General features: G+C 71.5%; 46 protein-coding genes, 1 tRNA gene, 1 pseudogene and 1 riboswitch (1 of these 49 cut by a window edge). Of the genes and pseudogenes, 18 read left to right on the top strand and 30 right to left on the bottom strand.

Translation table 11 applies throughout. From position 1 onward, the window contains the following. Positions 1 to 2380 carry the 3' portion of an ABC transporter permease gene (locus ACGFYH_RS31225; RefSeq protein WP_393806542.1) on the top strand. Its footprint begins 149 nt before the window's first position, so only the last 2380 of its 2529 coding nucleotides appear in the window; the start codon falls outside the window, past its left edge; its stop codon occupies positions 2378 to 2380. A gap of 69 nt (positions 2381 to 2449) precedes the next feature. Here ACGFYH_RS31225 and ACGFYH_RS31220 read toward each other — a convergent pair whose 3' ends face one another. The 14 genes from ACGFYH_RS31220 to ACGFYH_RS31155 all read right to left on the bottom strand — a co-directional run bounded on the left by ACGFYH_RS31220 (position 2450) and on the right by ACGFYH_RS31155 (position 19230). Continuing rightward, entirely contained in the window at positions 2450 to 3751 is a 1302-nt protein-coding gene (locus tag ACGFYH_RS31220; RefSeq protein ID WP_393806541.1) for a class I SAM-dependent methyltransferase, read from the bottom strand. A gap of 244 nt (positions 3752 to 3995) precedes the next feature. Continuing rightward, entirely contained in the window at positions 3996 to 5408 is a 1413-nt protein-coding gene (locus ACGFYH_RS31215) for an NAD(P)/FAD-dependent oxidoreductase (RefSeq protein WP_393806540.1), read from the bottom strand. A gap of 396 nt (positions 5409 to 5804) precedes the next feature. Continuing rightward, the gene (locus ACGFYH_RS31210) at positions 5805 to 6767 is read right to left on the bottom strand and encodes an exopolyphosphatase (protein WP_393806539.1); all 963 of its coding nucleotides are present in this window, start codon (positions 6765 to 6767) and stop codon (positions 5805 to 5807) included. Continuing rightward, the gene (locus ACGFYH_RS31205) at positions 6764 to 7306 is read right to left on the bottom strand and encodes a DUF501 domain-containing protein (protein ID WP_393806538.1); all 543 of its coding nucleotides are present in this window, start codon (positions 7304 to 7306) and stop codon (positions 6764 to 6766) included. Before ACGFYH_RS31205 ends, ACGFYH_RS31210 begins: the two co-directional genes overlap by 4 nt. A gap of 50 nt (positions 7307 to 7356) precedes the next feature. Next, a complete protein-coding gene (gene divIC / locus ACGFYH_RS31200; RefSeq protein ID WP_393806537.1) occupies positions 7357 to 7839 on the bottom strand; it encodes a cell division protein DivIC in 483 nt (160 codons plus the stop codon). A 105-nt stretch (positions 7840 to 7944) separates the two neighbouring features. Further along, complete coding sequence (gene eno, locus ACGFYH_RS31195) at positions 7945 to 9225, bottom strand: phosphopyruvate hydratase (protein WP_393806536.1); 1281 nt, start codon at positions 9223 to 9225, stop codon at positions 7945 to 7947. Between the two features lie 284 nt (positions 9226 to 9509). Continuing rightward, the gene (gene rpfA / locus ACGFYH_RS31190) at positions 9510 to 10238 is read right to left on the bottom strand and encodes a resuscitation-promoting factor protein RpfA (RefSeq protein ID WP_393806535.1); all 729 of its coding nucleotides are present in this window, start codon (positions 10236 to 10238) and stop codon (positions 9510 to 9512) included. 3 nt (positions 10239 to 10241) lie between these two features. Further along, positions 10242 to 10408: riboswitch (cyclic di-AMP (ydaO/yuaA leader) on the bottom strand. A 182-nt stretch (positions 10409 to 10590) separates the two neighbouring features. Continuing rightward, positions 10591 to 11619: a transglycosylase family protein gene (locus ACGFYH_RS31185; protein ID WP_393806534.1), complete on the bottom strand. Its 1029-nt coding sequence runs from the start codon at positions 11617 to 11619 to the stop codon at positions 10591 to 10593. A gap of 143 nt (positions 11620 to 11762) precedes the next feature. Further along, a complete protein-coding gene (locus ACGFYH_RS31180) occupies positions 11763 to 13070 on the bottom strand; it encodes a cytochrome P450 (RefSeq protein ID WP_393806533.1) in 1308 nt (435 codons plus the stop codon). After that, positions 13067 to 14044: a nucleoside triphosphate pyrophosphohydrolase gene (locus tag ACGFYH_RS31175; RefSeq protein WP_393806532.1), complete on the bottom strand. Its 978-nt coding sequence runs from the start codon at positions 14042 to 14044 to the stop codon at positions 13067 to 13069. The genes ACGFYH_RS31180 and ACGFYH_RS31175 overlap by 4 nt, the downstream gene beginning before the upstream one ends. A 77-nt stretch (positions 14045 to 14121) precedes the next feature. Further along, positions 14122 to 14766 carry a SurA N-terminal domain-containing protein gene (locus ACGFYH_RS31170; protein WP_393806531.1) on the bottom strand — a complete coding sequence of 215 codons (645 nt, stop codon included), beginning with the start codon at positions 14764 to 14766 and terminating at the stop codon, positions 14122 to 14124. 149 nt (positions 14767 to 14915) lie between these two features. Next, positions 14916 to 16406: a serine/threonine protein kinase PkaE gene (pkaE, locus tag ACGFYH_RS31165; RefSeq protein WP_393806546.1), complete on the bottom strand. Its 1491-nt coding sequence runs from the start codon at positions 16404 to 16406 to the stop codon at positions 14916 to 14918. A 38-nt stretch (positions 16407 to 16444) separates the two neighbouring features. Further along, positions 16445 to 17050, bottom strand: coding sequence for a hypothetical protein (locus ACGFYH_RS31160; RefSeq protein WP_393806530.1), 606 nt, complete (start codon positions 17048 to 17050; stop codon positions 16445 to 16447). Positions 17051 to 17190: 140 nt separating this feature from the next. Continuing rightward, positions 17191 to 19230, bottom strand: a complete 2040-nt coding sequence (locus ACGFYH_RS31155; RefSeq protein ID WP_393806529.1) for an N-6 DNA methylase — start codon at positions 19228 to 19230, stop codon at positions 17191 to 17193. Positions 19231 to 19443: 213 nt separating this feature from the next. Between ACGFYH_RS31155 and ACGFYH_RS31150 the strand changes: the two genes are divergently transcribed. Next, complete coding sequence (locus tag ACGFYH_RS31150; protein WP_393806528.1) at positions 19444 to 19926, top strand: hypothetical protein; 483 nt, start codon at positions 19444 to 19446, stop codon at positions 19924 to 19926. Between the two features lie 70 nt (positions 19927 to 19996). Further along, positions 19997 to 20887, top strand: a complete 891-nt coding sequence (locus tag ACGFYH_RS31145) for a hypothetical protein (protein ID WP_393806527.1) — start codon at positions 19997 to 19999, stop codon at positions 20885 to 20887. A gap of 24 nt (positions 20888 to 20911) precedes the next feature. Here ACGFYH_RS31145 and ACGFYH_RS31140 read toward each other — a convergent pair whose 3' ends face one another. Continuing rightward, positions 20912 to 21682 carry an HNH endonuclease family protein gene (locus tag ACGFYH_RS31140; RefSeq protein WP_393806526.1) on the bottom strand — a complete coding sequence of 257 codons (771 nt, stop codon included), beginning with the start codon at positions 21680 to 21682 and terminating at the stop codon, positions 20912 to 20914. A 144-nt stretch (positions 21683 to 21826) separates the two neighbouring features. Between ACGFYH_RS31140 and ACGFYH_RS31135 the strand changes: the two genes are divergently transcribed. Further along, complete coding sequence (locus ACGFYH_RS31135; protein WP_393806525.1) at positions 21827 to 22024, top strand: antitoxin; 198 nt, start codon at positions 21827 to 21829, stop codon at positions 22022 to 22024. A 177-nt stretch (positions 22025 to 22201) separates the two neighbouring features. On the opposite strand, the gene mfd is transcribed toward ACGFYH_RS31135, so the two are convergent. From mfd to ACGFYH_RS31105, 6 genes are all read right to left on the bottom strand, one after another. Beyond that, positions 22202 to 25759 (bottom strand): transcription-repair coupling factor, encoded by a 3558-nt coding sequence (gene mfd, locus ACGFYH_RS31130; protein ID WP_393806524.1) that lies wholly within the window; start codon positions 25757 to 25759, stop codon positions 22202 to 22204. 227 nt (positions 25760 to 25986) lie between these two features. Beyond that, positions 25987 to 28551 carry an ABC transporter permease gene (locus ACGFYH_RS31125; protein ID WP_393806523.1) on the bottom strand — a complete coding sequence of 855 codons (2565 nt, stop codon included), beginning with the start codon at positions 28549 to 28551 and terminating at the stop codon, positions 25987 to 25989. Further along, entirely contained in the window at positions 28548 to 29336 is a 789-nt protein-coding gene (locus ACGFYH_RS31120) for an ABC transporter ATP-binding protein (protein ID WP_393806522.1), read from the bottom strand. Before ACGFYH_RS31120 ends, ACGFYH_RS31125 begins: the two co-directional genes overlap by 4 nt. Positions 29337 to 30079: 743 nt before the next feature. After that, complete coding sequence (locus tag ACGFYH_RS31115; protein WP_393806521.1) at positions 30080 to 30970, bottom strand: cellulose-binding protein; 891 nt, start codon at positions 30968 to 30970, stop codon at positions 30080 to 30082. 177 nt (positions 30971 to 31147) lie between these two features. Next, positions 31148 to 33958 carry an SUKH-4 family immunity protein gene (locus ACGFYH_RS31110; protein WP_393806520.1) on the bottom strand — a complete coding sequence of 937 codons (2811 nt, stop codon included), beginning with the start codon at positions 33956 to 33958 and terminating at the stop codon, positions 31148 to 31150. Positions 33959 to 33965: 7 nt separating this feature from the next. Beyond that, positions 33966 to 34961: an SMI1/KNR4 family protein gene (locus ACGFYH_RS31105; RefSeq protein ID WP_393806519.1), complete on the bottom strand. Its 996-nt coding sequence runs from the start codon at positions 34959 to 34961 to the stop codon at positions 33966 to 33968. 285 nt (positions 34962 to 35246) lie between these two features. Here ACGFYH_RS31105 and ACGFYH_RS31100 point away from each other — a divergent pair, with 285 nt between their 5' ends. Together ACGFYH_RS31100 and ACGFYH_RS31095 are read left to right on the top strand one after the other, a co-directional pair. Further along, positions 35247 to 35777 (top strand): YwqJ-related putative deaminase, encoded by a 531-nt coding sequence (locus tag ACGFYH_RS31100; protein WP_393806518.1) that lies wholly within the window; start codon positions 35247 to 35249, stop codon positions 35775 to 35777. A gap of 214 nt (positions 35778 to 35991) precedes the next feature. After that, positions 35992 to 36486 (top strand): SUKH-3 domain-containing protein, encoded by a 495-nt coding sequence (locus tag ACGFYH_RS31095; protein WP_393806517.1) that lies wholly within the window; start codon positions 35992 to 35994, stop codon positions 36484 to 36486. 82 nt (positions 36487 to 36568) lie between these two features. On the opposite strand, the gene ACGFYH_RS31090 is transcribed toward ACGFYH_RS31095, so the two are convergent. Then, the gene (locus ACGFYH_RS31090) at positions 36569 to 37885 is read right to left on the bottom strand and encodes a sensor histidine kinase (RefSeq protein WP_393806516.1); all 1317 of its coding nucleotides are present in this window, start codon (positions 37883 to 37885) and stop codon (positions 36569 to 36571) included. A gap of 429 nt (positions 37886 to 38314) precedes the next feature. Between ACGFYH_RS31090 and ACGFYH_RS31085 the strand changes: the two genes are divergently transcribed. The 6 genes from ACGFYH_RS31085 to ACGFYH_RS31060 all read left to right on the top strand — a co-directional run bounded on the left by ACGFYH_RS31085 (position 38315) and on the right by ACGFYH_RS31060 (position 43135). After that, positions 38315 to 38391: transfer RNA gene (locus ACGFYH_RS31085), tRNA-Gln, on the top strand. Positions 38392 to 38503: 112 nt separating this feature from the next. Beyond that, entirely contained in the window at positions 38504 to 39952 is a 1449-nt protein-coding gene (gene glmU, locus ACGFYH_RS31080) for a bifunctional UDP-N-acetylglucosamine diphosphorylase/glucosamine-1-phosphate N-acetyltransferase GlmU (RefSeq protein ID WP_393806515.1), read from the top strand. Between the two features lie 133 nt (positions 39953 to 40085). Continuing rightward, on the top strand, positions 40086 to 41060 hold the full coding sequence (locus tag ACGFYH_RS31075; RefSeq protein ID WP_393806514.1) for a ribose-phosphate diphosphokinase: 975 nt from the start codon (positions 40086 to 40088) through the stop codon (positions 41058 to 41060). Between the two features lie 210 nt (positions 41061 to 41270). Further along, positions 41271 to 41855 (top strand): 50S ribosomal protein L25/general stress protein Ctc, encoded by a 585-nt coding sequence (locus ACGFYH_RS31070; RefSeq protein ID WP_393806513.1) that lies wholly within the window; start codon positions 41271 to 41273, stop codon positions 41853 to 41855. A gap of 87 nt (positions 41856 to 41942) precedes the next feature. Next, a complete protein-coding gene (gene pth, locus ACGFYH_RS31065) occupies positions 41943 to 42545 on the top strand; it encodes an aminoacyl-tRNA hydrolase (protein WP_393806512.1) in 603 nt (200 codons plus the stop codon). An 80-nt stretch (positions 42546 to 42625) separates the two neighbouring features. Then, on the top strand, positions 42626 to 43135 hold the full coding sequence (locus ACGFYH_RS31060; RefSeq protein ID WP_393806511.1) for a hypothetical protein: 510 nt from the start codon (positions 42626 to 42628) through the stop codon (positions 43133 to 43135). 76 nt (positions 43136 to 43211) lie between these two features. Here ACGFYH_RS31060 and ppc read toward each other — a convergent pair whose 3' ends face one another. Continuing rightward, entirely contained in the window at positions 43212 to 45947 is a 2736-nt protein-coding gene (gene ppc, locus ACGFYH_RS31055; RefSeq protein WP_393806510.1) for a phosphoenolpyruvate carboxylase, read from the bottom strand. Between the two features lie 301 nt (positions 45948 to 46248). Between ppc and ACGFYH_RS31050 the strand changes: the two genes are divergently transcribed. Genes ACGFYH_RS31050 through ACGFYH_RS31040 form a run of 3 tightly spaced genes read left to right on the top strand, consistent with a single transcriptional unit; the run spans position 46249 to position 49145 of the window. Next, positions 46249 to 47259 (top strand): acyl-CoA desaturase, encoded by a 1011-nt coding sequence (locus ACGFYH_RS31050; RefSeq protein ID WP_393806509.1) that lies wholly within the window; start codon positions 46249 to 46251, stop codon positions 47257 to 47259. Then, entirely contained in the window at positions 47256 to 47933 is a 678-nt protein-coding gene (locus ACGFYH_RS31045; protein WP_393806508.1) for a TetR family transcriptional regulator, read from the top strand. The genes ACGFYH_RS31050 and ACGFYH_RS31045 overlap by 4 nt, the downstream gene beginning before the upstream one ends. Before the next feature lie 36 nt (positions 47934 to 47969). Further along, complete coding sequence (locus ACGFYH_RS31040; protein ID WP_393806507.1) at positions 47970 to 49145, top strand: CaiB/BaiF CoA transferase family protein; 1176 nt, start codon at positions 47970 to 47972, stop codon at positions 49143 to 49145. 20 nt (positions 49146 to 49165) lie between these two features. Here ACGFYH_RS31040 and ACGFYH_RS31035 read toward each other — a convergent pair. Next, positions 49166 to 49553 (bottom strand): annotated as a pseudogene (locus ACGFYH_RS31035) (VOC family protein). Further along, positions 49550 to 50380 (bottom strand): trans-aconitate 2-methyltransferase, encoded by an 831-nt coding sequence (locus ACGFYH_RS31030; RefSeq protein WP_393806506.1) that lies wholly within the window; start codon positions 50378 to 50380, stop codon positions 49550 to 49552. Before ACGFYH_RS31030 ends, ACGFYH_RS31035 begins: the two are co-directional and overlap by 4 nt. Positions 50381 to 50498: 118 nt before the next feature. On the opposite strand from ACGFYH_RS31030, the gene tamR reads away from it, so the two are divergent. Next, entirely contained in the window at positions 50499 to 50996 is a 498-nt protein-coding gene (gene tamR, locus ACGFYH_RS31025; protein ID WP_393806505.1) for a MarR family transcriptional regulator TamR, read from the top strand. Here tamR and ACGFYH_RS31020 read toward each other — a convergent pair. Next, positions 50955 to 51734, bottom strand: coding sequence for a LuxR C-terminal-related transcriptional regulator (locus tag ACGFYH_RS31020; RefSeq protein ID WP_393806504.1), 780 nt, complete (start codon positions 51732 to 51734; stop codon positions 50955 to 50957). The genes tamR and ACGFYH_RS31020 overlap by 42 nt on opposite strands. Before the next feature lie 312 nt (positions 51735 to 52046). Between ACGFYH_RS31020 and ACGFYH_RS31015 the strand changes: the two genes are divergently transcribed. Beyond that, positions 52047 to 52502, top strand: a complete 456-nt coding sequence (locus ACGFYH_RS31015; RefSeq protein ID WP_393806503.1) for a GNAT family N-acetyltransferase — start codon at positions 52047 to 52049, stop codon at positions 52500 to 52502. Between the two features lie 228 nt (positions 52503 to 52730). Continuing rightward, positions 52731 to 52880 (top strand): DUF397 domain-containing protein, encoded by a 150-nt coding sequence (locus tag ACGFYH_RS31010; protein ID WP_393806502.1) that lies wholly within the window; start codon positions 52731 to 52733, stop codon positions 52878 to 52880. 24 nt (positions 52881 to 52904) lie between these two features. Here ACGFYH_RS31010 and ACGFYH_RS31005 read toward each other — a convergent pair whose 3' ends face one another. From ACGFYH_RS31005 to ACGFYH_RS30990, 4 genes are read right to left on the bottom strand one after another with little or no spacing between them, the layout of a single operon-like run. Next, the gene (locus ACGFYH_RS31005) at positions 52905 to 53576 is read right to left on the bottom strand and encodes a hypothetical protein (RefSeq protein WP_393806501.1); all 672 of its coding nucleotides are present in this window, start codon (positions 53574 to 53576) and stop codon (positions 52905 to 52907) included. After that, complete coding sequence (locus ACGFYH_RS31000; protein WP_393806500.1) at positions 53576 to 54214, bottom strand: hypothetical protein; 639 nt, start codon at positions 54212 to 54214, stop codon at positions 53576 to 53578. The genes ACGFYH_RS31005 and ACGFYH_RS31000 overlap by 1 nt, the downstream gene beginning before the upstream one ends. A gap of 8 nt (positions 54215 to 54222) precedes the next feature. Further along, positions 54223 to 55476 (bottom strand): putative T7SS-secreted protein, encoded by a 1254-nt coding sequence (locus ACGFYH_RS30995; RefSeq protein ID WP_393806545.1) that lies wholly within the window; start codon positions 55474 to 55476, stop codon positions 54223 to 54225. Between the two features lie 17 nt (positions 55477 to 55493). After that, positions 55494 to 55796, bottom strand: coding sequence for a hypothetical protein (locus ACGFYH_RS30990; protein ID WP_393806499.1), 303 nt, complete (start codon positions 55794 to 55796; stop codon positions 55494 to 55496). Positions 55797 to 57142: the final 1346 nt, after the last annotated feature.

Raw genomic sequence — 57142 nt, 5'->3', positions numbered from 1 at the left:
GGGCTTCGACCAGGTCGACGTGGCCGTCACGACCGAGTACCAGGACGCCGAGGGCGACAAGGTCGGCGAGGTCCCCGAGCTGACGCAGGCCTACATCGACAAGAGCGCGCGGGTGCCCGGCGCGGCCGCCGCCATCGGCGTGGTGTCCGGCTTCACCGCCGTCGCCGACAAGGACGGCGACCTGATCGGCGACGGCTGGAGCACGAAGGGCGGCAACTACTGGGGGGCCGAGGACTCCCGGTACCCGCTGGTCGAGGGGCGCGCTCCGAAGGGCGGGGGAGAGATCCTCATCGACGCCAGGACCGCCGAGCGCACCGGCTTCGGCGTCGGGGACACCGTGCGGATGTCCGTCGACGGCCCGGTCCTCACCCCGGAGGTCACCGGCGTCTTCACCACCGACGACGGCAATGTCGCGGCGGGCGGCAGCCTCACCCTGTTCGACACGGCGACCGCGCAGAAGCTGTTCGGCAGGACCGGCACGTACGACGAGATCGACGTCAGGGCGAAGGCCGGTGTCACGCAGGCGGCGCTGAAGGCGCAACTGGACGAGGCGCTGCCGAAGGACCTCGTCGAGACCACCACCGGCAAGAAGCTGGCCGACGACCAGGCGGAGAGGATCGCCTCGTCGATGAGCGGCATGAAGCAGGGCCTGCTGGTCTTCGCCGGCATCGCGCTCTTCGTCGGCACGTTCATCATCGCCAACACCTTCACCATGCTGGTCGCCCAGCGCACCAGGGAGCTGGCGCTGATGCGGGCGGTCGGCGCCTCCCGTCGGCAGGTCACGCGTTCGGTGCTGATCGAGGCCTTCGTGGTGGGCGTCGTGGCCGCGGTGACCGGCCTGCTCGCGGGCATCGGCATCGGCGCCGGAATGCGCTCCCTGATGGGCTCGACGGGCGCGCTCGTGCCCGACGGTCCGCTGGTGGTCTCGCCCGGCACGGTCGTCACGGCCCTCGCGGTCGGCGTCCTGGTCACCATGCTGGCGGCGTGGCTGCCGGGCCGCCGGGCCGCGAAGATCGCGCCGGTCGCGGCGATGAGCAGCGTGCACGCCAAGGCCACGACCAAGTCGCTGGTCCTGCGCAACACGCTCGGCGCGCTGTTCTCGGCCGCCGGTGTCGCGGTCGTCCTCGCGGCGACGACGATGAGCGGCTCGGACGGCCAGGCCCCGATGGGCATGGGGGCGGTGCTGCTGATCATCGGCGTGTTCATCCTGACGCCGCTGCTCTCCCGCCCGCTGATCGCCGCCGCGGCGCCCGTGCTGCGCGTGTTCGGTGTGTCCGGCAAGCTCGCCCGGCAGAACTCGGTGCGCAACCCGCGCCGCACCGCCGCGACCGCCTCCGCGCTGATGATCGGCCTCACCCTGATCACCGGCATGACGGTGATGGCGGGCAGTCTGCAGAAGTCGATCGACAAGATGGCGTCGGAGTCGATCGAGGCCGACTACGTGGTCTCCATGGCCAACGGCAACTACCTCGCCCCGGACGTCGCCGAGAAGCTGGCCGGGGCCGACGGCGTGACCGCCGTCAGCCCGCTGCGCAACGCGGAGTCCCGCGTCGGCGGGGACACCGAATACCTCACCGGCGTCACCGGCTCCACGATCGGCGAGCTGCTCGACCTCGAGGTCGAGCAGGGCGCCTTCGAGGTCGGGGGTGCGAACGTGGTCGTGGACGGCGACACCGCGAAGGACCACGGCTGGAAGGCCGGCTCCGCCTTCACCGCCGTCTACGAGGACGGCGAGAAGCAGCGGCTGAAGGTCGCCGGGGTCTACGAGGGCAACGAGATGATCCGCGGCATCATGGTCGACCTGCCCACCGTCGCCCCGCGCCAGTCCGACCCGGTCGACATGCAGGTGATGGTGAAGATGTCCGACGGGGCCTCGTCCGCCTCGAAGGACAGCCTGGAGCAGGCGCTGGACACCAACCCGGCGATCAGGATCCAGGACAAGCAGGACTTCTCCAACGAGATCGCGAAGAAGTTCACGCTGATGCTGAACATGCTCTACGGCCTGCTGGCCATGGCGGTGATCGTGGCCGTCCTCGGTGTCATCAACACCCTGGCCATGTCGGTCTTCGAACGCTCCCAGGAGATCGGCATGCTGCGGGCGATCGGACTCGACCGCAAGGGCATCAAGCGGATGGTCCGCCTGGAGTCCCTGGTGATCTCCCTGTTCGGCGGGGTGCTCGGCATCGGCCTCGGCGTGTTCTTCGGCTGGGCGGCGGGTGAGCTGATGGGCGCCACCATGGCGACGTACGAGCTGGTCCTGCCCTGGGGCCGGATGGGCGTCTTCCTGCTGCTGGCCGCCGTGGTGGGCGTGCTCGCGGCGCTGTGGCCGGCCCGCCGGGCGGCCCGCCTGAACATGCTCCAGGCCATCAAGGCGGAGTAACGGCCGCGCACGCGTGAGGGTCCCGTTCCCGGGTGGGAGCGGGACCCTCACGCGTGCGCGGACGCGGGCTCAGTTCCAGGTGCGGGCGCGCAGCGGCAGGCCCGAGGCGCCCGAGTCGGGCGTCTTCACGGCGAGGACCTGGTTGACGCCGATGCGGTTGCGCTCGAAGGCGAGCGCGGAGGCGGCCATGTACAGCTGCCAGACACGGGCGCGGCCGGGGCTGACCAGCCGGGTGGCCGTCGCCCAGTCGGACTCCAGGTTGGCCACCCATCGGCGCAGGGTGAGCGCGTAGTGCTCGCGGATGGACTCCACGTCGCGCACCTCGAAGCCGGCGCGCTCCAGCTGGGTGACGGTGGTGCCGACGGGGGCAAGTTCGCCGTCGGGGAAGACATAGGCGTCGATGAACTCGTCCACGTTGTAGGCGGCTTCGTCGCGCTGGGGCCGGCGGGCGATCTGGTGGTTCAGCAGCCGTCCGCCGGGCTTGAGGAGCCGGTGCAGGTCGGTGGCGTACTCCAGGTAGCGCTCGGCGCCGACGTGTTCGGCCATGCCGATGGAGGAGACGGCGTCGTACGGCCCGTCCGCGACGTCCCGGTAGTCCTGGACGCGGATCTCCACCCGGTCGGTGAGCCCCTCCTCGGCGACGCGCTTGCGGGCGAAGGCGGCCTGTTCCTGTGACAGGGTCACGCCGACGACGCTCACGCCGTGTTCACGGGCCGCGTGGATCGCCATGGAACCCCAGCCGCAGCCGACGTCGAGGAGACGCTGACCGGGGCTCAGACCCAGCTTGCGGCCGACGAGTTCGAGCTTGTCGCGCTGAGCGCCCTCCAAGGTGCCCCCCTCGGCCGGCGGGGCGGGCCAGTAGGCGCAGGAGTACACCATGGAGGGGCCGAGGACGAGTGCGTAGAAGTCGTTGCCGACGTCGTAGTGGTGGCTGATGGCTCGTCTGTCGCTGCGCTTGGTGTGCAGGTGGCGGCGGGCCCGGCGGACCTCCTCCGGCGGCGGGGCTGGCGGCAGCGGCGACCCGGCGAGCTTCACCAGACCGCGTACGGCGGCCCGGACCTCGGGGTCGCGCAGCGCCTCGGCCAGACCGCGGGCGTCCTCGCCGCGCTCCCAGATGAGGCCGGCCATCAGACCGAGGGCGGTGTAGAGGTCACCGTCGACGTCGATCTCGCCGGCCACCCAGGCGCGGGCCAGGCCCAGTTCACCCGGCTTGAACAGCAGGCGGCGCAGCGCCCTGCGGTTGCGGACGACGAGGACGGGCGCGCCCGGCGGCCCCGCCTGCGAACCGTCCCAGGCGCGGATGCGCACCGGGAGAGGTGTTCCCAGCAACTGTGCGAAGAGGGTTTGCAGCCGCAGCGCGGCGTCAGCCATGGCGTACCTCCGTGACGAGCGATCCCGGACTGTCCAGCACCACGTAAACACCTGGGAGCCCGCCGTACAGTCCCCGGCGCGCGTTACGACTCGGCAAAATAGCTGTACACGCCAACGGAATCGTCGCCCCGACGGCGCGCCACGCGGGCGCAGGCGGGCACCCGCGGGCAGCAGAAGGGGCCGCCCGCACCACGGATGGCGGGCGGCCCCTTCGGGGACTGCTACGGATGGGAACGACCGGGAGTCAGGAGGCCTTGGCCTCGGTCTTCTCCAGCTTCGCGGCCTTCTCGCCCTGGCCGGCGGCCTGCGGCGCGGCGGCCGGCGCCGGCTTGGCGGCCTCGTAGAACTCCTCGCGCGGCGTCTCGATCGCGCCGAGGGAGACGACCTCGCGCTTGAGGAACATGCCGAGCGTCCAGTCCGCGAAGACGCGGATCTTCCGGTTGAAGGTCGGCATCGCCATGCCGTGGTAGCCGCGGTGCATGTACCAGGCGAGACGGCCCTTGAGCTTGATCTTCATCTTGCCCATGACGATCATCGCGACGCCCTTGTGCAGGCCGAGACCAGCCACCGCGCCCTTGTTGGCGTGGCGGTAGTCCTTCTGCGGGAAGCCCCGCATGCCGGAGATCACGTTGTCGCCGAGGACCTTGGCCTGGCGCAGCGCGTGCTGGGCGTTCGGCGGGCACCAGGCGTTCTCGTTGCCCGCCTTGCGGCCGGCCAGGTCCGGCACCTGGGCGTTGTCGCCCGCGGCCCAGATGTAGTCGGTGCCCTTGACCTGGAGGGTCGGCTCGCAGTCGACGTGACCGCGGGGACCCAGCGGCAGACCGAAGCGGGTGAGCGCCGGGTTGGGCTTGACACCGGCCGTCCACACGATGGTGTTGGAGTCGACCTCCAGGCCGTTCTTCAGCACCACGTGGCCGTCGACGCAGGAGTCCATGGAGGTGGACAGGTAGACCTCGACGCCGCGGCCCTCGAGGTGCTCCTTGCCGTACTGGCCGAGCTTGGGGCCGACCTCGGGAAGGATCTTGTCGGCGGCGTCCACGAGGACGAAGCGCATGTCCTCGCGGGAGACGTTGTTGTAGTACTTGGCCGCGTCGCGGGCCATGTCCTCGACCTCACCGATGGTCTCCGCGCCGGCGAAACCGCCGCCGATGAAGACGAAGGTGAGCGCCTTGCGGCGGATCTCCTCGTCGGTGGTGGAGTCGGCCTTGTCGAGCTGCTCCAGCACGTGGTTGCGCAGGCCGATGGACTCCTCGATGCCCTTCATGCCGATGCCCTGCTCGGCGAGGCCGGGGATCGGGAAGGTGCGGGAGACCGCGCCCATCGCGATGACCAGGTAGTCGAACGGCAGCTCGTACGCCTCCCCCACCAGGGGGGAGATCGTGGCGACCTTGCGGTCCTGGTCGATGGTCGTGACCCGGCCGGTGAGGACCTCCGCCTTCGGAAGCACGCGCCGCAGGGGGACGACGACGTGCCGCGGGGAGATGCTGCCGGCGGCGGCTTCGGGGAGGAAGGGCTGGTAGGTCATGTACGACCGCGGGTCGACGACGGTGACGGTCGCCTCGCCGTAACGCATCTTCTTCTGGATGCGTCGAGCTGCGTACAGGCCTACGTACCCACCGCCTACTACGAGGATCCTGGGACGCTCCGTGGTGCTCATGCCATCGAGTATCCACCCGGCTGAGGGGGGTGGTTCGTGCGCCCCTTCACAAGCTTCGGTGGCGGCTGTGCTACCATCCCCCGCCGACGTGACGGAGATCATGGCGGGAGACGGAACCAGCGTGTAGGGGACCCCGTTGTCAATGCCGCTTGAGCTGCACATCCGCCCCTCCGGGACGGTGGACCAGCCTCCCGCGAGGGTCTTGCGGGACCCCCTCGGAACACCGTCCTGAACACGTTCAAAGGGCAGTTGAAACCCCAAAGGGGTCAACGGGCGCGCTTTCGTCGTCCGACAGGGCCCAATTCCTTGTGAAGAACTTCACGAACTTTCCCGACGGGACGTCACCGAGGAGCCCGCAAGGCCCCCCGATCCCCGCTCAATCGTCGTCCGTCCTGCTCAGACCGCACCGCGGAACCCCTGCGCGACCGACCACGCGATGCCGTCGAGGATGTCGTGCTCGCTCACGACCACCTCCTGCGCGCCCGTCCGCTCCATGACCGACAGCAGCACCAGGGCCCCGGCCGCGATCACGTCGACCCGGCCCGGATGCATGGAGGGGACCGCCGCGCGCTCGGCGTGGGTGGAGCGCAGCAGCCGGTCGGTGATCTCCCGGACCCGGTCGTGGGAGACGCGGGAGTGGTGGATGGCGGCCGAGTCGTACTCCGGCAGCTCCTGAGCGATCGCGGACACCGTCGTCACGGACCCGGCCAGCCCCACGAGGGTGCGCGCCTCGCGCAGCGGCACCGTCCGCCCGGCGAGGTCGAGAGCCGCCTCGATGTCGGCCCGCATCGCGGCGACCTGCGCCCCGGTGGGCGGGTCCGTCACCACGCCGTCGTGCACCAGGTGCCGCTCGGTCAACCGGACGCAGCCGACGTCCACGGAGCGGGCGGCGCGCACGTGGTCGTCGCCGACGACGAACTCGGTGGAGCCGCCGCCGATGTCGACGACGAGGTACGGCCTGTCCAGGTCGTCGCGGCCGGCCAGCTCCCTGGTGGCTCCGGTGAAGGAGAACTCGGCCTCCCGGCGGCCCGAGATGACCTCCGGCTCCACGCCCAGGATGTCCAGCACGCCGCGCACGAAGTCGTCCCGGTTCTCCGCGTCCCGGGAGGCGGAGGTGGCCACGAAGCGCAGCCGCTCGGCGCCGTGTCCCTTGATGACCTCGGCGTACTCGCGGCAGGCGGCGAAGGTCCGCTCCAGCGCCTCGGGCGCCAGCCGCCCGGTGCGGTCGACGCCCTGGCCGAGCCGCACGATGGTCATGCGGCGGTCCAGATCGGTCAGTCCGCCCGTCGCCGGGTCCGCGTCGGCCACCAGCAGCCGGATGGAGTTCGTGCCGCAGTCGATGGCGGCGACCCGGGTCACTTGCCGCCCTCCTCGTCCGTGGCGTCCGTGCGGGACACGCACGGCCCCTTGCGCCACCACTCGGGCAGCATCGCGATCGCCTCGTCGCCCAGCGGGTTGACGCCCGGACCGGCCGCCAGCGAGTGGGCGACCAGCACATGCAGGCACTTCACGCGGTCCGGCATGCCGCCCGCGCTCGGGAAGCCGCTCAGCTCCCCGATCTCGTCGCGGCGCCGGATGTAGTCCTCGTGCGCGGCGCGGTAGGAGGCGGCCAGGACGGGGTCGGTGCCCAGCCGCTCGGTCATCTCCTTCATCACGCCGTTCGCCTCCAGCGTGCCGATCGCCGAGGCCGCCTTCGGACACGTCAGGTAGTACAGCGTCGGGAAGGGCGTGCCGTCGGGCAGGCGCGGCGCCGTCTCCACGACGTCGGGCTGCCCGCACGGGCAGCGGTGCGCGATGGCGCGCAGGCCGCGCGGGGGCCGCCCGAGCTGCTGCTTGAAGGCCGCCACGTCCGCGTCGGTCGGCTCGGTGCGCGGGGTGGTCGGCGGGGGAGTCTGCATGACTGTCTTCTACTGGTCTTCCTGTTGAGTCACTGCCGGCGCGGTCGCTTTCACGGCCGGCGGGCGGCGGCGTCGGCCTTGTCGACCGCGTCCCACACGTTCCGGTACCAGGGGCGGTCGGCCGCGCCGGCCTCGGCGCGGGCCTGCTCGGCCGCGTCCGGGTCGACGACGACGAACCCCGTCTCCCCCGGCATCACATAGTGCAGCCGCAGCCGGACCTGCTGCTCGGCGTAGGCGTCGTCCTGCCAGCGTGCCTTGAGGTCGCGCAGGTCCTCGACCCGCTGCCGGGTCTCCCGCTGCTCCCGCTGGAGATCGGCGATCTCGGCGCGCTGGGCGACGTACTGCCGTGTCGGATAGGCGAGGGCCACGACGAGCGAGCAGAACACCATCGCGAGCAGCGCGGCCCGGCCGGTCAGCCGGGAGCGCCGGGCCTGGCGCCTGGTCTGCGAGCGGTAGACCCGGGCCGCGGTCTGCTCCCCGATGATCCGGATCCTGGTCGCGGTGGAGAAACGGTCCCGGTCCTTCACCGCCATGTCCCGCCTCCGCATTCGTGCGTCGTCCTACGTGCGTACGTCCCCGCACACGGTACGGGACCGCGTACGGGGACGTACGTACGACGCTGCCTACGAGAGCGGCGCTCAGCCCTTGAAGCGGGGGAACGCGCTGCGGCCCGCGTACACCGCGGCGTCGTCGAGGATCTCCTCGATGCGCAGCAGCTGGTTGTACTTGGCGACGCGCTCGGAGCGGGCGGGGGCGCCGGTCTTGATCTGGCCGCAGTTGGTGGCGACGGCGAGGTCGGCGATGGTGACGTCCTCGGTCTCGCCGGAGCGGTGGGACATCATGCACTTGAAGCCGTTGCGCTGGGCCAGCTCCACGGCGTCCAGGGTCTCGGTGAGCGAACCGATCTGGTTGACCTTGACCAGCAGGGCGTTGGCGGCGCCCTCCTCGATGCCACGGGCCAGACGCTCCGGGTTGGTGACGAACAGGTCGTCGCCGACGATCTGGACCTTGTCGCCGAGCCTTTCGGTGAGGACCTTCCAGCCGTCCCAGTCGTCCTCGAACAGCGGGTCCTCGATGGAGACCAGCGGGTACGCCTCGACCAGCTCGGCGTAGTACTCGGTCATCTCGACGGCGGTGCGCTCCTTGCCCTCGAAGGTGTAGGAGCCGTCCTTGTGGAACTCGGAGGCGGCGACGTCGAGCGCGAGGGCGATCTGCTCGCCGGGCGTGTAGCCGGCCTCCTTGACCGCCTCGAGGATGAGGTCGAGGGCCTCGCGGTTGGAGCCGAGGTTCGGGGCGAAGCCGCCCTCGTCGCCGAGACCGGTGGCCAGGCCCTTGTTCTTCAGGACCTTCTTGAGCGTGTGGTAGACCTCGGCGCCCCAGCGCAGGGCCTCGGAGAAGGACTCCGCGCCGATCGGGGCGATCATGAACTCCTGGATGTCCACGTTGGAGTCGGCGTGCGAGCCGCCGTTCAGGATGTTCATCATCGGCACCGGCAGCAGGTGCGCGTTGGGACCGCCCAGGTAGCGGAAGAGCGGCAGGTCGCTGGCCTCGGAGGCGGCATGGGCGACGGCGAGGGAGACGCCGAGGATGGCGTTGGCGCCGAGCGAGCCCTTGTTGTCGGTGGCGTCCAGGTCGAACATGGCCTGGTCGATCAGGCGCTGCTCGGTGGCGTCGTAGCCGACGAGCTCCGGGCCGATCTGCTCGATGACGGCCAGCACGGCCTTCTCGACGCCCTTGCCGAGGTAACGGCTGGGGTCGCCGTCACGGAGTTCGATGGCCTCGAAGGCACCGGTGGAGGCGCCGGACGGAACGGCGGCACGACCCGTGCTGCCGTCGTCGAGGCCGACCTCGACCTCGACCGTGGGGTTGCCTCGGGAGTCCAGGATTTCCCGGGCTACGACGACGTCGATGGACGGCACGAGCATCTCCTTCTTCAATGTGACGCTTCGGTGTGACGCGCGGGTCCCGCAGGACCGCGGCGGCTCTGCGGGACCGAGCCTAACCGGCTCCGGGCGATCGGCCAGCCGATCGACCACCCGCTGGACAGAACCGAGAGTAAATTGTTTCCGAACGGAACAAAGACGTTTCCGGAAACCGGTACGGAACCGGAGGACGGAAACGCGACACGGGCCGGGCGCAAAAATCCCGCCCCGGTGCGTACGGGGGAACACGCACCGGGGCGGGAGTGGCGGGGGGCCGCCGCTTACTTGAGGTGCAGCTGCTGGCCCGGGTAGATCAGGTCGGCGTCGTCGACGATGTCGTCGTTCAGCTTGAACAGCTTCGCCCAGCCGCCCTTGACGTCGTGCTCCTCGGCGATCGAGCTGAGGGTGTCTCCCTTGACGACCTTGTACTCGCCGTCACCCTTCTCGACCTTCTTGCCGGTCGGGGTGGTGACGGTCTTCTTCTTCCCGGTCTTCTGCTCCGCGGCCGGACGCTCGGCGGAGCGGGAGGCCTTCTGCTCGGTGGAGCGCTCGGCGGTGGAGCCGCTGCTCTGGCTCTGCGAGCTCTCCGAGCTGCCGGAACCGCTGCTCTGGCTCTCGGAGCCGCCACCGGTGTACGCGGCGCCCGACAGGCCGGTGCCGCAGACCGGCCAGGCACCCTTGCCCTGGCCCGCGAGAACCTTCTCGGCGATCTGGATCTGCTGCGCCTTGCTCGCCTGGTTGGCGGTGGAGGCGAACTGCGTACCGCCGTAGGCGGCCCAGGTGGAGGCGGAGAACTGCAGACCGCCGTAGTAACCGTTGCCGGTGTTGATGGACCAGTTGCCGCCGGACTCGCACTGGGCGACGGCGTCCCACTCGGACGCGGTGGCGGCGGAGGCGTTGCCGGCCGCCATCAGCGGGGCGGCGACGGCGGCACCGGTGACGCCGGCGACGGCGATGACACGGGTGGCCTTGGACGGGCGACGGTGCTTGCCCTTGCCGGAAAACAGCATGGTTGATCCCCTCACCGACGCCTGCGAGGTGAGCTGTCGGGTTCGGGCCGGTTGAGTTGCCCGGCCGGGTTCCTCACGGAACTCGGCTCCACCCCTAGCCGCTCCGGCTCAACTGCCCGGTGCGGCGCTTACCTTGGGTCCCCCGCTCCTGCCTTCGGCGCTTGACGCGACGACTGTTCCCGTACGGCCGCTGGCAGGATTCGGCGTTGCGGCTGTCGGGGCCCGCGATGGCGAGCGTCTCGACCGTAGACACGCGCTCCGCGGATTTTCAAAGACGATCACGGCTTCTGAGACCTATCTCTCACGAGATCCAAAAGGGACATACGATCTCTAACCGTGACGCGAACTCCCCCTACTTTTCGCCCGATTCGCCCGCAACCGTGAGCGTCTGACCGGGCAGGATGCGGTCCGGGTCGGCACCGACGACCTTCTCGTTGCCGACGTAGAGCGCACGCCATCCGCCGTCGACACCGAAGGAGTCGGCGATGGCCCAGAGACTGTCGCCGGCGCGCACGATGTACGAGCCGTCCCCGGTCTCCCCCGACTCCGCGTCGCGCGAGGCGTGCCGCCCCGACGTGCTGTCCGTGAGCCCCCTCTTCACCGTGCCCTCGCCCGCGCCGTCGCCGCGGTGCCGGCCCGAGCCGGACGAGGCCTCGGCGCCCTGCGGTCCGGCGCCGGCGGCGGAGCCGGATTCCGCGGACGTGTCCGGCTCGACGGATTGGCCCGTGTCACCGGACGTGACATCGGAGGCGGTGTCAGATGACGCCGAAGAAGAGGGCGAAGGCGAGGAAGAGGACACTTCGGAGTTCGGGTCCGACGTCCCGGTGGAGGCGGACGAGTCCGACGAGCGGGACGAGCCGGTCGACTCGGACGACTGGGACGACTCGGGCGTTTCGGTGGCCGAGGGCGTTCCGGACGGCTTGACGGCGTCCGTCTTCCCCGAGGTGCCCGAGCCCTCCGACGCACCGTCACCGGCCGCGTCCGAGCCGCTGTCCGCGACCCCCGGGCCGTTGCCCAGGCCCGCGAGCAGACCGCAGGTCGGCCAGGCGGCTATGCCCTGGTCCGCCTGTATCTTCTCGGCGATCCCTATCTGCTGCGAGCGGCTGGCCTGGTCGGCACTGGGGGCGTACTGGAGGCCGCCGTACCGCTCCCACGCCTCCTGGGACAGCTGCAGGCCGCCGTAGTACCCGTTGCCGCTGTTCTGGCTCCAGGCGCCGCCGGTCTCGCATTCGGCGACCTGATCCCAGTTCGCGGAGCCGGCCGCGTGGGCGCCGGTGGCGCCGAGCAGCGGGATCGCGATGGCGGAGCCGGTCACTCCGGCGGCGACGACCAGGGCGGGAGCCTGGCGGGGGCGGCGGTGACGACCGTTCCCGGAGAGCATGCGACGACCTTTCACGAGACGACGGGGGCAGCGCGGCCGATGACGCTCGGCACCACGCTGATCCGTGAACGTATAGGCAGATCATCGCTTGTCACAAGTTCATGCCGCGCAGATCACGTGAAGATCACAGAGTTGAGCGTGTGTCACTTTCGCGTCGGCGACGCAACGTTGTCGGCGGACGACGCGAACGGTGTGAAGGAGACGGGCAGGGTGCGCAGGCCTCGCATGATGAGCCCGCCGCGCCACCGCAGTTCGGCCGGGTCCGCGGCGAGGCGGAGGTCCGGCAGGCGGGTGAGGAGCGTGGCCAGCGCCGTCCGGCCCTCCAGCCGGGCGAGCGGGGCGCCGAGGCAGTAGTGGATGCCGTGCCCGTATCCGAGGTGCTGGCTGTCGCGGCGGGCGAGGTCGAGGGTGTCCGGGTCCGTGAACCGCTCCGGGTCCCGGTCGGCCGCGGCGAGGACGACGAGGACGGGATCGCCGGCCGCGACGTCCTGCCCGCCGAGGGTCAGCGGCCGGGTGGCGAAACGCCAGGTGGCCAGCTCCACCGGTCCGTCGTAGCGCAGGAGTTCCTCGACACCGCTCGCCAGCAGGCCGCGCTCGCCCGCGGCCAGGGACGTCTGCAGCCGCTCCCGCTGGACGGGGTGGGTGAGCAGGGCGTAGGTGCCGTTGCCGATGAGGTTGACCGTGGTCTCGAAGCCCGCGAAGAGCAGGATGAAGGCCATCGCGGCGGCCTCGTTCTCGGTGAGGTGCTCGCCGTGGTCGGAGGCGCGGATCAGGCCGGAGATGAGGTCCTCGCCGGGTCCGGGCTCGGGCGGCAGCGCGGCGCGCTTGCGGTGGATGAGGTCGGCGAGGTAGCCGCGCATCTTCTTCACCGACCGCGCGACCCCGCCCCGCGGACCGCCCCCGTGACGGATCATCATGCCCGCCCAGTCCCGGAAGTCGTCCTGGTCCTCGCGGGGGACACCGAGCAGGTCGCAGATGGCGTAGATGGGCAGCGGGAAGGCGAACTCGTGGATGAGGTCGGCGGAGCCGGTGCCCGCGAACCGGCCGATGAGGTCGTCGGCCAGCTCCTGCACCCTGGGTGCGAACTCGGCCACCCGGCGGGGCGTGAACGCCTTGCTGACCAGTCGGCGCAGCCTGGTGTGGTCGGGCGGGTCGATGTTCAGCAGATGGGTCATCAGCTCGGCCTTCCGCTCCCCCGGAATGCCGGTCTTGCCCTTGGCGTGCGCGGGCTCGTCGTGGTGCGCCGGGTTCTTGGACAGCCGGGGGTCGGCGAGGGCCTGCTTCGCGTCGGCGTACCGGGTGACCAGCCAGGCCTCCACGCCGCTGGGCAGCCGGGTGCGGTGCACGGGGGCGTGCTCACGCAGCCAGGCGTAGGCCGGGTAGGGGTCGCTCGCGAACTCCCGGGTGAACAGCTCGGGAACGGGGCCGGGGACGGGCGGGCCCCCGGTCATCCCTCGACCGCCCTGATCGCGTCCCGGTACGCCCGGGCCGCCGCTCTCAGGGCGGCCTCGGGGTCGGTGCCCTCCGCCTCGGCGCGGGCGGCGAGAGCGAGCAGTTCGTAGCCGATGCCCTCGCCGGAGGGCATCGGCACCCGGAGGCCCGCGGTGCGGACCCGGGAGGCGAGCTTGGCGGCGAGGGCGAGACCGGGCTGGCCGAGGGGGACGCCCTCGGTGACCGAGGTGCGCTGCTTCTCGTCGGCCTTGGTGCGCAGCCAGTGCGCGCGGACCTCTTCGGGGGTGTCGGCCGTCGCGTCGCCGAAGACGTGGGGGTGGCGGTGGATCAGCTTGGCGACGATGGTGCCGGCCACGTCGTCGACCGAGAACGGGGCGTCGGCGTCCTCCTCCGCGATGCGGGCGTGGAAGACGACCTGGAGGAGCACGTCGCCCAGCTCCTCCCGCAGTTCGTCACGGTCGCCGTCCTCGATCGCCTCGACGAGTTCGTACGCCTCCTCGATGGCGTACTTGGCCAGGCCCTCGTGGGTGCGCCGGGACGACCACGGGCATTCGAGGCGGATGCGGTCCATGACCTGGACGAGGTCGAGGAGGCGGGCGCCCGGCAGGTCGTAGGAGGCGGGGAGCAGCTCGAGGTCGGGCATGTGGACGCGGCCGGAACCGGCGAGGCGGGCCAGTCCGTCGGTGAGCGCGGGCTCGCCCTCGCCGGTCGCGACGACGACCGCCGTGCGGCCGCCTGCGCAGGCGGCCAGCAGTTCCTCGGCGGCCGGGGCCGCCTCGTCGACCCGTATGCCCGCCTCGCGCAGGTACGGCAGCTGCGGGTGGGCTCCGTCGGCGCACAGGACGCGGTCGGCGGTGCGCAGGGCCTGCCAGGCGGGCCAGGACAGCAGGCCGGGGGCGACCCGGTGGCTGGTGGTCAGCAGGACGATGCGGCCCGGGTCGGGGGCGGTCGCGTCGGCGGTGGTGGCGTTCACTCTCCGAACCTAACGCACGCCGCCGACGGCCCCCCGAGTTGTCCACAGGGGGCCGGGCGGGCCCGTACGCAGGAGCGTCATGCCGGCTGGGGGGTCCCCGCCGTGATCTCCCGCACCCACGGCGTGCGGGTGTCGACCCGGCTGCTCTTCTGGACGTCCCAGGCGCCGTAGCGCGGGTTGAGGTCGACGTCGAGCTTCTTGGACGCCTCGGACAGGGCCTGCCAGAACTCGGGCCGGCTGGTGCCGGTGCCGAGGCTCTGGGCGAGCTTCTGGGCCTCCAGCTGGAGGCGGAGGTTCGCGTCGAGGCGCTCGGGGGGAACGCCGTACTGCTGGAGCCAGACCGTCTCCAGCTGTGCGGGGCCGCCCGCCTGCTCCTCCAGTCCGCCGCGCATCCCCTGCACTTCCCTGCGGGTGACGCTCACACCGGCGTCCTGGGCGGCGCGGTGCAGGACCTGGTCGAGGACCATGCCGTGCAGGGTGTCGCGGGTGAGGGTGCCGGTCTTGGCGACGACCTGCTGGTACTGGGTCTCGTCCGGGACGGCGGCGCGCTGTGCCTCGCGAACCTCGTCGACGCGGTTCTCCAGCTGGGCGACGGTGATCCGCTGGTCGCCGACGACGGCCGCCGCGCCCGGATGCGCGTCGTTGCCGCAGGCGGCGAGCAGAGGGGCCGCGGCGGCGATCGCGGCGGTGAGCAGGAGCGCGGGGCGACGGCGGCGGTGCAAGGGAACCTCCCGGTGGAGATTGTGCGGCGGTGCACAAGGTCTTGCGGTGATCGATGTTAGGCAGTGGCCCGGCTCTGGCCAACCCATTGGACCAACGATTCATCAGGACTTCGGGCACCGCCTCGCCGTCCCGCGAAGCGCGGCGGCCGTCAGCCGCGCACCTGGCCGAGCCACTGGAGGGTGCGCCGGATGTCGGCGGCGAGCGGATGGCCGGGGCCGTGGAGGCGCTCCACGTCGTGCAGCAGCCGGGCCAGCGTCTCGTGGGCGGCGGCGCGGTCGCCGAGGGCGAGGAGGAGGTGGCCGATGCGGCGGCGGACGTCGTGGGCGAGGTCGGGGTCGCCCGCGACGTACTGGTTCTCGTAGTACGGCAGCAGCGCCCGGTACTCGGTGAGGGCGGCGGCCGGTTCGCCGAGCTGTTCCAGGCACTGGGCGGCGTCGTAGCGGTGGCGCAGGGACTGCGGGTCGGCCTGGCCTGCCTCGGCGGCGCGTTCGTCGGCGAGGCGGCGCAGCTCGGGCAGGGCCCGCCGGTACTGGCCGTCGTCCAGGAGGGTGGCGGCGTACTGCTTGCGCAGGGTGCGCACGACCGGGGAACGCTCGCCGTGCTGTTCGGCGGCGGCGGGCAGGATCGCGCCGAGGATGTCGACGGCCTGGGTGATGCGTCCCTCGCCGAGGAGGCGCTTGACGTCGTCGACGGCGCGGGCGACGTCGGGTCTTCCGGTCTCGGCGACGGGCTGGGCCGGGGCGGGCTGCGGCGCGGGGGTGAGGGCGCGGTCGGGCCAGGGGGCGTGCGGGCGTACGAAGGGGCGGGTGGGATCGAGGGGGCCGCCGGTGGGCATGCCGCGGGCGGGCAGCAGCAGCGCCAGGTGCTCGTACACCTCCTGGGCGGAGGCGGGGCGGTGCTGCGGGTCCTTGGCCAGCAGGCGCAGGACGAGGGCTTCGAGCGCCTCGGGGACCTCCGGGCGGACGCGGCGCACGGGCAGCGGCGGCTCGTACAGGTGCCGGTGCAGCACGCCGAGCGCCGTGGAGCCCGCGAACGGCACGTCGCCGCTGAGCAGTTCGTGCAGCAGTACGCCGAGCGCGTACAGGTCGGTGTAGGGGCCGACGGCGCCGCCCATGGCCTGCTCGGGCGCCATGTAGGCGGGCGAGCCGATGGGGGTGCCGGTGTGGGTGAGACGGGTGGTGTCGGCGTCCATGACGGAGGCGACGCCGAGGTCGAGGACGGTGACGGTGCCGTCCTGCTTGACCATCACGTTGCGCGGCTTGAGGTCGCGGTGGACGATCGGCACGGCGTGCACGGCGCTCAGTACGGCGCACAGCTGGGCGGCGACGGCGACGGCCCACTGCCACGGGTACGGCTCGTGCTCGGCGAGGTGGTCGGAGAGGTCGGCGCCGTCGACGTACTGCATGACGAGGAACAGCTCCTCGCCCTCGCTGCCCGCGTCGTGCACCGTGACCAGGCCGGGGTGGTCGACCTGTGCGGTGATCCGGCACTCGCGCACGAACCGGCGGCGCAGTTCGTCGGACTCCTGTCCGGCCACCCTGTCGGGGCGCAGCAGCTTCACCGCCACGCGCCGGTCGAGCCGCCCGTCGTAGGCCGTCCAGACCTGTCCCATGCCGCCCTGGCCGATGAGCGTGGACAGCTCGTAGCGGCCGGCGACGACGCGTCCCGTCGCCACGTTCACCGGCCGCCCTGCTGGTCGCCGCCGTCGTGCTTGCGCAGGTAGTCGCTGAGCTCGTCGAGTTCGGCGCGGACCTGGTCGATGCGGGCGGGCTGCGGGGTCCGCGGAGGCGGCGGGGCGGGCGACTGCGGGCCTGGGGCCTGGTAGGGCGGGACGGGCGGCTGCGCGGGTGCGGGCGTGCAGGGGTAAGGGGGGCGCGGGTGCCCGTAACCGGCCGTCGGGGGCGGGAACGGCACCGGGCCCGGGTGGCCGGCGGGGGATCGCCCCTGGTGGTGCCGGATGTCCGCGTACAGGAAGTAACCGGCGCAGGCACAGGCGTTGACCAACAGGATGATCATGCCCGTGGTGCCGGCCGGGGTGCTGAAGTCGTCGGTGTGGTCGGTGACCAGGAAGCCGAAACTGACCACCAGGAGGGCGGCCGACGCCCCGAAGGCCCACCATTCGCGCGGCTTGCGGGTCACGACGGCCACGTACAGGGTCGGTATCCAGGCGAGGAACCCGATGCTCAGCAGGGGCAGGGCCACGAAGAAGACGCGCAGCAGGACCAGCACCGCGGTCCTGGGGCGTCCCGGCGGCGGTGGCGGCGCGTAGCCGTGGCCGTGCATGACTTCTCCTGAGGACCTGATGGGGACGGACGCGTACCGGTCGACCGGTGCGGAGACGAGCGTATAGGCCGATACGGACAAGCGGCCCCGGGTTGTACCGAACCGTTGTCGTCCTGGTCACCGGGCTCTGCGCGGGCCGCTCAGCCGGGTGTCACCGTGCCGTCCGTGAGCCCGTCGTACATGCCCCGCACCAGCTGCTCCCCCAGGCGGCCCGCGCGCCTCAGCGCGCGCTCGAACTCGTCGAGGGCGCGGAAGCGCTCGCCGTAGCTCCGCTGGGCGTCGAGGGGGAGCCTGGGGAGCCGCAGGCGCCGCACGTCGAGGCGGGTGGCGGTGGAGGCGTAGCTGCTGGCCTGCCGGTGGTTGGCGGTGCCGCGCAGGAACCCGGCGAGGAACCAGGGGTCGAGGGCGGTGGGGTCGGGGCGCAGCAGGACGAGGTTGCGGCCGAGGGCGGCGCCGGCGGTCGCGTCGTCGATGACGCGCGCGACGGAGCCGCCGCCGAGGACGGGCACGACGACGTCGCCCGGTTCGGTCAGCACGGGTTCCTCGTCGCTCTCGGGGAGAGTGCCCGAGGGGCCGGTGCCGGCGAGTACGTCGTGGTCGGTGAGGAGCGGCACGCGCGCGTGGCCGCCGTGGGTGCCGGTGCGCAGCACGAGGGCGCCGCCGCGGGCGAGTTCGCCGACGGTGGTGAGCGGCCGGCGGGGCGCGGGGCGTCCGGTGCCGGGGGGCGCGGGGGTGAGGTCCGCGGTCAGGCGCAGGGTCTCGCCGAGGCGCTCGCGCACGTCCGTGAGCCGTCCGGCGCCGCCGGTGGCGGTGGGGGGCGGCAGGTGGCGGGCGGGGGCCAGGTCCACGTCGTCGTCGAGGAGTTCGATGACGGGCAGGGAGCGGGCCAGACCCGGCCGGTCGTCGAAGCGGCCGGTGCGGTCGAAGCCGGTCCAGGCGTCGAGCACGGCGTCCCGCACGGACCGCCAGTCCGGCCCGCCGCGCCCCTCCCCGGCGAACTGACCCGCGTCGACGAGCAGCACCTCGGGCTGCGCGGGCGCCTTCTCCGGCCGGCGCAGGACCCACAGGTGCAGGGGGAGGTTGTACGGGGGTGCCGCGCCCACCGGCAGGGCGATCACGGCGCGCAGCGCGCCCCGGCGCAGCAGGTCGGCGCGGACACGGCGGCCGGAGCGGCGGGAGGCCGCGGCGGGCGGCATCAGGACGACGACGGTGCCGCCGTCCCTGACGCGGGCCAGGGCGTGCTGCACCCAGGCCAGTTCGGACTCGGTGCGGGCCGGGAAGCCGTACTCCCAGCGAGGGTCGTAGGCGAGTTCGTCGTGGCCCCAGTTGCGCTCGTTGAACGGCGGGTGGCACAGCGCGGCGTCGGCGCGCAGGCCGGTCCGGGCGTCCGCGCGCAGGCTGTCACCGGCGGCGACCCGCACGGCGGCGTCCGTGCTCAGGGCGAGCCGCAGTGCGGTGAGTGCGGCCAGTGCGGGGTCGCTGTCCTGGCCGTACAGCTCCTGTCCCGGCCGGGTGGCGGTGGTGGCGGCGCGGAGCAGGGTTCCGGTGCCGCAGGCGGGGTCGAGCACCGTGCGGGCGGGACCGGCGAGTTCGGCCATCAGGTCGGCCAGCGGGCCCGGGGTGAGTGTGTACTGCCGCGGGTTGGCGTCGAGGTGCCGACCGAGCAGGAACTCGTACGTCTTGCGGGCGCCCGGTCCCGCGGCGAGTTCGGCGGTGCCGCGCAGGAGTGGTGCGGAGGGGAGCAGCCGGGGGCCGGCCGGGGTGGGGACGGTGCGTGCGGGGCCTGTGCCGAACCGGGCGTCGAGTACCTCGTCGAGGGCGGCGGGCAGCATGGCGGCGAGGCGTTCGTCGGAGCCGGCGCTCACCCGCAGCCAGCGGGTCGGGCGGTCGTGGACGAGCAGGAGGACGCAGCCTGCGTGCACCAGGGCGGCGACCGGTCCTTCGGGGTGGCCGGCCAGCTGCTGCCAGACGCGTTCGCGCGGGGGGACCTCGGCGAGTTTGCCCTGGGCGCGCAGCCATGCCTCGACCTCGGCGAGGGCGAAGGACGGGCTGGTCTCGGTGCCGCCGACCGGTTTGGGGAAATCGCCGTGCCGACGGCGCCAGTTGCTGACGGCGGCCCGGCCGACGCCGGCGAGCCGCGCGATACCGGCGGCGGTCACCTCTGTCCCGTTGTCCTGCACCGTCGGGCCCCCTCGTCCTGGTGTGTGATGCCGATCCTACCGATGAACTTCGGCTTCCCCCGATTCACGCCGTGTACCGCAACCTTGCCGTGAATCGTGTTGACTCGATTCACAGGCTCTGTTCTCATTGACCCGCCGACGGGCCGCCCTCAGGGATCTGAGGGATTCCGGCTCACGGCCAACAGATCTGTCTCTGGGGAGAGGACTGACGTCATGGGTATGAAGGCCAAGATCGCGCTCGGTGCCGCGGTGGGGGTCGTCGTCATCGGCGCCGTGTCGGCGAACTCGGGCGACGGGGACGGCGACGGCAAGAGCGACGGCCGCCCCTCCGCCAGTTCGGGCGGGAAGTCCGGCGGCGCGAAGTCGGACGGCGCCTCCGACGCGAAGTCCGCCGAGGACAAGGCCGTCGAGAAGGCGTCCCGGGCCGAGCAGTTCAAGGCGTTCGTGCGGAAGAACGGGACGGTGCCGGAGAAGGACGCCGTCACCCACGTCACCAAGGTGCAGGGCGCCGACGAGCAGAACGACATCCTGGACACCGCCGACGTCTACACCGACTTCACCGGCGGCCTCATGGGCGAGGGCACGGGCCCGGCCAAGCTCATCGCCTCCGCGTTCGCCGACTGGAAGGACAGCGAGAACGGTCTCGTCACCGTCTACGACGCCGACGGCGAACTCCTCGGCAACGGCGAATTCTGACCGCCGGCCCGGCCGCCGACGCCCGCGGTTCACCGTTCGCCGTTCACCGAGAACCCCCGGGGGACCCACCATGCGTCGTCACGCACGTCGCACCGCACTCACCCCCCTCTTCCTCGCGGCGGCCGCCACCGCGAGCCTGACCGGCTGCCAGTCCGACGGGGACGGAGCCGGCGCGTCCGGCGACCCGGCGTCCGGACCGGCAGCCGCGTCACCGTCGGCCCCCGCGCCCGCCCCCGCGTCCGCCCCCGCGCCCGCGTCGGCGTCCGCGTCCGCGTCGGCATCGGCATCGTCGGCCGCGAAGGAACCGTTCGCCGGGCTGACCGGCGCGGAGATATCCCAGCGGGCGCTCCAGGCCACCACCGGGGCACGCTCGCTGCGCAGGACCGGCGGCGTCCCCGACGACGCGAGCGGCGGCACCATTGAGATCGGCATCGCCCTGGACCGGCGGGGCGAGTGCGCCGGGACGATGAGCCTGGACGGCCAGGGCCGGGCCGAGGTGACCAGGACCGGCGACACGCTCTGCCTGAGGTACGACGAGCCGTCCCTGCGGGCGCGGAGCGAGGGCGAGCCGCAGGCCGACACCGAGGCCCTCGTGGCGCTGCCGGCCGGACGGTGGACCAGCAGGTCCGCCGGCGGGCCGGACGCGAGGGAGACGGCCGGATTCTGCGACCTGGACAAGCTGCTGGACGACGCCGGGGGCACCGGCGGCGGCACCCGGTCGGAGGTGACCCGCGGCAGGGCCACCACCGTGGACGGCACGCCCGCGATCACCCCGTACGAGCAGGACGGCCCGGACCGCGACACGCTGTACGGGGCCACCGAGGGCGAGCCGTACCTGCTGCGCTTCGAGAGCGGGGCCGAGCAGGAGGCGGGCGCCCCCTCCTTCACCGGGTACGACGAGCCGGTGCCCGCCGAGGCGCCCGCCGGAGACATCCTCGACCTGGACGGGACGAGCACCTGACGGAGGCCCGGACGGCCCGTTCCGTCAGCCACCGCACTGCGTCAGCAACGTCCTCTTGTCGGGTGCCGTGATCGCCAACTCGTACTTGACGGCGACCTGCGCGAACCGCACGGCGTACGCGCACCGGATCGACTTGTCGGGCGGCAGCCAGGAGGCAGGGCCGGAGTCGCCCTTGGCGGAGTTGGCCCTGCCCTCCACGGGGAGCAGGTTGAGCGGGTCGTTGGCCAGTTGCTCGCGCTTGCTCTCCGCCCACCGCGAGGAGCCCATCTGCCAGCTGTACGACAGCGGCACGACGTGGTCGATCTGGACCTCGCTCGCCTTCTGCTTGCGCCATTCGATGCTCGTCCCCGTGTACGGGTCGTCCAGCGTCATCGCGATGACCACGCAGTCGGAGCCGGACCGGAAGCGCACCCCCTGGCCGTCGCGTTTCAACAGGTCGTTCCGCGTGTCACAGCCGTTCCTCGCCAGCGGCACCCCGTCCGCCGTGTCCATCCACGCGTAGCCGAACTCGTCCCGGTCGTAGCCCGTCTTCGGGCCGCGTCCCTTGGTCCTCAGGCCGTCGATGAGGGCGCGGGCCTTCGCCTCGGGGCCGTCGCCGGTGACCGGGGCGAGGCCCGGTTCGGTTCCGTCGGGGTTCTTCAGCGGGCTGACGGCGTGCCCCGCGGCCGGGGCCTCGGCGCCGCCGCCCGGGGACGATGACCCGTCGCCCCCAAGGCCCTCGCAGCCGGTGACCAGAGCCAGCGCGAGGGCCGTGCCCGCGGCCCACCCGGTACGGATCCTGCCGTGCCGCCTCATGCGTGTCCCTCCCCTTGCCGTTCGCGGGTACCACCGTAGCGACGCAGAGGTCCAGACCATAGGGTGCCTTATGACCCTTAGTGGGCATGCTGGACATAACTGCCGTACGGTCGACAGTGAGTCACGTCTCGGAAGGAGTGCTGCATGGGCATCCTCGACAAGATGAAGAGCATGGCAGGCAAGGACAAGGACAGGTCAAGGAAGATGTCCGACGCCGCCGAGAGCCAGGTCAACCAGAGGACCGGCGGCAAGCACGAGAAGCAGGTCGACTCCGCGCAGCAGCAGGCCGAGGGCAAGCTCGGCTTCGGACGCGAGGGCGGTGACCGGCCGGAACAGCAGTAGCCGCTCCCGTACCCGGACCTGTCGAAGCCGTCGGTGGGGACGGTCCCCGGACCGTCCCCACCGACGGCTTCCCCGGCTCCCGCGGCTCCCGCGGCTCCCGCATGGGACGGTCCGTCGCCCGGAGCGGGCGCTGCGGCCCCAGGACGGCGGGCGGGACACCCCCGGGACCAGCAGGTGCTACGACCCCGGGATCGAGGTCAGGAACTCGCCCACCCAGCCGAGCAGTTCGCGCCCGACCAGCGGCTTGCCGCCCACCTTCGCGGTCTTCGGGCGCGGTACGAGGACCTGGTGCGCGCCCGCCTTGATGACGCTGCCGGGGTAGAGCCGCTTGAGTCTCAGCTCCTGGGACTCGCGCAAGTCCACGGGCGCGAAGCGGATGTTGTTGCCCTGGAGCACGATCTCGCCGACGGCGCACGCCCGCGCGAGCATCCGCAGACCCGCGACCAGCAGCAGGTTCTCCACCGGCTCCGGCAACTTGCCGTAGCGGTCGACGAGTTCCTCGCGTACGGCCTTGACGTCCTCCTCGCTGCCGGCGGAGGCGATGGAGCGGTACGCCTGGAGCCGCAGCCGCTCGCCGGGGGCGTAGTCGTGCGGGACGTGCGCGTCGACCGGCAGTTCGATCTTGACCTCGAGCGGCGGCTCCTCCTCGACACCGCCCTCCAGGGAGGCCCGGTAGTCGGCGACCGCCTCGCCCACCATCCGCACGTACAGGTCGAAACCGACGCCCGCGATGTGGCCGGACTGCTCGCCGCCGAGGAGGTTGCCCGCGCCGCGGATCTCCAGGTCCTTCATCGCCACGTACATGCCCGCGCCCATCTCGGTGTGCTGGGCGATGGTGGCGAGCCGCTCGTGCGCGGTCTCCGTCAGGGGCTTCTCCGGCGGGTACAGGAAGTACGCGTAGCCGCGCTCCCGTCCTCGGCCGACGCGGCCGCGCAGCTGGTGGAGCTGGCTGAGGCCGAAGTTGTCGCCGCGCTCGACGATGAGGGTGTTGGCGTTGGAGATGTCGATGCCGGACTCGACGATCGTGGTCGAGACGAGGACGTCGAACTTCTTCTCCCAGAAGTCGACGACGACCTGCTCCAGGGCCTGCTCCGACATCTGGCCGTGGGCGGTGGCGATGCGCGCCTCGGGGACGATCTCGCGCAGCCTGGCCGCCGCGCGGTCGATGGACTCGACGCGGTTGTGGATGTAGAAGACCTGGCCCTCGCGCAGCAGCTCGCGGCGGATCGCGGCGCCGATCTGCTTGTGCTCGTAGGGGCCGACGAAGGTCAGCACCGGGTGGCGCTCCTCCGGCGGGGTGGTGATCGTGGACATCTCGCGGATGCCCGTGACCGCCATCTCCAGGGTGCGCGGGATGGGCGTGGCGGACATGGTCAGCACGTCGACGTTGGCGCGCAGCTTCTTCAGCTGCTCCTTGTGCTCGACGCCGAAGCGCTGCTCCTCGTCGACGACGACCAGGCCCAGGTCCTTGAACCTGGTCTCGGAGGAGAACAGGCGGTGGGTGCCGATGACGACGTCCACCGAGCCCTCGCGCAGGCCCTCCAGTGTCGCCTTCGCCTCGGTGTCGGTCTGGAAGCGGGACAGCGCCTTCACGCTCACCGGGAACTGGGCGTAGCGCTCGCTGAACGTCCCGAAGTGCTGCTGCACCAGCAGGGTGGTGGGGACGAGTACGGCGACCTGCTTGCCGTCCTGGACGGCCTTGAAAGCGGCGCGCACCGCGATCTCGGTCTTGCCGTAGCCGACGTCGCCGCAGATCAGGCGGTCCATCGGGACCGTCTTCTCCATGTCGTCCTTGACCTCGGCGATGGTGGTGAGCTGGTCCGGCGTCTCCACGTAGGGGAAGGCGTCCTCCAGCTCGCGCTGCCAGGGCGTGTCCGCGCCGAACGCGTGCCCGGGCGCCGCCATCCGCGCGCTGTAGAGCCTGATCAGGTCGGCGGCGATCTCCTTGACCGCCTTCTTGGCGCGGGCCTTGGTCTTGGTCCAGTCGGCGCCGCCGAGGCGGTGCAGGGTGGGGGCCTCGCCGCCGACGTACTTGGTGATCTGCTCCAGCTGGTCGGTGGGGATGTAGAGCCGGTCGCCCGGCTGGCCGCGCTTGGCCGGGGCGTACTCCACGACCAGGTACTCGCGGGTGGCGCCCTGCACGGTGCGCTGGACCATCTCGATGTAGCGGCCGACACCGTGCTGCTCGTGGACGATGTAGTCGCCCGTCTCCAGGGTGAGCGGGTCGATGGTCTTGCGGCGCCGGGCGGGCATCCGGGCGCCCTCGCGGCCGGCGGCCTTCTGCCCGGTCAGGTCGGTCTCGGTGAGCACGGCGAGCTTGAGGGCCTGGTCGACGAAGCCGTGGTCGATCGAGCCGCAGGAGACGTGTACGACGGAGGGGCTGAGGGTGCCGAGGTCGTTGTCGAGGCGGGCCGCGATGCCCTCGCCGCCGAGGACCTCGACGGTGCGGGCCGCGGGGCCGTGGGCCTCGGTGACGTAGACCGCGCGCCAGCCGTCGGCGAGCCAGCCCTTGGTGTCGGCCAGCGCCTTGGCGGTGTCGCCGCGGTAGGTGTCGGGGGCGTGCATGCCGAGCTTGAGGGTGTCCCCGGCCGCGTCGGCGGCATAGGTCTCCGTCAGTTCCCCGTCGGCGGCGAACGGCGAGACGGACCACCACATCATGTCCAGTTCGCGGGCCCGCTCGCGGACGTCCGCGAGGGACCACAGGGACGCCGCGTCCACGTCGATGGGCGCCTCGCCGCCGCCGGCGGCGGTGGCGGCCCAGGACGCCTGGAGGAACTCCTGCGAGGTCGCCACCAGGTCCGCGGCCCGCGTGCGCACCCGCTCGGGGTCGCAGACCAGGGCCATGGCGTCCTCGGGCAGCACGTCGAGCAGCAGTTCCATCTCGTCGACGAGGACGGGGGCCAGGGACTCCATGCCCTCGACGGCGATGCCCTCGGCGATCCTGCCGAGCAGTTCGCCCAGCTCGGGGTGGTCCTCGGCGAGGACGCGGGCGCGCTCGCGTACGTCGTCGGTGAGGAGCAGCTCGCGGCAGGGCGGGGCCCACAGACCGTGCTCGGCGACCTCCAGGGAACGCTGGTCGGCGACCTTGAAGTAGCGGATCTCCTCGACGTCGTCGCCCCAGAACTCGACGCGGAGCGGGTGCTCCTCCGTCGGCGGGAAGACGTCCAGGATGCCGCCGCGCACGGCGAACTCGCCGCGCTTCTCCACCAGCTCCACGCGCGCGTACGCCGCCGCTGCCAGCGCCTGGACGACCTCCTCCAGGTCGGCGCTCCGCCCGGTGTTCAGCGCCACCGGCTCCAGGTCGCCGAGGCCCTTGACCTGCGGCTGGAGCACGGAGCGTACGGGCGCGACGACGACGGAGACCGGGCCGGTCTCCGGGTCGTCGGGGCGGGGGTGGGCCAGGCGCCGCAGGACGGCCAGGCGGCGGCCGACGGTGTCGCTGCGCGGGCTGAGCCGCTCGTGCGGGAGGGTCTCCCAGGAGGGGTACTCCACGACGCCCTCGGACGGCAGCAGGGAGCGCAGGGCCGCGGCCAGGTCCTCCGCCTCGCGTCCCGTCGCCGTCACCGCCAGCACGGGGCGGCCCGTCTCGCGGGCCAGGGCGGCGATCGCGAAGGGGCGGGCCGCGGGCGGGCCGACCAGGTCGACGTGCATGCGGTTGCCGTCCGCGGCCGCGGAGATCGCTTCCGCGAGGGCGGTGTCCTTGACGACGGCGTCGAGCAGACCGTGCAGGCTCATGGAGGGGGCGCTTCCGTCCTGGGGTGGGACAACACGAATAACCCGGCGCGGTGAGGGCCGGGGGTCTCCAGGGTACGTCGGTCCGCTCGGGTGCGCCGGGGGCTGTGGACGGCGCCGGGTGCGTGGCGGCTTCCGGGGCCGCGTCGAAAAGGACCCGGCGCCGGGGGCGGTGAGGCCTCCGGCGCCGGGTCTCCCCCGCAACCCCCGTGTGCGGTGGCTGTCGGGCGCTACTCCGTCGCGATGGCGTTCAGGACGTTCATGCGGCCCGCCCGGAAGGCCGGGACCAGGGCGGCGAACAGGCCCACGAAGGCCGAGCCGACGAAGACTCCGATGATCGTCGGCCAGGGGATGTCGAGGACGTTCAGGCCCTCCAGTGCGAGCAGCTTCTGCGCGGTGGCGCCCCAGCCCATGCCCAGTCCGAGGCCCAGCAGGGCGCCGAAGAGGGCGATGACGACGGACTCCATGCGGATCATGCGGCGCAGCTGGCGGCGGGAGAGGCCGATCGCCCGCATCAGGCCGATCTCGCGGGTCCGCTCGACCACCGACAGGGCCAGGGTGTTCACCACGCCGAGGACGGCGACGATGATCGCCAGGGCGAGCAGACCGTAGACCATGTTCAGCAACTGGCCGACCTGGTCCTTCAGCTCCTGCTTGTAGTCGGTCTGGTCGGCCACCTGGTACTGCGGGTACGCGTCCAGCGACTTCTTCAGCGCCGCGTACGCCTGGTCGGCGTGGCCGTCCTCGGCCGTGGCGAACATGATGGTGTTGGGCGGGACGTTCCGGGCCGGCAGGTACTTCCGCATCGTCTCGATGCTGATGTACCGGGCGCCCTGGTCGATGGCCACGTCGTCGCTCGTGATCGCGGCGACCTCGAGCTTCGCGGTCTCGCCGCCCTTGAAGGCGACGGAGAGGGTGTCGCCGACGTGCACGCCGTGCTTCTCGGCGTAGTCCGAGCCCACCGACATGGCGTCCGTGCCGTAGGCGGCGGAGAGCTTGCCCTCCGTGGTCTCGCGGCGCACGTCCTCGGCGTAGGTCGGGTCGGCCGCCGTGACACCGTCGTCGTCCGTCTTGCCGTCGGGCGAGGTCAGCGTGGCGTCGAGCGTCTTGTAGCGGGTGACGTGCTCCAGGCCGGGCGTGTCCTGCATGGCCTTCTCGGCCTGCGGCACGATCCGCTGGTTGCCCTGGACGATGAAGTCCGCGCCGACCGTCTTGTCCAGCTCGCTGGTGGCCGAGGCGACCATGGAGGAGCCGACGACGGACAGGCAGGCCACCAGCGCGAGGCCGATCATCAGGGCGGCGCCCGTGGCGCCGGTGCGGCGCGGGTTGCGCAGGGCGTTGCGCTCGGCGAGCCGGCCCACGGGGCCGAAGGCCCGCAGCAGCACCGCGCTGATCGCCCGGACCACGAAGCCGGCCAGCAGCGGGCCGATGACGACGAAGCCGATGAGCGAGAGCACGATGCCCGCGCCGAGCATCAGTGAACCGTCGCTCGCCTTGTCGGCGGAGGCGGCGGTGAACAGGGCGGCGGCACCGGCGCCGGTGAGCACCAGGCCGATCAGTCCGCGGACGCGCCCGGCCCTGCCGTCGGCCGGTGTGCCGGCGTCGCGCAGGGCGGCCATCGGCGAGATCCTGCCGGCGCGGCGGGCCGGCAGATAGGCCGCCAGGACGGTGACCACGATGCCGAGGAGCAGCCCGGTCACGGGGGTCGCCGTCTTGATGGTGAGGTCGTCGGTGGACAGGTTCATGCCCGCCGCCGACATCAGCTTCATCAGGCCGATGGCGATGCCGACGCCGGCCGCGACCCCGAGGGCCGAGCCGACGACGCCGAGGAGGAACGCCTCGACCAGCACCGAGCGGTTGACCTGCCGGCGGGAGGAGCCGATGGCCCGCATCAGGCCTATCTCGCGGGTGCGCTGGGCGACCAGCATGGAGAAGGTGTTGATGATCAGGAAGATGCCGACCAGGAACGCGATCCCGGCGAAACCGAGCATGGCGTACTTGATGACGTCCATGAACTCGCCGACGTCCTCGCGGCCTTCGTCGGACGCCTCCTCGGCCGTCTGGACCTTGAAGGTGTCCCCCAGGGCTCCGGAGACGTTCCGCTTGAGCTGCGCGTCGGTGACGCCGGACGCGGCGGTGACGTTGAACTGGCTGAACCGGTCGGCGCCGCCGAGCAGTTCACGCTGCGCGGTGGGGGTGTCGAAGTAGACGACCGCGGCACCCGGGTTGGTGACGGTGAAGGAGGCGATACCGACGATCTCCGCCTTGAAGTCGCCGGTCTGCGCGATGGTGCGCAGCTCGTCACCGATCTTCAGGTCGTGCTTGTCGGCGGTGCCGGAGTCGACCATCGTCTCGGTCGGGCCGCGCGGCGCGTGACCCGAGGTGATCTCCATGGACCGCAGGTCGTTCCTGGTCCAGTTCCCGGCGAGGGTCGGGGCGCCGTTGGTGGCCCCCACGTTGTCGTTGTCGGCGTCGACGACGGTCACGTTCGTCGAGACGACCGCGCCCTCGGCCGACTCGACGCCCTCGGCCGAACGGATCTTCTCCAGCGTGGACGCGGGCAGCGACTCGGGCACCCCGTTCTGCGGGGTGTCCTCGGCCTTGGCGTCCTTCGGGGCGACCGTCACGTCCGAGGAGGTGACCGCGAAGAGCTTGTCGAAGGTGGTGTTCATCGTGTCGGTGAACACCAGGGTGCCGCACACGAACGCCACCGACAGCAGCACCGCCACCGCCGAGAGCGCCATGCGGCCCTTGTGTGCGAAGAAGTTGCGCATCGAGGTCTTCACCACGGTCATGACGTGCGCCCCCGGGCGTCGAAGTCCTTCATGCGGTCGAGCACGGCGTCCGCGGTGGGCTGGTACATCTCGTCCACGATCCGGCCGTCGGCGAGGTACAGCACCCGGTCCGCGTAGCTGGCGGCCACCGGGTCGTGGGTGACCATCACGATGGTCTGGCCCAGCTCGGTGACGGAGCGGCGCAGGAAGCCGAGGACTTCGGCACCGGCGCGCGAGTCGAGGTTTCCGGTCGGCTCGTCACCGAAGATGATCTCGGGGCGGGCGGCCAGGGCCCGCGCCACCGCGACCCGCTGCTGCTGGCCGCCGGAGAGCTGGGTGGGCCGGTGCCTGAGCCGGCCGGCGAGCCCCACGGTCTCCACGACCCGGTCCAGCCAGGCGCGGTCGTACTTGCGGCCGGCGATGTCCATGGGCAGCGTGATGTTCTCGAGCGCGTTGAGCGTCGGGAGCAGGTTGAACGCCTGGAAGATGAAACCGATCCGGTCCCGGCGCAGTTGCGTGAGCCTCTTGTCCTTCAGGCCGGTGATCTCGGTCTCGTCGAGGTGGATCTGCCCGCTGGTGACGGTGTCCAGGCCTGCCAGGCAGTGCATCAGCGTGGACTTGCCGGAGCCCGACGGGCCCATGATGGCGGTGAACCGGCCGCGGGCGATGTCCACGTCCACGTGGTCGAGGGCGACCACCCGGGTCTCACCCGACCCGTAGGCCTTCACGACCTGCCGCGCTCGCGCGGCAACGGCCGTACGCCCTCCAGTGCTCCCGTGCGTGGGAATACCTACGGCCGATGTCATGTCAAGTCTCCTATGTCGGTCATCGAGTGAGCCGCCGGTGCCGCGACCGTCGTGGTGTTGCCATCGTGCGGATGCCGTGCCGCCGTGCTGCTGCCTCGAAGAGTCTGTCCGGAACCGGGGGCCGACCGCGCTGGTGTTCAGCGCAGTCTTCTACGGGGGGAAACCCCACCCCCGCGGGTCCGGTTCGCCGCCCCCCAGCGGCGTAAAGCCAGATTAAGGACGCCATCGGGTCCTTCTCGTCCTCCGTCGGTACGAACCCTCCCCGAGCCGTAGTACGGAGGTACCCCTAGGGGCAGTCCACCCTCCGGTGGAGCGGACCTCGGGGTCGCCCTCCACCCTCGGACGCACCGGGCGTCCACCCTGCCGCGGCGTCAGGGTCGAGCGGGCACCCCCGGCGGCCGCACACCGACCGACCCCGCCGCACACCGGCACAGGGCGATCGAGAACGCCGGAAGCCCCGGCTTGAGCCCGAGGAGCACGTCACAGGCGTACCGGACCGCTCAGCACCCTCATCGGGGGCACACCGGCCCTACGGCTCCTGTCGCCCGCACCCCCCTGTTCGCCCCTCCTCGGCTTCGCCTGCGGCCGGCCGGGCACGCTGCTCTCCGGCCGGTACGAGGCGCGGGAGCGGCGCCTGCCCTACGAGGCGGTGGAGGCCCCGAGCCCACGCCGGGGCGGTACGCCAGGGCGGTACGCCAGGGCGAGCGGCGGCGCGGACGCGGGCACGGCCGGGCCGTCGGGCGTCACTCCACCGCCCGGCCCGTCAGCGAACTGAGATTGCTGCGCACGGAGGCCATGTGAGCCTGGAGCTCGTCCCACCGCTCCCCGTGCTCGCGCAGCACCCGTTCCGTCTCGCGGGCGATCCGCTCCTGCCGCGCCCGGGCCTCGGCGACCACCTCGGCCGCCCGGGTCCGCGCCTCCTCCTGCCACCGCCCGGCCGCCTCCCGGGCATCGGCCAGCTCCTGTTCCGCCTCGCGCACCCCTTGCTCGGCACGCGCCACCAGCTCCGCGTGGTGGGCGTCCAACGCCTGCGCGCGCTCGTTCTCGGCCCGCTCGGCGGCGGCCCACCGTTCGGCGAGCTCCCGGCTCTGCTCGGCGACCGTCCCGGCGGTGCGCCGACGCGTCTCGCGCAGCGCGGACAGCGCCTCCCCGCGACCCGCCTTCACCTCGCGCCGTGCTTCGATCCGCGCCTCGTCGGCCTCCGCGCGTGCCGCGAGCAGCCGCTGCCTGGCCCGTTCGTCGGCCTCGGCGCGTACGGCGTCGGCGTGCGCCCCGGCCGCCTCAAGCAGCCCGGCCGCGTACGCCCGCGCGTCCTCCGTCAGCTCCTCCGCGGCACCGCGCGCCCGCTCGCGTACGGCCTCGGCCTCCTCCCTGCCGAGCTGGAACAGGTGCCGCGCGCGCTCCCCCAGTTCCTCGTAGTCCTGCTCGGTGAGCTGCGCGACGACCTCCCGCAGGTCCTCCAGGTCCTCCTCCATCTCCCTGGCCAGCACGGTGAGCCGGGCGGCCCGCTCCCAGGCCGCGTCACGCTCCTCGGAGAGGGCCTCGGCGTACGCCTCCACCTGCTCGGGCCGGTAGCCGCGCCCGCGCCCGCGTACGGTCACGAACCCGTGGGGAGACGCCGACGCACCGCTCATGCTCATCACCCCTGAACCACCCTGTGGTGAACCTGCCGCATCAAATGGACTTACCCGACTTTATGGATCGGAAGTAAACCCTCATAATCCGACACACCGCACGGAAACGGGCGGGGCCCGGCCGACCGGTGAGTCGACCGGGCCCCGCCCGTCGGGTACGTCAGCGGCGCGAGCGCCTCACAGCAGCCCGTCCCACATCTGCTCCAGCAGCACCGACCACCAGCTCTCCGGCGACCCCAGCGCCGCCGGGTCCAGCGCGGCCAGCTGCGCCTGGAAGTCCACCGTCCAGCGACCCGCCTGCTCCTGGTTCAGACCGAACCTGAGCCGCCACATCCGGCCCAGCAGCGCCAGGCAGCGCGCGAACTCCGGCAGCCCCGTGTTCACGAACTGCGGCGGCACGGTCGCGCCGCCCGGACCCGCCTCCACCGGCACCGCCACGATGGCCGCCGTACCGTACTGGACACAGATCGCCCGGCCGAAGTCACTGCCCACGACGAGGTACGACCCCGCGTCCGAGGCCGGCTGCACACCGCGCTCGGCGGCCAGCTCCGCCAGCGTCGGCACCGGGCGGCCCGGCTGGGCCTGCGCCCAGAAGAACGGACCCATGTCCATCGGCAGTCCCGCGGCCACCAGCGTGTGCGCCACCACAGGCGGCACGCCCTGCCGGGACACCGCGGCCTGCTCGAACCGGAAGACCCCCGGGCCGAACGCCCCGGCCAGCTCCTGCCCGACGGCCTCCGGCGGAACCGGCGGAACCGGCTGCACCCGCGGCAGCGGAACACGCACCGGCGCAGGACGCGCCGGACCGTCGGCCACCTGGTGCAACTCGCCCTGGTGCGCCAGCAGTTCCTGCATGCCCTGCTGCCGGCTCGCGTGGTCCAGGCCGTACGGCGCGATCGAGGTGATCCGCGCCTGCGGCCACTGCTCCCGGATCATCCGCGCGCAGTAGGCGCCCGGCAGCTCGCACGACTCCAGCTCGGTGTGCAGCTCCAGCACCTGGTCCGGCGGCACGTTCATGGCGCGCAGCTCGTGGAACATCTGCCACTCCGGGTGCGGCGTACCCGGCGCGGAACGCCGGATCAGCTGCTGCTCGGAACCGTCCTGCGCGCGGTAGCGCAGCACGGCCTGGTAGCCGGGACCGACGGTCGGCTGACCGGCGGGCCGCGGCGGATAGCCGTACGCCGGTGGCGGGCCGGGCGGTACGGGCTGTCCGTGCGGCGGCACGGCACCGGGCGGCATGGGCTGCGCGGCACCGGGAACGCCGGGGGCACCGGGGGGCGGCGGAGGCGCGCCGATGCCGCCGGGACCGCCCGCCGGGGGGGCGGCCAGCACGGTCTGCGCGTGGTGCACGGCACCGCCCGCACCGCCCGCACCGCCCACGGGACCGTGTGCCCCGGGGACGCCGGGAGCGGCCGGGGGAGGCGGCGGCGCACCCGGACCGGAAGGGGCGCCGGGCCCACCGGGAGCGGCAGGCGCGGCGGGAACACCAGGAGCACCCGGACCGGCCGGGGCGCCGGGAGGCCCGGGAGGACCGGGAGGACCAGGAGGCTGAGGGGCGCCGCCCGTCCGGCCGGGGTCGGCCAGCATCGTGGCGGCGTGATGCATCCCGCCCGGGGGCGTCCCACCCGGAGCGCCCGGCGCACCCGGCGCACCCGGCGGAGGCGGGGTGCCCGGCGCGCCAGGTCCGGCCGGAGGCTGCGGGGCGTTGGGCGGCGGGGCGCTCGGCGGAGGTGGTGTACCCGGGCCTCCCGGTCCCTCGGGGCCGAGCGACGACACCAGCTGCGTCGGTACGTAGCCGCCCGCCTGCGCACCCGGCGCGGGAGTCCCCGACGACGCGGGCGCGTTCACCGGACGCGCGCCCGGCACGCCCGGGGCGCCCGGCGGGGGCGGCGTGGACGAGCCACCGGCACGGCGCGACGGAGGCGCCGCCTTGCTGGTCGCCGCGTCGGCGATGTCCCCGGCGTTCGGCGCGAGCGGCCCGGGCGGCGCGGCAGGCGCCCCCGGACCGGCAGGCGCCCCCGGACCGGCAGGCGCCCCGGGCCCGGCGGGCGTCCCGGGGCCGGTGGGCGGCTGCGCTGCGGGCGGGGCGGGCGGCGTCGTACCCGCCCCAGCGGGCGCGCCCGGCGCGTTCGGGTCGCCGACCGCGGGCGAGAGCGCCGTCGGCGGAAGCCCGCTGCCGCCCGACATCAGCGCCGTCTTGGCGTCCGGCGTCGCGGAGGGCGGCGGCGTGTCGTCGTCGGCACCGCTCAACGGCGGCGCGAACACGGTGTGGGGCAGCGGTACGGAACGGTCCTCACCGGCGTCCGCGTTGGTGTCCGTCCCCGCCCAGGGCGTCGCCCCGGCGGGCGCACTCGGCGCACCGGAACCCGCCCCGGAGTCGTCGGCGTTCGCCGCGCCGGCCGCGGCCGGCCACCCCGCACCGCTCCCGGACGGGGCCTCCGCGGCTGCCGCGGGAGCCGACGGCGCCCCGGCCCGCGTCTCCGGAAGCACGGCCCCGCCACCGGCCGCGGACCCGCCACCGGCACCGGCACCGGCACCGGCACCGATGTCGGTCCCGGCGCCGCCGGTGCCCTCCGTGTCACCGCCGCCCTGGTCCCCGCGCCGGCGATCCGGAATGCCGATCCTGTCGGCCGCCTCCTGCAACCACTCCGGCGGACTCAGCAGGAACGACGTCTGGTTCAGGTCCACCCGCGCCGCGGGCGCCGGGGCCGGTGTCGCGGCCTCGTCGGGACGGCCGTACTCCTCCTCGTACCGGCGGACCACCTCGCCCACCGGCAGCGAGGGCCACAGCGTCGCCTCGCCGCTGTCCCGGGCGATCACCAGCCGCTGCGCACCCCCGTCCGAACGCGGGCCGTCCGCACGGTCCTCGGCCCACACCACGAACCCGAGGCCGAACTCCCGCACCCGCACCTCGCGGTGCTGGTACGCCGGCAGCTCGCCGTTGACCCACTCCTCCGCGCGCTCCTGCGCCTGCGCGAACGTCACCATCGTCAGCTCACTCCCCTACAGACGCCGACGTCACGGGCACCGCACGCGCGAAACCGCCGTCCACCATCAGGTTCGCCACCGTCTCCAGCTCCGGCGGGGACCCCGCCAGCCGCGACAGGAACACGTCGAAATCCTCACCGCAGGGCAGCAGCAGCCGCTCCACCCGGTCCGCCGGCGGCAACGAGGGATCCACGTCCCGCACGTCGTCGTAGGCGCAGAACCACACGGAACCGATCCACTCGCCCTTCACCTTCACCGCGAGCAGACCGCCCTGCACGAAGGCGACGCCCAGGTAGTCCTTGGTCAGGTGGTCCCGCAGGCACTTGTTGACATAGACCAGGTCGTTGACCGCCGCCTCCTCGCGCACCGTGAAGAACGGCTGGTCCACCAGCAGCCCCAGCCCCGCGTCGAGGGCCGTGCCCACCGGCGCACAGCCGCCCGCCGCCTTCAGGAACGACCGGTACGCGCCCGGCAGCCGGTACCCGAGGTCCTCCTCGACGCCCTGCACCTGCTGCTCCGTGACGGCGACACCCGACTTGGGCAGACCGAAATGCGCGGGACGCGTCTCCTGCAACGGCCGCGTGCCGCGCTTGCCCTGGTCCACCAGCGCCGTCGAGATCCCGCCGTGATGGCGCAGCAGCGCCTTCACCTCGACCGGGACCAGCTCCATCCGCCGCGATCCGGCCGCGTGGTGCCACGTCCAGCCGTGCGGCGTCGCCACCGCCGGCACCGTGTCCCACAGTTCGTGCCCGGACGCCGACAGGGCCGCGTTCGCCGACACGTAGTCCGTCAACCGCAACTCGTCGACCCCGAACCCCTCCGGCGGGTCCGCGATCTCCGCGACCGCACGGGCGTACGGCGAGAAGACGGGGTAACCACCCTCGTCCACGCGTACCCCTCTCGGGTGACGGGCCGCCCGCACCGGATCCGGGAAATGCACGACCTGCCCGGCATAGGCCGCGTTCGGCGGCGCGGCCGCTTGCCCGAGCCGACCTGTCGTCATGGCGGTTGCCCCCTGCGGCGTCTGTTCTGATCTGTCTGCACTGTCTGAACTGTCGGTTCACCGCACGCGATCGCGGTGCCGACAGCCTATGCGGTACGGCGAGAGGGGTCACCGGCGCCGGACCTCGCCCCCGGCACCCGGCACCTCCGCTTCCGTGACCAGCCGTCACCCTCCCGTGACACACCGCCCATACCCGGGCGTGTCGCCACGCCCCAGCTTCCGCAGCAGCCACGGGATTTGGCACTCTGTGACCTTCGGGGGGATGCTCAGGAGGGGAAGACGATCATGAGTGCGACACAGACGGGACCCGACACCGGGCGGTCCGACGACCCCCACGGCGGCGACCCCCGCATCGGCTGGAGCAGCACCGACGCCCAGCTCGCCCCCATCCTCCGGCACCGCCGCGACGGCATACTCCCGACCGTCGCCGCCGCCCTCTCCGTGCGCGGCACCACCCTCACCGGCACCCCCACCCGCGCCGACGCGCCACCCGCTCTGCACCACCTCGTGCAGGACTTCCTCGACACCCTCACCAGCGGCCAACGGGACCGCTACACGGGCCGCTGCGCCGAGACCATCCTCATCTCACGGCACCTGGCCACCGCCGACGCCGCACGCAGCAAGCGCGCCGCACGCAAACCCATGACCAACGGCGAAGCCCGCAAAGCGCTCAAACACGCCAAACTCACCACCCGCCGCATCCGCGAGGACGGCGACCCCCTCCACGGCGCCTTCGCGGCACCGTGCCGCGCGTGCACCGCCCTCAGCGCACACTTCGGCGTCCGCATCGTCGACCCCACGCCCCACGACGGCTGACCCGCCGCGACCGACGCCCACGACCGACGCCCACGACCGGCCCGCGCGACGGACCCGACCGAGCAGGCCGACCCACCGACCGAGCCGACCGAGCAGGCCGAGCAGGCCGACCCACCGAACGGCCGCCTCACCGAACGGGCCGCCTCACCGAACGGGCCCAGCACACCGGACAGGCACCCAGCACACCGAGCCGACCGAAACGAACCAAGGGCAGATGCAAGCCGACCGCACCTCCACCACCCGCTTCCCCGTCCCCGTCGACGCCGCACTGCGCGACGCCGGCTGGCAACCCGGACGCTGGGACATCAAGCAGGCCGAGATCTGGGCCGACACCCTGCGCGGGCACACCTCACCCGCGGGACACCGCCACACCGTCTTCCCCGCCGCGGTCGAGGCCTGGGCCGAATTCGGCGGCCTCCACCTCGCGCCCACCGGGCCCGGCCGCCAGATCGCCCCCGCGACCCTGCACCTGGACCCCCTGCACGGCCTCCACATGGCCCGCACCCTCGGCGACCTCGGCCGCGCCCTCGGCACCCGGACCTGCCCGCTCGGCGCCGAGACCGACAGCCAGGCCCTCGTCGCCATCGACGCCGAGGGCCGCGTCTACATGCTCGACCACACCGGTGACTGGTACCTCGGCGCCGACATCGACACCGCCCTCGCCACCCTGATCGCCGGCACCCAGCCGACCCGCCTCACCATGGGCTGAGCATGGACGGGCCGGCACGACGGCACGACGGCACGACGGCACGACGGCACGACGGCACCGGCAGGAGAACACCACCACGCGCCTACGACGCCGGAATCACCGCCGACACCCGGAAACCCCCCGCGTCGGTCGGCCCCGACACGAACACACCCCCCAGAGCGGCCACCCGCTCCTTCATCCCCACCAGCCCGTTGCCACCCGACGGCAACCGCGCCGACTCCGCCGACAGCTCCGGCGGCGGCTCGTTCTCCACCTGCATCGCGATCTCCGAGACCCGATGCGCCAGCCGTACGTACGTCTTCGCGCCCGCCGCGTGCTTGTGCACATTCGTCAACGCCTCCTGCACCACCCGGAAAGCCGTCGACTCCACCTCCGCCGCATACGAACGCTCCTCCCCCTCCACGGACAGGTTCACGACCATCCCGGCCGCCTCCGACTGCCCGATCAGCTCGTCCAGCTCCGACAGACACGGCCCGTCCGGCGACGACTCCCCGTCCTCCACCGCCCGCGAGGCCGCCGCCGCGGCAGCCACCCCCACCGCGGCCAACGGCACCGACGCCCGCTCGGCAAGCGCACCGCCCCCGCCACTGCGCAACACCCCGAGCATCTCGCGCAGCTCCGTCAGCGCCTGCCGCCCCATGTCCCCCACCAAGGCAGCGTTCTTCACCGCCTTCTCCGGGTCCTTCCGGGCCACCGCCTGAAGGGCCGCGGCGTGCACCACCATCAGACTCACCCGGTGCGCGACCACATCGTGCATCTCCCGCGCGATCCGCGTCCGCTCCTCACCCCGCGCCCACTCCGCACGCTCCTCCGCACGCTCGGCGAGCAACTGCAACTCCCGCTCCAGGCTGTCCGCGCGCTCCCGCAGGCTCTCCATCAGCCGCCGCCGCGCCCCGACGTACAGGCCCAGCAGCAACGGCGGCGCGGTCATCCCCAGCGACGTCCCGATCGACGCGAACGGGAAGAACCAGTCCCCGAAATCGACGCCGTCCCGCCCCATGTCCTGCCGCAACCGGACGAACGTCACGATCAACGTCCCCAGGAACGACATCCCGGCCAGGGCCCCGATGATCCGCCGCGGCAGCTCCGACGCCGCCAGCGTGTACAGGCCGACGATGCCCAGCAGGATGCCCATCTCGGCCGGTGTGACGGCGATCGCCACCAGCACCACCGCGATCGGGTACTTCCGCCGCACCACCAGCACCGAACCGGCCAGCAGCCCGAAGACGACCCCCATCGCGAACGGGATCCCGGCATCCCGCGCGAACGGAACCCCCTCCGCCGCGCACTCCAGCGCGGACACGACTCCGAGGCTCACATCGAGCACCGCGCCGCGCCGCCTGTCCCACCACCAAGGCCCACCCCGGGCCGGTTCGTGGTCTTCCCCCGTCGTGGTCATGGCTCCAGCCTACGGGCGCCGGGCGCCCCATTTCCGGTGACTTTCGACAAACGATACGACGCGATAGCCCTCGAACTGGTGAACCCCGAGCCGTTCGCCTCCGGAAGCGAAGATTCCGGCCGGACGGTTTGCCCGTGGCACATTCACAGAGGGGAGGCAGGCTGCGGCCGCGTGAGGAGGAGCCCCGGCGGACAAGACGGTCGGCCGCGGAGGAAAGGCGGTCGGCCGCGGAGGAGAGGGCGGCACGACCGACCCCGACGACCCTCGGGAAGCGCGCCTGTGGCACCGACCGGAAGAACGGCGACAGCCCCTGCGGATGGCTCCGGGCAGACGCGGGGACGGAGCCGGGGTGCACCGCCGCACCGAAGGCTGGTGGTCCCGAAGGGCGGTGGCAGCCGAACAACGAACACCGTAGGCTGGCCCCGGCATTCCCGGGTTGCTCTGTCGGTAGGGGCGACTGGACTTTGAATCCAGGTAAGACGCAGGTTCGACTCCTGCCCCGGGAGCTCCCGTGCGGGCCCTGACATCACTGTCGGGGCCCGCACTCGTACCCCCCACAAAGCACCCCGGTATCCTGCGGATGTCCACCCCCACCCCCTCAAAGCCGAAGGGCATCCCGTGAGCGCCATTCGCCCGGCCGCCGTCGTCGTTCTCGCAGCGGGTGAGGGCACCCGTATGAAGTCGGCCACTCCCAAGGTCCTGCACGAGCTGTGCGGCCGCTCCCTCGTCGGGCACGTGCTCGCCGCCGCCGGAGAGCTGGACCCCGAGCACCTGGTCGCCGTCGTCGGGCACGCCCGCGAGAAGGTCACCGCGCACCTCGCGGAGGTCGCCCCCGACGTGCGCACCGCCGTCCAGGAGCGGCAGAACGGAACCGGTCACGCCGTGCGGATGGGCCTGGAGGTGCTGGGCGGTGCCGTGGACGGGACCGTGGTCGTGGTCTGCGGCGACACTCCCCTCCTCACCGGCGAGACGCTCCAGGCGCTCGCCGCCACGCACTCCGCCGACGGGAACGCCGTCACCGTGCTGACGGCCGAGGTGCCGGACGCGACGGGGTACGGCCGGATCGTGCGGGAGGGGGCCTCCGGTGCGGTCTCCAAAATCGTCGAGCACAAGGACGCCTCCGCGTCGCAGCGGGCGATCCGGGAGATCAACTCCGGTGTGTTCGCCTTCGACGGGCGGCTGCTCGCGGACGCGCTGGGCAAGGTGCGGACGGACAACAGCCAGGGCGAGGAGTACCTCACGGACGTGCTGGGGATCCTCCGGGAGGCGGGGCACCGGGTCGGCGCGTGCGTGGCCGGCGACCACCGTGAGATCGCGGGGATCAACAACCGCGTGCAGCTCGCGGAGGCCCGCCGGATCCTCAACGACCGGCTGCTGACGGGGGCGATGCTGGCCGGGGTGACGGTGGTCGACCCGGCGACCACGTGGGTCGACTCCACGGTGACGTTCGAGCGGGACGCGGTCATCCACCCGGGCACGCAGCTGCACGGCTCCACGCACCTCGGTGAGGGGTGCGAGGTCGGGCCCAATTCCCGTCTCACGGACACCCGGGTCGACGCGGGGGCGCGCGTGGACAACACGGTTTCCGTCAGCGCCCACATCGGTCCGCAGGCCTCCGTCGGTCCGTACGCGTACCTGCGGCCCGGTACCCGGCTCGGCCTGAAGTCGAAGATCGGTACGTTCGTCGAGGCGAAGAACTCCTCCATCGGCGAGGGGACGAAGGTGCCGCACCTGTCCTACATGGGCGACGCGACGATCGGTGAGTTCACGAACATCGGTGCCGCGAGTGTGTTCGTGAACTACGACGGCCAGGACAAGCACCACACGACGATCGGCTCCCACTGCCGTACCGGTTCGGACAACATGTTTGTGGCTCCCGTCACGGTCGGGGACGGTGCCTACACCGCCGCCGGCTCGGTGATCACGAAGGACGTGCCGCCCGGTTCGCTGGCCGTGGCCCGTGGCCAGCAGCGGAATATCGAGGGTTGGGTGGCTCGGAGGCGTCCGGGGAGCGCGGCGGCGAAGGCGGCCGAGGCGGTGTCCCGCGAGGCGGGCGGCGAAGGCTGACCGGAAACCGGCGCGTCGAACACGGCGTACCGTGATAAGTGCACATCCGCACCCCACCAGCTGAGACGCCCCCGCATCCAGTCGGGAGAGCGCCCCATGACGCTCAGCTGCGAACCTCTGAGGAGTAAGTGCTGTGACCGGGATCAAGACGACCGGCGAGAAGAAGCTGATGTTCTTCTCCGGCCGCGCCCACCCCGAGCTTGCCGAGGAGGTCGCCCAGCAGTTGGGTGTCGGGGTCGTCCCGACGAAGGCCTTCGACTTCGCGAACGGCGAGATCTATGTGCGCTACCAGGAGTCGGCGCGAGGTGCGGACTGCTTTCTGATCCAGAGCCACACGGCTCCGATCAACAAGTGGATCATGGAGCAGTTGATCATGATCGACGCGCTGAAGCGCGCGTCGGCCCGTTCCATCACGGTCATCGTGCCGTTCTACGGTTACGCGCGGCAGGACAAGAAGCACCGGGGACGTGAACCGATTTCGGCGCGTCTGATCGCCGATCTGATGAAGACGGCCGGTGCGGACCGGATTCTGACCGTGGACCTGCACACGGACCAGATCCAGGGTTTCTTCGACGGCCCGGTGGACCACCTGTTCGCGCTGCCGCTCCTGGCGGACTACGTGGGGACGAAGGTGGACCGTTCGAAGCTGACGGTGGTGTCTCCGGACGCGGGCCGGGTGCGGGTGGCGGACCGTTGGTGCGACCGGCTGGGCGCGCCGCTGGCGATCGTGCACAAGCGGCGTGACAAGGACGTGGCGAACCAGGTGACGGTGCACGAGGTCGTCGGTTCGGTGGAGGGCCGGATCTGCGTCCTGGTCGACGACATGATCGACACGGGTGGCACGATCTGCGCCGCGGCGGACGCGCTGTTCGCGCACGGTGCGGAGGACGTCATCGTGACGGCGACGCACGGTGTGCTGTCGGGTCCCGCGGCGGACCGGCTGAAGAACTCGAAGGTGAGCGAGTTCGTGTTCACGAACACGCTGCCGACGCCGAGCGAGCTGGAGCTGGACAAGATCACGGTGCTGTCGATCGCGCCGACGATCGCGCGTGCGGTGCGCGAGGTGTTCGAGGACGGTTCGGTGACGAGCCTCTTCGACGAGCAGTGAGCGTCGTGCAGTAACCGTTCCGCAGGGCGCCGGCCCTGCTGGTTCGATCGTTTTGGGTACGGCCTTCCTCTCCGAGTAGACTGCTGAAGTTGCTCGGCGAGGGAGGCCGTACGCGTTCGTGTACGGCGGTCCGTTATCGACGCGCTCTTCGTAGCAGGCCGTTCGTGGCCGGGTGACCACGTCCGTTCCTGATTTCCACGAGGAGTGACCATGTCCGAGGTAAAGCTCACCGCCGAGACGCGCACCGAGTTCGGCAAGGGTGCCGCGCGCCGTATCCGCCGTGACAACAAGGTTCCCGGTGTTCTGTACGGTCACGGTTCGGACCCGCTGCACCTGACGCTGCCGGGTCACGACCTGCTGATGGCGCTGCGTACGCCGAACGTGCTGATCGCGCTGGACGTCGACGGCAAGACCAACGAGCTGGCGATCCCGAAGTCGGTGCAGCGCGACCCGATCAAGGGTTTCCTCGAGCACGTGGACCTGCAGCTGGTGCAGCGCGGCGAGACGGTCAGCGTCGAGATCTACGTCCAGACCGAAGGTGAGCTGGCTCCGGGCGGCAACCTGCTGGAGCACGTGCTGAACACGCTGCCCGTCGAGGCCGAGGCCACGCACATCCCCGAGTCGGTCACCGTCTCCATCGAGGGCCTGGAGTCCGGCGCCTCCGTCCTGGCGAAGGACATCCCGCTCCCGGCCGGCACCAAGCTGGCCGTCGAGGGCGACACGGTCGTCCTCCAGGTGCTCTCCGCGCAGGCCGAGGAGGCCCCGGCCGAGGGTGACGAGGCCGCCGAGGCCTGATCTCGCCCACGGTCATCGTTGGGTCGGCCGCTGTTCCCGCGCGGGGCAGCGGCCGACGCGTATGTGTGGACGGGTAGGTGAGGAGAGATGGACGTGACGACGGACGCGGGCGCTCCCTGGCTGGTGGCCGGTCTCGGCAATCCGGGCCCCGGGTACGCCTCGAACCGGCACAACGTCGGTTTCATGGTGGCGGACCTGCTGGCGGAGCGGATGGGGGCGCGCTTCAAGCGGCACGGCAAGGCGCAGGCGCAGGTGGTCGAGGGGCGGATCGGTCCGCCGGGGCCCGCGAGCAGGCGGGTGATCCTGGCGAAGCCGATGTCGTTCATGAACCTGTCGGGTGGGCCGGTGACGGCACTGCGGGACTTCTACAAGGTCCCGGTCGGCAACGTCGTGGCGGTGCACGACGAGTTGGACATCGACTACGGCGTACTGCGGCTGAAGCTGGGCGGCGGGGACAACGGGCACAACGGGCTGAAGTCGATCACGAAGTCGCTGGGTCCGGAGTACCAGCGGGTGCGGTTCGGGATCGGGCGGCCGCCGGGGCGGATGGCGGTGGCGGACTTCGTGCTGCGGGACTTCTCGTCGACGGAGCGCAAGGAGCTGGACTACTTCGTCGACCGGGCGGCGGACGCGGTGGAGGCCCTGCTGATCGAGGGTCTTGAGCGGGCGCAGAGCACGTACAACTCCTGAGGCACGGCTCGTGGCGTACAACTCCTGACTTGTCCCTCGAAGGTGCTCGGTCGAGTTGACCGGGCGCTCAGGTATGGCCAATGATCCCGGCCATGCCTGCCTCTGCCGCCGCCGCTCGTCCCCGTCGGGCCTCGGCCGCCCTGCTGCGGTTCGGCCGGATCGCGGCGATGGGGACGGTCACGGCGCTGCTCCTGATCGCGGGTGTGTGGGCGTCCTGGGGTACGGCGCAGCACGTGCTGCTGACCAAGGGGCGCGAGCAGGGCACGGTCGAGGTGACGCGGTGCGGCGGCGGTTCGTGCAGCGGGCCGTACACGCCGGTGTCGGCGGGGTCGCAGGCGCGGGAGCGGGTCGTCATCGAGGACTCCGTCGCCGTGGCCGAGGGGCGGACGTACGCGGTGGTGGTGAAGCCCGGCGGTGACGAGGTGGTGCGGTCGGGTCCGGCCGGGGTCCTGTACGCGTGGGTGCCGTTGGGCGGGGCGCTGCTGCTGGCGTCGGTGGTGGTGGCCGGGGGGCTGCGGCGGACGCGGGTGGCGTGGGTGATGGCGGGGGCGGGGGCGGCGCTGCTGACGGCGGCGTTCTTCGCGGTGTGAGTGTCCCGCGTACGGCGCCCGGGTGCCCCCGGGCTCTGTGTGAGCCCGGGGGCACCGGTGTGTCGCGTGCGGGGCGTCAGCCCGTGTTGCGCAGGCCCGCTGCCACACCGTTGACGGTGAGGAGCAGGGCTCGGGCCAGCAGCGGGTCGGCTTCCTCGTTCGCGGCGGCGGCCTCGCGCTGGCGGCCGAGGAGGGCGACCTGGAGGTAGGAGATCGGGTCGAGGTAGGCGTCGCGGATGGTGAAGGTCTGCTTGAGAACCGGGTCGGCGTCCAGCAGTTCCCTCTCACCGGTGACGCGCAGCACCTCGGCGACGGTCAGTTCGTGCTCGGCCTTGATGGTGTCGAAGACGTGCTTGAGCTCGTCCGGGACGAGGGTGTCGACGTAGTGCTGGGCGATGCGCAGGTCGGTCTTCGCGAGGGTCATCTCGACGTTGGAGATGAAGTTGCGGAAGAAGTGCCACTGCTGGTGCATCTCGTCGAGCACGGTGTCCAGGCCGGCCTCGCGCAGCGCCTTGAGGCCGGAGCCGACGCCGAACCAGCCGGGGACGATCTGCCGCGACTGGGTCCAGCCGAACACCCACGGGATGGCGCGCAGTCCGTCGAGCGAGACACCCGAGCCGGGGCGGCGGGAGGGCCGCGAGCCCAGGTGCAGGTCGGCGAGCTGGTCGACCGGCGTGGAGGCCAGGAAGTACGCGGGCAGGTCGGGGTCCTCGACCAGCCCCCGGTAGGCCGTGTGGGCCGCGTCGGAGGCCACGTCCATCGCCGCGTCCCAGCGGGCCAGGGCCTCGTCGGACTGGCGGGGCGCGGTGTGCAGGGCGGACGCCTGGAGGGTGGCCGCGACGGTCAGCTCCAGGTTCTCCCGCGCCAGGGCCGGGATGAGGTACTTGTCGGAGATGACCTCGCCCTGCTCGGTGACCTTGATCTCGCCCTCCAGGGTGCCCCAGGGCTGGGCGAGGATCGCGTCGTGGGTGGGGCCGCCACCGCGGCCGACGGTGCCGCCGCGGCCGTGGAAGAGGCGCAGCCGTACGCCGTAGCGGTGGGCGACGTCGCGCAGGCGGCGCTGGGCGCGGTGGATCTCCCACTGGCTGGTGGTGATGCCGCCGAACTTGGAGGAGTCGGAGTAGCCGAGCATGACCTCCTGGACGTCGCCGCGCAGGGCGACCAGACGCCGGTAGGAGGGGTCGGCGAGCAGGTCCTCCAGAATGGTGTCGGCGGCCTTCAGCTCGTCGGTGGTCTCCAGGAGCGGCACGATGCCGATCTTCGCCCAGCCGGCGTGCAGGTCGATGAGCCCGGCCTCGCGGGCCAGCACCGCCGCCGCGAAGACGTCGTCGGCGCCCTGGCACATGGAGATGATGTACGACTCGATGACCTCGGGGCCGAAGACCTCCAGGGCCCGCCTGACGGTCTGGAAGACGCCGAGGGTCTTCTCGCCGGGCGCGTCCACGGGGGCCGGGGTGGGGGCCAGGGGCCTGCGCGAGCGCAGTTCCTTCGCGAGGAGCTTGGTGCGGTAGTCGCGGGGCATGTCGGCGTAGCGCCAGGACTCCTCGCCCAGCCGGTCGAAGAGCTGGCCGAGGGCGTGGTGGTGGGCGTCGGCGTGTTCGCGGACGTCCATGGTGGCGAGCTGGAGGCCGAAGGCGGCCAGGGTGCGGATGGTGCGGGCGAGGCGCCCGTCGGCGAAGAGGCCGCCGCGGTGCTCGCGCAGGGAGGTCTGGACGAGGCGCAGGTCGTCGATGAGTTCGGCGGTGCCGAGGTAGTCGCGGCCGTCCTCGTGGGCGGTGCCCCTGGCGAGGCGCTGCTTGGTGTTCTCCAGCTTCTGCCGGATGCAGGTGGCCTTGAGCCGGTAGGGCTCCTCGGCGTTCAGGCGCTTGTAGCGGGGGCTGATCTCGGGGAGCCGGTCGAGGTCGGCCCGCAGGGAGGCGAGCAGTTCCTCGGTGGCGCCCGCGTAGCGGATGGAGTTGGAGAGGAAGCCGCGCAGCTCGTCGATCGTCTCCAGGGCGTCGTTGATGCCGTGTTCGTGCTGGAGGATGAGGACGTCCCAGGTCACCTGCGGGGTGACGTTGGGGTTGCCGTCGCGGTCGCCGCCGATCCAGGTGCCGAAGGTGAGCGGCCGGGTGTCGTCGGGGAGCTTGACGCCGGCCCGCTCCAGCTCGGCGGTGAGGTCCTCAAGGACGTCGCCTACGGCACCCGCGTGGAGTTCGTCGAGGTAGTAGATGGCGTTGCGGGCCTCGTCGGCGGGCTCGGGGCGTACGACGCGCAGTTCGTCGGTCTGCCAGACGAGGTCGATGTTCTCGGCGAGGCGGATGTCGAGGCGGCGCCGGTCGGACTCGATGACGGGGGTGTCCAGGAGGGCCGCGATGCGGCGCAGCTTGTTGAGGACGGAGCGGCGGGCGGCCTCGGTGGGGTGCGCGGTGAAGACGGGGCGCACGTTGAGGTTGCGGACCGTCTCGCGCAGGTGCTCGGGGTCGGCGTCCTTGAGGCGGTCGGCGGTGCGGGCGAGCAGTCCGCCCTCGGCGGCGCGCTTGGCGCCCAGCTCGCGGCCGCGGTGGACCTGCTCGGTGACGTTGGCGAGGTGGAAGTAGGTGGAGAAGGCGCGGACGAGCTTGGCGGCGGTCTCCAGTTCGGTGCCGCGCAGCAGTTCGGCGGCGGCCTCGCCGTCCTCGCGGGTGAGTCGGCGTACCTTCTCGACGAGTTCCAGCAGTTCGGGGCCCTCCTGCCGGACGAGGGTCTCCCCGAGGAGATCACCCAGTCGGCGGATGTCGGCGCGCAGCTCGCTGCTGGTCGTCGTGGTGGTCTGGTCGTCGGCACTGCTCACAGGTGCGGCTCCTTGCAGTGTTGAAGCTCGTCTGGGAGGGAACCCGAACGGTCGGCTCGTGCGGCGGGCGCCGCTTACCGGGCCGGACGTCCGGGAAGTAATCAGAGCGGACCGCGCTGTCCGACCGACTCCCAGGATAGGTGTCGGCCAGGACGCGCAGGCTCTGGGGCTCTTGCCGGGCGGGCACGCACTGTCATACTTACGTCGCCGTAGGTTACGGAACCGTAGGAAACGTGCATGGTTCCGTTCCCCGGCGCCGGATCCACCCCCGACCCCACCCTCGACCCCACAGGGGACGCGCATGACCACAAGTTCCGATGTGATCCCAGACGCTCCGCAGCCTCCCGGCGACGCCGCGGCGTCCTCCGCCACGCTGGGCGGTGAGCAGAAGCGGTCGATCGAGCAGATCACCCTCCTGCTGTTCATCACCCTTCCGTTCCTCGCGCTGGTGGCGGCGGTGCCACTGGCGTGGGGGTGGGGCGTGAGCTGGCTGGACCTGGGGCTGCTGGTCTTCTTCTACTTCCTGGGCTGCCACGGCATCACCATCGGCTTCCACCGCCACTTCACCCATGGCTCCTTCAAGGCGAAACGGCCGTTGAAGATCGCGTTGGCGATCGCGGGCTCGATGGCGGTCGAGGGGCCGCTGGTCCGCTGGGTGGCCGACCACCGCAAGCACCACAAGTTCTCCGACGACGAGGGCGACCCGCACTCGCCGTGGCGGTACGGCGAGACGGTGCCCGCGCTGATGAAGGGCCTGTGGTGGGCCCACATCGCCTGGATGTTCGACGAGGAGCAGACGCCGCAGGAGAAGTACGCGCCGGATCTGATCAGGGACCCGGCACTGCGGGCGGTCTCCCGCCAGTTCATCCTGTGGACCCTGGTGTCCCTGGCGCTGCCCGCGCTGATCGGCGGGCTGGTCACGATGTCCTGGTGGGGAGCGTTCACCGGCTTCTTCTGGGGTTCACTCGTGCGGGTGGCGTTGCTGCACCACGTGACCTGGTCGATCAACTCGATCTGCCACGCGGTGGGCAAGCGCCCCTTCAAGTCCCGGGACCGCTCGGGCAACGTGTGGTGGCTGGCGGTCCTGTCCTGCGGTGAGTCCTGGCACAACCTGCACCACGCGGACCCGACCTCGGCGCGGCACGGGGTGATGCGCGGGCAGTTGGACTCCTCGGCCCGGCTGATCCGCTGGTTCGAGCAGCTGGGGTGGGCGTACGACGTGCGCTGGCCGTCACGCTCGCGTATCGATTCGCGCCGCAACACGGACCAGGACCGCGCCCGCCGCCGGAAGGAGACGGCGAAGGCGGCATGATTGACGGTGTGGCGACCGACTCCAGCAATATCCCAGGCAACGAGAAGCCGCGGCGCGCACGTCGCACCCGGATGACCGGTGTCGAGCGCCGCCAGCAGCTGCTGGAGGTCGGTCGCACCCTCTTCGCCGCGAAGGGCTTCGAGGGCACCTCGGTGGAGGAGATCGCGGCGAAGGCCGGGGTCTCCAAGCCGGTGGTGTACGAGCACTTCGGCGGCAAGGAGGGGCTGTACGCGGTGGTGGTGGACCGCGAGATGCGGCGGCTGCTCGACATGGTGACCAGCTCGCTGACCGCCGGCCATCCGCGCGAGCTGTGCGAACAGGCCGCCTTCGCGCTCCTCGACTACATCGAGGAGTACACGGACGGATTCCGCATCCTGGTCCGCGACTCCCCGATCCCGCAGTCGACGGGCACCTTCGCCTCGCTCATCTCGGACATCGCCACCCAGGTCGAGGACATCCTGGGCCGCGAGTTCAAGAACCGCGGTTTCGACCCCAAGCTGGCCCCGGTGTACGCGCAGGCGCTGGTGGGGATGGTGGCGCTGACCGGCCAGTGGTGGCTGGACGTGCGCCGCCCGAAGAAGGCGGAGGTGGCGGCGCACCTGGTGAACCTGGCGTGGCACGGCCTGGACGGCCTGGAGCCGAGGCCGCGGCTGATAGGGCACCGCAAGAGCTAGCCGGCCGGGGAGCCGGGGACTGCGAGGGGCGTACACATGCAACCGCTGCGCGGTGTCACCGTCGTCGCGCTGGAGCAGGCGATCGCCGCGCCCTACGCCAGCCGTCAGCTCGCCGACCTCGGCGCGCGGGTGATCAAGGTGGAGCGCCCGGGGACGGGGGACTTCGCGCGGGCGTACGACACCCGGGTGCGGGGTCTGAGTTCGCACTTCGTGTGGGCGAACCGCAACAAGGAGTCCCTCACCCTGGACTTCAAGGACCCGCGCGGCCTGGACCTGCTGCGCAGGCTGATCGCGGACGCGGACGTCTTCCTGCAGAATCTGGCGCCGGGCGCGGCCGCCCGGGCCGGACTGGGCGCGCGGGAGCTGCGCGCCGCGCGTCCGGAGCTGATCGTGTGCGACATCTCCGGCTACGGCGCGCCCGGCCCCTACGCGGACCGCAAGGCGTACGACCTGCTGGTGCAGTCCGAGGCGGGGCTGCTGTCGGTCACGGGCACGCCGGACGACATGGCCAAGGTGGGCATCCCGGTGTCGGACATCGCCGCCGGGATGTACGCGTACAGCTCGATCCTCGGCGCGCTCCTGGAGCGCGGCCGGACGGGACGGGGCACGCATCTGGACGTGTCGATGCTGGAGGCCACCGTGGAGTGGCTGGGATTTCCGCTGTACTACTCCTTCGACGGCGCCCAGCCGCCGCCGCGGGCGGGTGCCTCGCACGCGACGATCTATCCGTACGGCCCGTTCACGGCGGGCGACGGGAGGGTCGTGATGACGGCGGTGCAGAACGAGCGCGAGTGGCACGGTTTCTGCGCGGGCTTCCTGGGCCGTCCGGAGCTGGCCCGGCACCCGCACTACGCCACCAACGCGGACCGCAACGCGCACCGGGAGGCGCTGGGCGGGCTGATCGCGGCCCGGTTCGCGGAGCTGACCGGTGCCGAGGCGGTCGAGCTGCTCGATGCCGTGCCGGTCGCCAACGCCCGGGTGAACACGCTCGCCGAGGTGTGGGACCACCCGCAGCTGGCCGCACGCGGACGCCTGCACGAGGTGCCCACACCGGCCGGTCCGGTCCCGGCACTGGCACCGCCCGGCCCGACCGGGGACGCGCCCCGCATGGAGGCGGTCCCCGCGCCGGGCGAGCACACCCGCGCGATCCTCGGCGGGCTGGGCCTGTCGGGGGAGGCCATCGACGCGCTCGTCGCGGAGGGCGTGGCGTGAGTGCGGCAGGCCCCCGCGGGTCAGGACGGCTCCGGCGCCTGCGGCCCCTCCGGCTCCCAGAACTCCAGGCGGTTGCCGACCGGATCGGCGCAGTAGAAGCGCCGGTGGCCGGGCAGGTCGTCGTCCCAGGTGACGGGTGTGCCGTGGGCCTCCAGGCGGGCGGCGTACGCGTCGATGCCGGTGACCCGCAGCCCGGGGTGGGCCTTGCGGGCGGGCCGGAAGCCGGTCGTCTCGACGCCCAGGTGGAGCCGGACGGGGCAGGTCCCGAACCAGCAGCCGCCGCGGGCGGCGAGCGCGGGGCGGCTTGGAGGTCTCGGTCATGCCGAGTACGCCGGTGTAGAAGGCGCGCAGCGGCTCCTCGGAGCCGGGCGGCGCGGCGAGCTGCACGTGGTCGAGGCCGGTGATCACCGGCCCGCCTCCGCCGCGGGCTTGCGTGCGACGGCGAAGACGCGGCGGAAGGGGAACGGGGTTCCGTGCGCCCCGCCGGGGTAGGCGGCGCGCAGGACGGTCCGGTACTCCTCGACGAACGCGTCGCGGGCCTCGGGGTCGTCGTCGAGCGCGGCGAGCACGGGCCGCAGTCCCGTCCCCTTCACCCAGTCGAGGACGGGGTCCTCGCCGGTCAGCAGGTGGACGTAGGTCGTCTCCCACACGTCGGCGGTGCAGCCGGTGTCCGTCAGGTGGGCGAGGTAGCCCTCGGGGGTGAGGACGGCGTCGTCGTGGCGCAGGACACCGGCGAGGCGGTTCCGCCAGCGCCGGGAGCGGGCGAGTTCGCGCATCAGGCGGTGGCTGGGGGCGTCGAAGTTGCCCGGTACCTGGAGGGCGAGGGTGCCGCCGGGGGCCAGGCCGTCGATCCAGTCGGGGAAGCGGTCGGCGTGCCCGGGGACCCACTGCAGGGTGGCGTTGCTGACGAGGAGGCCGAACGGCTCGTCGGGGCTCCAGGTACGGGCGTCGGCGGGGGCGAAGTCGAGGTGGCCGCCGCCTGGGGTGGGGCCGGCGTGCTGCCGGGCCCGTTCGAGCATCGGGGGCGAGTTGTCGTAGCCGGTGATGCGGGCGGTGGGCCAGCGGTCGGCGAGCAGGCCGGTGACGTTGCCGGGGCCGCAGCCGAGGTCGGCGATGCGGGGCGGGTCCGCGGGGAGGTCCTGGATCCGGGCGAGGAGGTCGGTGAAGGGGCGGGCGCGGTGGCCGGCGTGGCGGAGGTACTGGGCGGGGTCCCAGGTCGGAGCGGTGGCGGGCATGGAACCTCCGGGGATGGCGGTGCGGAAGGGGTGCCCAGCGTCACCCCCAATGTATCTCGACGTCAAGACAATTGACATCAAGAGACTTCACGTCGACACAACCACTACACTGATCGTCATGGAGGACGAGGTCGATCGGCTGGTCGCAGCGTGGCGCCGGGAGCGCCCGGACCTCGACGTGGAGCCGCTCGAGGTGCTGAGCCGGGTCAGCAGGCTCGCCCGGCACCTGGACCGCGCACGTCGGTTGGCCTTCTCCGAACACCAACTGGAGCCCTGGGAGTTCGACGTGCTCACGGCCCTGCGCCGCGCGGGCGCCCCGTACCAGCTCTCCCCGGGCCAGCTCCTCACCCAGACCCTGGTCACCTCGGGCACGATGACCAACCGCATCGACCGCCTGGCGAAGAAGGGCCTGGTGGAGCGCCTGCCCGATCCCAGCGACCGGCGCGGCGTCCTGGTCCGGCTCACGGACGAGGGCCGCGACCGCGCCGACCAGTCCCTCGCGGGCCTGCTGGCCCAGGAGCGCGCCATCCTGGCCGAACTCTCCCGCGCCCAGCGCAGCGAGCTGGCGGCCCTGCTACGCCAGCTGACCGCCCCGTTCGACAACATCCCCGGCTGAGGGCCTCCCCAGGTCGGCGGGCCCGACCCCGGCCCTGCGCGCCAGCGCGACGGCGGCCAGCGTGGAGTGGACGCCCAGCTTGCCCAGCACGTTCTGCATGTGGGTGCGCACCGTGTGCGGGGACAGGTACAGCCGCTCGGCGACCGCCTTGCGCCCGAGCCCGGCGACCATGCAGCGCAGCACCTCCCGCTCCCTGGGGGTCAGCGACTCCACCAGCAGTTCGCTCTCGGTGCGGTGCTTGCGGGCGGCGGTCAGTTCACGCAGGACGCCGGTGAGCAGCGCGGGCGGCAGATGCGTCTCGTCGCGCAGGACGCCGCGGATGACGCTGAGCAGCCGGGACAGGGAGCAGTCCTTGGCCACCCAGCCGGAGGCGCCGGCTCCCAGCGCGAGGGCCGCCCGCCGGGGGTCGTCCTTCTCGGCGAGTACGACGATCCGTACGCCCGGCTGTCCCGAGCGCACCCCGGCGACCAGCGATATCCCGTCCACCAGCCCTTCCTCGTCGCCGTCCCGCACGGGGACGGCGGGCCGCGCGCCGGGCACGTGGCCGCCCAGGTCGGCGTCGACGAGCAGCACGTCGAACCGCCGCCCCTCGGACGCCGCCCGCTCCAGGCAGCGCAGTGCGGCCGGACCGCTGCCGGCCGCGGAGACGTCGACGTCGGACTCGGCGGCCAGGGCGGCCGCGAGCGACTCGGCGAAGATGCGGTGGTCGTCGACGACCAGGACTCGGATACGAACCACGAAACCCCCTCCCCCAGGCTCCTCCAGGAGCAGGGGATACCCATCGTCTGTCCGTCCTCGGATGACGGCACCGGCACGGGCACGGCGCCCGAGGGCCCCGTATCCCAGCTGTGCTGTGTGTTCGGTGCTCCGGGACGGTTCGCCGCGGCCGCACGGCCGCCGCCGTGCAGTGACCGCTGCCCCCGCCCCGGGCGTCGTACCCGGCCGTCCCGCCCCCTGAACGGCACCGGCCCCCACCGGTGCTGCTCATCAGAGTACGGGCGGGCGCCGGGAGCGGAAGGCTATTCGCAGAACTGACTGCCCGGCGCGTTTATGGTGAGCCGCATGTTTCGTCTTGTGACAGAAGTCGACAAAGAACGGCGCGATCTGCTGCGCACCCGCCTGCGGGAGACGAACACGGCGGCGTCCTCGATCCTGCGTTCCCTGCGCGGAACCCCTCACGAACGCGAATCCCCTCTGCACGTCTGGGTGCTGGACGCGACCGGCGGTCTGGCCGGCGGCCTGGTCGGCCACACCTGGGCGACCTGGCTCCACGTGACGTACCTGTGGGTGGACGACGGCCACCGGGGATCGGGCCTGGGTTCCGCCCTGCTCGACGAGGCGGAACGCGTCGCCCGCGCCGAACGGGGCTGCGCGGCCGCCCGCGTGGAGACCTGGGACTTCCAGGCCCCAGGCTTCTACACGAAGCGCGGCTACGACGTGATGTGCGTGATCCCCGACTACCCGCCGGGGATCACGGAGTACACGCTGGTGAAGCGGTTGGGGTGAGCCGGCCAGGAGGACCGGACCGGTTCTCACTCGGGCTCCAGCCCCATGTCCTTCGCACTGTATCGGGGCAGTTCGGTGGTGCCGATCGTCCAGGTGCCGAAGTCGGTGGCGACAGCGACCGGTTCCCAGTACGGACCATGCAGCCGTGTTCGACTACCTGCGATCGCAAGCGGCCGACACCGCGACCAGCCTCGACCTGCCGGCCGCTGCACAACGGGAGCTCATTCCATGAACGAGACGCAGGCCACGCAGTTCCCCGTAACAGCAGGCTGGTACAAGAGCAGCTACGGCGCGGCGAACAACGAGTGCGTTGAAGGAGCTGTCCACATGACCGGCATAGCGCTTACCCTGACCGAGCACAGCGGCGGCGATGGCTGATGTCCGCCTCAACTGATGTCCGCCTCAACTGCCTTCAGCACCCGTCGGCGCAAGCCTGTCGACGGCGGCGTGATTGTCATCCTCCGGTGCAAAGCGGAGGCTCCGCAGGATCCGCGCCACAAGGGGGGCGTAGCACTTTTCCCAGTGAGTGACCTGGGGTGTGGAGAAAGCCACGAGGCACATGCGTCGAGGCTCGTCGAATCCGGCCGGGACAGGGATCATTGCGTGGAATTGAGCGGTGAGTACCTCGGCTCTCTCCCCGGTTGGGGAAAGAACGGAAGGAAGGACGTACCTCTGCCCACCGGTGAAGACTACAGCCTGGCCGCATGGAGCATCGATCACCGATCCCGTCCAGTTCTCCCCGCGCGAATCGAGGATGCCACGGAGTGTCCCGCGAGCTGCTGTGGCCGGATCGTCACCGTAGGCGAAGTCCACGACCGCAACAGCGAGTGAGCCCAGAGAGATCTCACCCTCGAAAGAATGTAGGCAGTTCCCGGCGTATAGGACTCCCGAAGCAGCAAGGGAACGTGAGATCGCTTCAAGCGTCCGGGCCATCTCTGACAGCGACTTCTCACGAGTCTCCGTCATGTGCGATTCGTGGGCACCGCGGGCACACACCTCATCCCACGCCGCCGCGAAATCCATACCGAGAGGTACTTCCTCGAACTCAACCGGGATTGAGAAGTCGACACGCATCACTGTCCGCCTTCCTTGGCAGAGCGCCAGTCGGGTGGGTGACCGGGGGGCGGAGGAGGCCCCACACGGCCCGCCCGCTGCTGGTCGTGCAGATCCATGAGCCGACGGTTCTTCTCGTACCAGCGCCTCATCCACCGTGGCGTCAAGGCCGCCACCACCGCAAAGGGGACGCCAAGGACCACCATGGCCACGGCAGCACCCGGTCTGTCGCGCAGCACCCCTGCCAGGACAAGACACCCGAGGCTGACCAGGGTGAGGACGGCGGCGAGGTTCCTGCCTCCGTTGGGATTTTCCTCATAAGCCGCCAACTTCCGCCGTGTCGAGGCCATTTCGACATCCGTCACAGCGCTGCTCTCCCCAAGGTGCTCGGCAGGCGCCATCCACGTCTGCAAGAGCGAGCCTCCCGAAAGCAGCCGCTCCCGGCTCTGGAGGGCACGTTGGCGGGCGGTCGGTGAGTCGTCTCTTACGAAGACCAGACGGAGAGTGCCCCTACTGGGCGTCTCGGTTGTCCGCAGACCATAGCCGAGTTCATGGCCGATCGCCGCGATCTTGTCGGAATGCCTGCCCTCGAGACCTCCGAGAAGGAACTCGACACGGCCACGCCCATCGAAGGATTCTATAATCTCAGGATCTTTCATCTTGCGACTCACTTTCCATGCCGGGCAGCCTTGTCCTTCTCACTTCCGGCCTTCCATGCGTTCTCGAAAGCCACAAGTAGATTGCCACCCGGGAGCGCTGATTGCATGGTCTGCCGGTCATCTTGGGGGTTGAAATATCCGAGTGCAGTGGGGTCCGCGATGAACGCGGCAACGGTGTCCACCAGCCCAAAGTTCGCTGCCGCATCAGCTGCGCGACTGGCAGACACCGCCCTGGAAATACCCTTGAAAGCCCCTCCGAACGGCAGTACGCCGAGTGCGTCCTGCGTCAACGTCCGGTTCGAAACCACGGATTCGCCTCCAACCGCACGTGCCGTGCTGTGCAGCCCCAGCGCCCCGAGGGCAAACGCACCCGATGCCACCCCGACGGCCCCCGCCGCTGTGGCAAAGGCCGGTGCCAGCGGTCCCGTAATGGGTGCAACAAGAATGAGGACCAGAGAGATAGCACCCAGCGCGGCACTCACGGCCGCCAGGACGTCTCCGAGTGCGGCGATAGAATAGGCGTGTTCCGAGAGCCACTTGACTGCATCCGCCAATGCGGCTTTGAGGACGTCAGTGACGATGTCGTCAATCGCCCCCAGAGTCTTGCCGATACCTGCGAGCGTGTCACCGATCTTGTCCAGCAGTCCAGGTTCGTTGGGGGCGATGTTCAGCGCCTTGTCCAGACGGCGCGCAATCGCCTGACCCTCCAGGTCGAAGTCACTGGCCAACTTGCGTGCCTGTGCTCGAATTCGGTCCAGATCCGCCTCTGCCGTACTGGCGTCCAGTTCTGCCGCGGAGCGGTCCTTCTCCGTCTTCTCCCGCTTCAGCGCCTCAGCGTCGTCGTTTGGCGGCAGGCCGAGCAGCGGCTTGGAAGGAAGGCCGGCCAACCTGTCCTTCGCGCCTCGGAGTGCGTCCTTGGCATCCTGTGCCTGGGTTTCCAGGGCCTCGGCCTTGCGTTGCCAGACCGGCATCTCGTCGGCCCAGTCCGTCAGCGCTCTTGCAGCCTTACTAAAGGATCGTTTCGCCTTGTCAACCTTGGGACGGAAGTCGTCGTCGAACTGCTCTCGGAACGCGTCGGCGTGGCGTCCCTTCCAATCTGCGTCATCAGTGCCGTGCAGGGCATCTGATATTTCGTTCAGCGATCTGGCCGTGCGCTGCACGATGTTCGCCACATGCTTTGCGGTGTGTGGGTCCCCGGGGCAGGGAACGAACTCTAGGGCTGGAAATCTGTCCCTCAGAGGAGAAGTCTGCGTCGGCGACATCCAAGAGAACGGATCACTCACGTACACTGCTCCCGAGCTTTGCGCAGCTCTTTTGCAAGCGTGTCATCAATGTCCTCGAACGCCTTCTTCATCTTGTCGAGCATTTTGACTGCCGCACCCGAGTATTTGCTGATCCGTTCGATTCCGTACGACCACTCGTCACCGAAGTCATTCATGCGTGACGCGAGCGCGCTCACGCCCATGGACTCGCCATCGACCTCTTCCATCTCCCGACCAGGACGTTCCATGACCTCGGCGATGTGCTCGATGTTGCTCCGCACGCGCGCCAGCACTTCAAAGTCAACATGTATGTCACTCATCGCCCCCCTTAACTATCTACTAGCGGTTGACGGCCTGCATTTCCTGAACCACGACCTTCTGGTCTGCACCGAATTCGCCGTTTGGCAGGATACCGCCTGCACCGGTCGTACTCGTCCATCTGATCCTCCAAGTAACGGTGACCTGGAAGTTGTACGAGCCGTCGCCAGAAGAACGCAGGTACTTCACCCCACAAGGCGGGGTCTCCTCTGCCTTCCCTTTGGCATACGGCTCGCCAATCTGCCCGTCCCGTATCTCATATTGCCCAATGGTGGGGAAGGCGACCGCGTCGTCCGTGCCCGGGTTGATTTTCAGTGCTACGGGCTCTGCGGTGGTCGCTGAGGCCGAGCAGCGGGACGGAAGCGGTGACGGAGACTGGCTTGAACTCGGCAGTGTCCAGCCAGCCATGCCCAAGTCGGGAGGTTTACTTCGAGGTGGCTGCAGGGGCGAGCTCGACCTCGGTAGACAGCACCCGAATCTCGGCATACGCAAGCTGGGCGAACATCTCGGGTGATATAGCCTGCGGAACATCAACCGGCGGCTCGTCGCCCTCATCCACCCAGAAGGGCCGGTTGTCGCGGCCCCGGGCCGCCGGGTCCGCCTCTCTTCCTTCTGTGACGTACGCGTCCCACCAGTAGCCTCGCCCTCCTTGCCTTTGTTCAAGTCCTTGTAAGGATTACCGTTGACGAAGTAGTTCTGGGTTTTCAGAGCCCACTCGGGGCTGGGTGCGCCACTCATCCACACCTGCCGCATCTGCGCGGCGGCGAGCAGGGTCGGACGGCGGTTCACGGATAGCTCCCGGTGGGGCGAAGATTTCACAAGTGTGCCAACGCTATCGACCGGGCTCCGAGTGACACCATATGGGTTTACGTCAGGCCTGCCTGGCAGCGCGCGCGACCCGCGACAGGTGGCCCGATCACGCCCTCTCAACAGAAAGCCGAACGGGTTGAGGAGCTTGGTCGCAAGGGATGCCACAGACCAGGGCTGGAATGTGAGGCGGGCTACTACCGGACGTGCGCGGCGCGCGCGGTGGCCTTCTGGACGACCTTGCGTGTGAGGCCGGACGATCGGCGCGGACGTCGTGACCGCTGCCCTTGGGACTCGTGCTTGAGAATCTAGTGCTCTGACCGGATAGGTTCGCCGGAAGCTCGCGGTGTTCGGCATGGACGGGCCTCGCCAACCCTCCGTAGGCTGGTGATCGCCTACGAAGGGGGCGGGGTGAACGGCAATCCCCTGTACCACTGGATAGCGCTGGCAGTGTCCACGGCGCTCATGCTGCCGGTGCCGGTGGCGATACTGGCGGGGTGGACTCCGCCGTGGATGCGTAAGCGACAGGCCGGGATGCGGC

It is taken from the genome of Streptomyces sp. NPDC048392 (assembly GCF_043200575.1).
Taxonomy (GTDB): Bacteria; Actinomycetota; Actinomycetes; order Streptomycetales; family Streptomycetaceae; genus Streptomyces.
The sequence above is the reverse complement of the archived record's forward strand: the minus strand, read 5'-3'. Positions and strand labels throughout refer to the sequence as shown.

Bases quoted from the DNA above. Each gene is read 5' to 3' on its own strand.
- ACGFYH_RS31220 (WP_393806541.1), bottom strand. From the start codon at position 3,751: ATGGCTGACGCCGCGCTGCGGCTGCAAACCCTCTTCGCACAGTTGCTG.
- ACGFYH_RS31215 (WP_393806540.1), bottom strand. From the start codon at position 5,408: ATGAGCACCACGGAGCGTCCCAGGATCCTCGTAGTAGGCGGTGGGTAC.
- ACGFYH_RS31205 (WP_393806538.1), bottom strand. From the start codon at position 7,306: ATGCAGACTCCCCCGCCGACCACCCCGCGCACCGAGCCGACCGACGCG.
- divIC (WP_393806537.1), bottom strand. From the start codon at position 7,839: ATGGCGGTGAAGGACCGGGACCGTTTCTCCACCGCGACCAGGATCCGG.
- rpfA (WP_393806535.1), bottom strand. From the start codon at position 10,238: ATGCTGTTTTCCGGCAAGGGCAAGCACCGTCGCCCGTCCAAGGCCACC.
- ACGFYH_RS31185 (WP_393806534.1), bottom strand. From the start codon at position 11,619: ATGCTCTCCGGGAACGGTCGTCACCGCCGCCCCCGCCAGGCTCCCGCC.
- ACGFYH_RS31180 (WP_393806533.1), bottom strand. From the start codon at position 13,070: ATGACCGGGGGCCCGCCCGTCCCCGGCCCCGTTCCCGAGCTGTTCACC.
- ACGFYH_RS31160 (WP_393806530.1), bottom strand. From the start codon at position 17,050: ATGCACGGCCACGGCTACGCGCCGCCACCGCCGCCGGGACGCCCCAGG.
- ACGFYH_RS31150 (WP_393806528.1), top strand. From the start codon at position 19,444: ATGGGTATGAAGGCCAAGATCGCGCTCGGTGCCGCGGTGGGGGTCGTC.
- ACGFYH_RS31145 (WP_393806527.1), top strand. From the start codon at position 19,997: ATGCGTCGTCACGCACGTCGCACCGCACTCACCCCCCTCTTCCTCGCG.
- ACGFYH_RS31140 (WP_393806526.1), bottom strand. From the start codon at position 21,682: ATGAGGCGGCACGGCAGGATCCGTACCGGGTGGGCCGCGGGCACGGCC.
- ACGFYH_RS31135 (WP_393806525.1), top strand. From the start codon at position 21,827: ATGGGCATCCTCGACAAGATGAAGAGCATGGCAGGCAAGGACAAGGAC.
- mfd (WP_393806524.1), bottom strand. From the start codon at position 25,759: ATGAGCCTGCACGGTCTGCTCGACGCCGTCGTCAAGGACACCGCCCTC.
- ACGFYH_RS31125 (WP_393806523.1), bottom strand. From the start codon at position 28,551: ATGACCGTGGTGAAGACCTCGATGCGCAACTTCTTCGCACACAAGGGC.
- ACGFYH_RS31120 (WP_393806522.1), bottom strand. From the start codon at position 29,336: ATGACATCGGCCGTAGGTATTCCCACGCACGGGAGCACTGGAGGGCGT.
- ACGFYH_RS31115 (WP_393806521.1), bottom strand. From the start codon at position 30,970: ATGAGCGGTGCGTCGGCGTCTCCCCACGGGTTCGTGACCGTACGCGGG.
- ACGFYH_RS31110 (WP_393806520.1), bottom strand. From the start codon at position 33,958: ATGGTGACGTTCGCGCAGGCGCAGGAGCGCGCGGAGGAGTGGGTCAAC.
- ACGFYH_RS31105 (WP_393806519.1), bottom strand. From the start codon at position 34,961: ATGACGACAGGTCGGCTCGGGCAAGCGGCCGCGCCGCCGAACGCGGCC.
- ACGFYH_RS31100 (WP_393806518.1), top strand. From the start codon at position 35,247: ATGAGTGCGACACAGACGGGACCCGACACCGGGCGGTCCGACGACCCC.
- ACGFYH_RS31095 (WP_393806517.1), top strand. From the start codon at position 35,992: ATGCAAGCCGACCGCACCTCCACCACCCGCTTCCCCGTCCCCGTCGAC.
- ACGFYH_RS31090 (WP_393806516.1), bottom strand. From the start codon at position 37,885: ATGACCACGACGGGGGAAGACCACGAACCGGCCCGGGGTGGGCCTTGG.
- ACGFYH_RS31070 (WP_393806513.1), top strand. From the start codon at position 41,271: ATGTCCGAGGTAAAGCTCACCGCCGAGACGCGCACCGAGTTCGGCAAG.
- pth (WP_393806512.1), top strand. From the start codon at position 41,943: ATGGACGTGACGACGGACGCGGGCGCTCCCTGGCTGGTGGCCGGTCTC.
- ACGFYH_RS31060 (WP_393806511.1), top strand. From the start codon at position 42,626: ATGATCCCGGCCATGCCTGCCTCTGCCGCCGCCGCTCGTCCCCGTCGG.
- ACGFYH_RS31050 (WP_393806509.1), top strand. From the start codon at position 46,249: ATGACCACAAGTTCCGATGTGATCCCAGACGCTCCGCAGCCTCCCGGC.
- ACGFYH_RS31045 (WP_393806508.1), top strand. From the start codon at position 47,256: ATGATTGACGGTGTGGCGACCGACTCCAGCAATATCCCAGGCAACGAG.
- ACGFYH_RS31040 (WP_393806507.1), top strand. From the start codon at position 47,970: ATGCAACCGCTGCGCGGTGTCACCGTCGTCGCGCTGGAGCAGGCGATC.
- ACGFYH_RS31030 (WP_393806506.1), bottom strand. From the start codon at position 50,380: ATGCCCGCCACCGCTCCGACCTGGGACCCCGCCCAGTACCTCCGCCAC.
- tamR (WP_393806505.1), top strand. From the start codon at position 50,499: ATGGAGGACGAGGTCGATCGGCTGGTCGCAGCGTGGCGCCGGGAGCGC.
- ACGFYH_RS31015 (WP_393806503.1), top strand. From the start codon at position 52,047: ATGGTGAGCCGCATGTTTCGTCTTGTGACAGAAGTCGACAAAGAACGG.
- ACGFYH_RS31010 (WP_393806502.1), top strand. From the start codon at position 52,731: ATGAACGAGACGCAGGCCACGCAGTTCCCCGTAACAGCAGGCTGGTAC.
- ACGFYH_RS31005 (WP_393806501.1), bottom strand. From the start codon at position 53,576: ATGCGTGTCGACTTCTCAATCCCGGTTGAGTTCGAGGAAGTACCTCTC.
- ACGFYH_RS31000 (WP_393806500.1), bottom strand. From the start codon at position 54,214: ATGAAAGATCCTGAGATTATAGAATCCTTCGATGGGCGTGGCCGTGTC.
- ACGFYH_RS30995 (WP_393806545.1), bottom strand. From the start codon at position 55,476: ATGTCGCCGACGCAGACTTCTCCTCTGAGGGACAGATTTCCAGCCCTA.
- ACGFYH_RS30990 (WP_393806499.1), bottom strand. From the start codon at position 55,796: ATGAGTGACATACATGTTGACTTTGAAGTGCTGGCGCGCGTGCGGAGC.